Below are 55,977 nucleotides of genomic sequence, written 5' to 3'. Positions count from 1 at the left end.
TTCACTATCGGGTAGATGAGGCCCTGGGTAAGTGCCTTCTGCGGCAGCTTCTTGGCGGCCTGCTTCGACATCATCCCCGCGACCTTGCCCACGGCGGCGTTCGCCGATTGGGTACCGAACATCACCCCGATGAAGAGCGTGAGCACTCCCTTTGTCGCGTCATCGAGGTCATCAGGGTCTTCGGAGAACAGATCGGGCCAGCTGTAGAGGTAGGCGAGCTTCTGCGCGATGCGCAGCATATGGCCGAAGTACTGAGCCACATCGGCCGGCACGGTGGCGGGAAGGAACAGCAGGCCGGGTATCCCGGCAGCCGCCGAAAGGGCACTGGCCTTGGCGGTTTCGTAGTTGATGGAATCGTTGGCCGCTTTGTCCAGGACCTCGAGGGGGATACCCGCCGCTGCAGGGGTCTCTTCTATTGCTTTGCGTATGGCGTCCTCGGAGCAATGGCGAGTCAGCGCCTGCCGGAGGTACGCCTCCCTGTTGATGCGCACGCCCGGAAGCCTTGCCGCGACCGCCAGCACTGTGGAGAAGCGCAGCTCCGGATCTTCCGTCCCTTTACTCATGGCCATGGCAAGAACGTACAGCACCAGCGAGACCGGGATCCCCCTTCCAACCCATTTTCGATATACGGCAGTTGTGCTGACACCGCGATGGGGCCTCTGGTAAGAGGAGGCCGCGGAACGGAACGTCGGTCCGGTGCCTCTCGCACCGTGGCGTGTGCCTGCTGTGTCACGGCCCGCGCCGCGAACTCCGGCTCGCGGAGGGAGCGTAGGGCCGCCCGCGGTGCCCCGGCGTTCGTACGGCACAAGGCTGGCTGCGACGGACAGCACGGCTACCTGGCGGCCCCGCCATCAGGTAGCGGGCCGGCACCGAACAGGCGGAATGTCGGCCGCCTGGCACGCCTGTCGGTGATCCATGGGCGATGTGTCGGTGACCGCTGGGACTGTGGGCCGAGTACCGGCGGAGCAGTCGCCTGCGCCGTCGCCTTCGACAGCAAGGGAGCCCCGTCGCCATGTCGTCCACCTCCTCCGCCCCGCCGTGGGACGTCCGATGTCTGCCCGGTGCTGAAGGCCGCGTGTTCCTGGTCACCGGCGGCAACGCCGGCATCGGGTACTTCGTCGCCGAGCAGTTGTCGGCAACCGGAGCCACCGTCGTACTCGGCAGCCGGAACCCCGCCAAGGCCGAAGTCGCCACGGCCTCGATCCGTGAGCGCGTTGCCGGAGCGCGAGTGCGGGCCGTACGGCTCGACCTCGCCGACCTCTCGTCACTCGAGACCGTGGTGGAGTCACTGGAGGTGGATCGCCTCGACGCGGTGGTCCACAACGCCGGTGTCGCGCTCGACGACCCGCCGCGCAGGGAGACCGGGGACGGTCACGAGCTCATGTTCGGCACGAACCACCTCGGGCACTTCGCCTTGACCCAGTGGCTGATGCCGCTGCTGTCGGCTGCGCCGGCGGCCCGCATCGTGACCATGGGCAGCTTCGCGGCCAAGTCCGAGCGGCTCGACCTGGACGACCTGCAGTCCCGGAAGGACTACCAGCCCAAGCGCACCTACGGACGCTCCAAGTTGGCGCAGATGTCCTTCGGCGTCGAACTCGACCGCCGCCTGCGTGCTGCCGGCAGCACGGTGGCGAGCGTGGTGGTTCATCCCGGCGGCGCGCTGGACTCCCTCACCCCGTCACGGCCACCGGTCCATGTGCGAAACCCCGGCGCACGGCTGAGCTCGGCACCTGCGGCCCTCCTCGTCCAGGGCAAGCACGCCGGCGCATGGCCCGCGGTCCGAGCGGTGCTCGACCCGTCGGTGGGTGGAGGCCAGCTGTGGGGACCACGCGTCTTCGGCCTGCGCGGCAGGCCCCGACGCGAACCGATATGGAGCCACCTCGCCGACACGTCCGCCGCGGCGCGGTTGTGGGACGCGAGCCGTGCCCTGACGGGCGCCGACCCGCGCGCCATCCCCAGGCAGGCCTAGAATCCAGGGCCCGTGCGACAGCGATACTCGGGGCGTTGTCAGCCTCGATCTCCCGCAGAACGCGGGGCACTTCCCAGACCTGGTGGGCGTAGTCGGTCACGGGCTGCACGGCACGCAGGGCCAGGCGTTGTACGCGGTGGATCAGAGTGTGGGATTGCCGCGGTAGCGGCCGCAGGAGGTACAGGGCGCCGGTGACCGGCGCCTGCCCAGGCGGTGCCGTGTACCTCTCGAACCTCCCGTCGGCGCGACGGAGCTCTGGCCGGAATGAGGGCAGCCCCGTTTCAGGCGCTCGGTGCCGGGACCGGTCTGGCCAGTACCTGGTCCATGACCGCGGTGAGGAACCGCGTCGGATCCGTCGCCGACGTCGTCGCGCGCATGGCGACGATCCCGTCCGGACGGACGAGCAGCGCCCCTGCTTCGGAAAGCCACGGGGCCTCGACGCGATGCGCGGGAAGGCCGACGTCCGCCGCGGCGCGGAGCCAGTGGTCGCCGGCGACGCCGACCAGCAGGGTCCACCGGGACGCCACCAGGTCGAGGGTGGAAACCCCGTCGATCCACGCGTGGGGCACCCGTGAACCCGGCGACCCGTCCAGTACCAGGTCCAGGTCCACTGTGGACGGGAGTTCGGGCTGCGGGTCGACAACCGCGGCCGAGTCGTACCTCTGGCCGAGGTGCACGACCGCCGCCGCCCACACTCCCGCCGCCGCCCTGGCGGCGTCGGCCTCGGGTCCGCGTCCCCAGTGCAGCTCCGGGTCGGCGAGCCTGCGCATCGCCTGGTCCAGCGTGGCCGCAGCGACCGGTTCGCGTTCGTGCGCGTAGGTGTCGAGGAGCCCGGTACCGGCTTCGCCGTGGTGGACGGCGGCCAGTTTCCACGCCAGGTTGTGCGCGTCGGCGACCCCGGTGTTGAGTCCGAACGCGCCCAGGGGTGACACGGTGTGTGCGGCGTCGCCCACGAGGAACACGCGGCCGACGGCGAAGCTTTCGGCCGCTGCACTCCGGGGCCGCCACGGGAGCACGCTGCGCACCTCGACGTCGAGGTCGGGATCGCCTACCGCCAGCCGCACGACCGCGGCGCAGCGTTCGTAGGTGAAGTCCTCGGGGCGTTCGCCGGCGTCGACGTCGCAGGGGACGTGGAAGACCCAGTTCGTCTCGCCGTCCACGGTGGCCAGCAGGCCGGGCGCCTCCGGCGTGGTGATCGTGCAGGTGGCGAAGGACATTCCCCGCAGGTGCGGTCGCAGGTCGGCGTGGAACAGGATGTTGATCATCGACTTGCCGAGATCGCCCGGCCCGGAGGTGCCCACGCCCAGCGCGGTCCGCACGGTGCTGTGCGTGCCGTCGGCGGCGACCACCCGCGCACACCGCAGTGAGTAGCGGCCGTCGGGGCCCTCCAGTTCGACGTCGACCCCGGCGGCGTCCTGCGCGATGCCGACCAGGCGGGTCGACCAGCGCAGGTCCGCCCCGCGGCGGGCCAGGTCGGCCGCTACGACGGCGTCGAGCCGGTCCTGGGCGCAGACGCCGCGCAGCCTGAACGGCGTCACGTCCGGTTCGTCGGCGGTCGGGGGCTTCGGCATGGGAACGGTCCGGACGTCACCCGCGCCCATTTCGACGACGGTCCGCGCCACTGCCTTGCCCGCGGCGCCCCGGAGGTCGACCGCGGCGGCGTCGACGGCGGCGTCGAGCCCGAGTTCTCGGAGGACCTCGACGGTGCGGGGTCCGATGCCGGTGGCCCGGGGGTGCACCGACGGCCCGGACCGGCGTTCGACGAGCACCGCGGGGACGCCGTGGTGGGTGAGCAGTGCCGCGGTGAGCAGGCCGACGCTGCCGCCTCCGACCACGAGCACCGGTACCGGGGCCGGGGCCGGGGCCGGGGCCGACTCTTTTGAGTACGTCGTTTCCGTCATGGATACAGCGTAGCCAGAAGGTAGGATGCAGGTCAACGAGGAAAGGAACCGCCCCGATGACCGAACCCACTCCCTCGTCGGTGTGGACCCGGCCGCGCCCCGAGCCGCGTCGACGTGCGCCCGGGGTGGACCAGTTCGTGGCCGCCGCGATGGCTGTCGCGGACGTGGAGGGTTTGGCAGCGGTGTCGATGCGGCGGGTCGCTGGTGATCTCGGTTCGGGGACCGCCTCGCTCTACCGGTACATCACCAACCGCGACGAGCTGGTGGACCTGATGGTCGACGCGGCGCAGGGCGAGGATCCGCCGCCGGAGTCCACCGGGGACTGGCGTGCCGATCTGGGCGCCGTCGCGCACGCGTTGCGCGGCACGCTGCTGCGGCATCCTTGGCTGGCGGGCGAACTGGCGGGGAGGCCCGCGCTCGGCCCCCACTCGTTGCGGCGGACGGAGTGCGCGCTGCGCGCTGCGGTCGCGCTCACGCCCGACATCACCGTGGCCTCCCAGGCGCTCGGCGCCGTGCACGCGTACGTACTGGGTTCGGTCGCCGCCCAGCAAGCCCTTCGACGCGCGGAGCAGCGCACCGGGCTCAGCGAGGAGGAGTGGCAGCGCAGCGTCGGGCCCTACATCCGCGAGGTCCTCGCGGCGGGCGAACACCCGATGCTCGCCCGCCGCGTCCTCGAAGCCGAGGAAACCGACCCGGACATCGATTTCACGTTCGGCCTGGACTGCGTACTCGACGGACTCGCGGCCCGGCTGGGTCGCTGAGCGGATCGGAATGCGGCCGTGATGCCGCCGTCGCCTGCCGGGCCGGAGGCCGGCTCCTGCGAGAGCGTGTCCGCCGGCAGTCGTCGAGACGGGATGGGGCCGACCGGATTCGAACCGGCGTCCTCCCACATGCGGTGGGGGCGCGACGACCACTGCGCTACGAACCCCATCCCGCTCGCGATCTTACAAGTAGCTGTACCCGCTGCTCTGAAGGGAGGCCACGACCAGGCCCTGACCGCCGGGCACCGCCGCCACGTCGTCGCGGAACCGCGGAACCGCGGACCGCCACGAGAGTGCACGTGCGGGCTCTCCGGAAGGGCTTGCCCGGGTCCTGATCGTGGTGTTGGCTGCTGGGGCCGTCCACCGGCACCGACACGGTGTCGGCCGGTGAACTCCCGTTCGCTCAGGCGGCCTTGCGGGGTCCGCCATGCCCTTGAAGCCGAGGCCGCGCATGACCGTTCCGACGTCGCCCTCCCCTGCCGCAAAGGCGCTGGCCACCCGCCACCGCCTGGGCGGACTGGAGCACACCTTCCGTCCCGAGAGCGAGGTCGCGGTCCAGGAGAAGTACCGGATCTGGTTCGTCATCGGCTCCCTGGCCGGCATTGCCGCACTGCTGGGCGGTGGCGTCCTGTTATGGGTGAAAGTGCACTGGGGTGCGGCCATATTCCCGCTGTGGATCGGTGTGGTGGCCGCCGGGCTGGTGAGCCGGAGCCCGCTGTTCCGCAGGGACCTGGCGTCCCGGCGGCTGCACCTGTACGAACACGGGCTGGTCGTGAACACGAGCGGCAGCAAGCTGTTCGCGGCGCGCTGGGAGCGGGTGGTGCTCTACCAGGAGACCGTCCAGGAAGTGATCGACTACAAGGGCACGCAGACGCCCGTCGGACGCTCGCACGCCTCCCGGCTCGTCGCACCGGGCGGTCAGAAGGCACTGATCACGCACGCCTACGCGGGCTCGCACACCTGGGCCCCGCTGATCGCGGAGGCCGTCGCCCGCGCCCAGGTCGAGAAGGTGTGGAAGCTGGTCCGGGAGGGCGGGACGGTCGGCTTCGGCCCGTACAAGCTGTCCGGCAGCGGCATCACGAACGCCTCCGGTGAGGTGCTGGCGTGGCGTGAGGTGAGCGAGGTCGCCGTGCGCGGGGGGATGGTCTGCGTCTGGCGGGCCGGCAGGACGAAGGCCTGGGCGGCGCCCCAGGCCCAGCTGGTGCCGAACCTGCTCGTGTTCCTGACCATCGCGGACAACCTCCGCGGCCAATAGGCGGCTGCCAGAGCCACGCTACCGGCGGCCTGTGCGCCCGCGTGCCTGCGGGCCCGTACGGCCAGGGGGTCAGCCAGGAGGTTTGCGCACGGTAGTGCGGATGATCTTCTCATGGGTAATGTGGATCTTCGGATATCAAGCACTGTCCGCACCATGCCCGCCAGGCGCCGCAACGAGGACGGCGTGCCGCAGACGTGGGCCGGTCCCTCGGCCGTGCGTCGGCTCGCGCCGCCGGGAAGCGGCCGTGGCCGCCACGGAAGGACCGGCTGATCCGCGAGGGTGACGAGCTGACGCCGGACAATCCCTACGACGTGCACACCCTGGGGGGCAGCCACCTGAAGTGGCTGGTCGACCCGGCGCCGGCGGCCCGCGCGCTGGGCGCCCTCGCCACGCTCCCGGCCCCGTCCGGTCAGGCGTGACCGGAACCGGGTGAGGATCTGCCTCCGGGCAGGCCATGGGCGTGCGTGCCCGAAGCAGTGCCGCGGAATCGGATGACCTCGACCCGGCGTTGTCGTATGTATGGGCGATGCATCCCGGTACGGCCATGACGCGTGCGACCCGGCCGCCTGTGCGGCCGTCCGCGCGCGCCTCGCGGCCGACCGCGCCGACACCCTGGCGCGGGCGGCCGCGCTGGGTCGGGACTTCGACGGGATCGTCGCGGCGAACGCCCTGGTCGCGGTCGACGACGAGCACGACCCGGAGGGGGCCAGCACCGCATTCGAGCGGGCTCACGTTGCCGCCCTGATGGCAGGGGCCCGCGAGCACCTGGAAGAACTGGACCGGGCGCTGGAGCGGCTCGAGCGGGACGAGTACGGGCGGTGCGAAGGCTGTGGCGGGATGATTGCGCCCGAGCGCCTGGAGATCCGTCCGGCGGCGACCACCTGTATCCGCTGCGCCCGGTCCGACGCCCCGCACCGGCTGCCGGGCCCCGCCTGACGCCGGCCGGTGTCAGGCGTGACGGCCGCCCCCGTACGAAAACGGCTCCGCCCTCGCGAGGAGGGGGAGCCGTTTTCGTACGGGGCCGGGTGGGTCACTCAGGCATGGCGGTGGTGGCGCCGGTTGCCGGTGACCAGTCGGTAGACGGCGAGGAGGATCACGGAGCCGATGATGGCGGCGATCCAGGTGGACAGATCGAAGAAGCCGTCGATGGAGTCGACGCCGAAGATGACCTTGCCGAGGAAGCCGCCGAGCAGGCCACCTGCGATGCCGATCAGCATCGTGATGATGATGCCGCCCGGGTCCTTGCCCGGCATAAGCGCCTTCGCGATGAAGCCCGCGAGCAGTCCGATCAAGATCCAAGCAATGATGCCCATGCGCTTCTCCTACCTCGATGCACAGAGTCGGTGTTGGTGCTCGTCTGCGCCGTTTCGAGGATTCCAAACGTCCCCCGCGCGTGCAGGGTGAGCCGGTCTCTGCACAGTTCGAGCCGGCGCCACGCCGCGTCGGCCGTGGGGAGCAGGGTGCCGGCTTCCGGGGGGCACCCCGGCCGTCCCGCCCCGTGACGGGTGGGGGACGGCCGGGGTGCTCGGCTCACAGGCCGTTGACGCGGGCGATCCTCTCCACGGCCACCGGTGCGAAGTTGGTCGTGATGGCGCGGCCCGTCCTGCGGCCGAGCCGGGAGTGCTGGAGTCGCACCTGGGCCATCAGGCGGCGACTGCGCAGAGCCATCTCCAGTTCGAACCGGGTACGGGGGTCACGCAGCCCCGGCCCGAAGAGCTTCTCCAGCTGCCGCATGCGGTACCGCACGGTCTGGGGATGCACGCTCAAGGCCTTCGCGGCCTCGGGGGCGCCACCCCCTTCGAGCCAGGCGAGGAGGGTCACCTCCAGCCGCTCGCTCTGGCGCGGGGTCAGGCCGGCCAGGGGCCGCAGCCAGTGGGCGGCCAGCGCATGGGCCAGCGGTTGGTCCTGGAGCAGGAGCAGGGTGGAGAGGTGGTCGTCGACGAAGACGGGCCGGGTCTCCGCACTCGGGCGGGCCGGGGTGAGCGCGAGCAGGCGCAGGGCCCACCGGAGTGAGGACGCGCTCTCCGTGGGGGGAACGGCGTGGCCCACGGCTGCGAGGCGGCCGCGCAGCGGGACTTCCAGCTGGGCGCGGGTGTCAGGATCCGGACTCGGGACCAGGAGGCAGGGCTGGCCCGCGAATACGCCGGCGAGGGAGGTCTCGAGTACGGCCGCCAGCTGCTGCGTCTCGCCGGGGGTGGCCAGTACGACGGCTCGTACGGCCGTGGGCAGCGGCCAGCCGGCGGCTTCGGCCAGCTCGGTGAGGGACCGCTTCGATGCGGCTCTGGCGTCCGTGAGCGCCTTGAACAGATCGTGACGCGCCCGGTCGGCCGGTGCGGCGGACTCGTACCAGTGTGCGGCAGCGCCGCCTGAAGCGCCGTCCGCAGCACTGTCCGTGGCAGTGGCTGTGGCACTGTTCGCGGTGCCGCGGCCGTCGCGTGAGCTCTCCTCCTCCCTGCCGTCATGCCTGTCCTCGCCTGCTCGGACCGGGCGGGGGTGTTCGCTGCTCGGGTTCCGGCCATGGGGTTGCTGGTAGCCGAGTGCGATGCACAGTGCCTTTTCCACCGATTGTTTGAGCGATTCGTCATCGATGGTCTTGTGGTCGTCGGCACGTGCGGTGAGTGCCGGAGTGTCGTGCAGGAGCTCCTTGACTATCTTCTCGGCCAGCACGGGGAGCTCCCTGCGCAGGACGCGTGTCCATTCGCCTCGGGGGCGGGACCAGATGCGGTTCAGGAGTTCGCACATCGTTTTCCTCGTTCATGCGGGGGTGAGGCTTGTCCCTCGGGAAGGCGGGCAGCCGACCGCGGGACATCTCTGTCGTCAATCTCCTTGCCGAACCGGTGGGTTGATGGGACTCGGGGGTGGCGGTCTTCCCTCAGTCGTGCCTCGTTGCTGTCGTCGGGATGCGGGGGTAGGCGGGATGACCTGTCATGAACCCGTCGGAAGGAGATCTTCCGGATTGTTGAATGTGCTGAGACGCGCTGCGGGAAGTTATCGCTTTTCGACAAAACCTGTGGAGATCCTGTGTGCCTCCAGCATGCTGCTCGTCTCGCCCGGCGCCGAGGCCGCCCTGATCAACACCGCCGCTGCGCGCGGGAGTCCTCATCCCCCGCCGCCCGACCTGGGCGTGACCGTGCGCAGGAACCTGCGCCACATCGACGGCCGGGTCCGTACCGATCCGCGCCCGTCCGAGCCGGCGGGGGTGGCCGGGTCGGCCGGATCGGGTGCGTAACCGTTCGCGGCCTGCCGACTCGCCTCCTGCCAGGACATCAGGTCCTCGAGGTCCGGGAAGAAGGCCGCCGCTTCGTCGGGTTCCAGAACCGCTTCGAGTTCGAGGCGGCCCGGCACGCGCGGCAGGAACCGCACGGCCTTGTAGTGGTGGCGCATGACCGGAGGGTCCAGGACGAGGCGGCGTACGCCGTCGCACGCCGGAATACGGTCCGGGGTGGTGGCGCTCCATATCCACTGCCCCGAGGGCTCGGAGAAGTTGAAGCACTCGAGTGTGCCGGGCAACCCGCCCGGGCGGTCCATGTCGATCGGGGCGTCGGTGCTCAGCGCGACGGCCTCCGTGCTCGGGGCGTCTCCGCCCAGGTGCCCGCCACCGATGAGGCGTGCCCCCAGCAGCGTCTGGAGCTGGTAGTTGTCGGCGATCCCACTCATCCGCAGCCGGAACGCCCGCCCGGAGGCGCGGTCCAGGACCAGCAGCGGCTCGTCGTCGAGAAGCAGGAGGGCGCGCTGGGCACACTGCAGGTCCCCGATGTGCGGCTCCAGACGCCGGGTCAACTCCAACAGTGCGGCGCGGTCCGCGATCGAGTCCGGGGCGCCGAGTCCGGCCCGGACCCGGGGGTCTGCGAGGACGGCGACGGCCGCCTGCTCCCAGCGGTGCACGGTGAGCCAGCCGAAGTAGGGGGCGTGCCACACGTCCTCGTAGTCGGAACCGAAGGCCTCCTGTTGCTCGGGGCTCGGCAGGCCCGACGGGTCGGGGGGCTCCTGGTCCTCGCCGTGGTGCCGTTCCCAGAGCTCGGTGAACTCCAACGCCCGTTCCATCGCGGACCGCAGGCCCGACAGGAGGGGGCGGGCGCACACGAGGGCGTCCGCGTTCCACTCCACCAGAGCGCCCACGAACACGGCGTAGACCGCGGCATGCCACTCGGGCATGTCGTCGAGGTGCTGGGCGAGGTGGGGTCCCAACTCGCCTGCATGGTCGGCCAGGATGTGGCGGGGCAGCGAGGTGAGGCTCCCGTAGGCCGCCTCCAGTTGCGAGATGCTCCGCTCGGCGATCGCGGTGTCGAAGGACTGCACGGCCGAGCGGACGGCGTCGTCGGGTCTGTTCACCTGCGTGGTCTAGGCACCGCCCCTCCCTGTGCCTCGATGCGGTCGATACCCCCGAAACGGGCTGGTCCGCGGCTCGAACCACAACTGCGGTGTCGTACACGGCCCTCATGTGGCTGTGAAAGACTCCCTCAAGGTTTCCCCCCGTCCGGTCCGGTACATGATCCCGTGTCACGGGTACACGTAGTGCACGTGGCGCAAGTAGCGCACGTGCAGTGCAGACCTCCGCGCCCCTGCATTCCACACGACAGACATCGAGGAACTCATGAGCACAGACAGCAATGTCACTCGCGTCAAGGACGACTACGCCGAGCAGATCGCCGGTGATCTCGCGGCGAACCAGGCGGCGCAGGAACAGCGGCGAGGAGAACTGCAGCGACTGCAACAAGAGATCGGGGAGCTCGAGGAGAGCGAGAAGGTCCTCCTGCGGATGCAGGACGCACTGGGTGTGGCGGCGGCGCCCACCACCGCTCGCCCGGCCGGGCGGGCTGCGAAGCGGGCCGCAGTGCCTTCGGCACGCCGTGCGGGTGCAAGTGCGGGCGCGGGTAAGAGTGCGGGTGCGAAGAAGGCAACCGTGACCAAGGCCAAGGCCAAGGCCACAGCCAAAACGGCCTCCGGAGCTGCGGACGCGGCCCCGGCCGCGAAGGCGCCCCGTGCCCGCAAAGCCGCGGACAAAGCTGCAGACAAGGCCGTGGACAAGGCCGCGGACAAGGCCTCCGGTGACACCGCCGTGAAGACCGAGGCGGGCAGCCCCTCCTGGCTCGAGCTCGTCACGGCGGTCCTGGCCGGTGGGACGGAGCCGAGGTCGGCCGCCGAGGTGGCCGAGGCCGTCAGCGCCGCCCACCCGGCGCGCACGGTCCAGGCCGGAGTCGTCCGCAACACCCTCGAACAGGGCGTCGCCCGCGGTCTGCTGGAGCGTTCCAAGCAGGGCCGTTCCGTCTACTACAGCCCCGTCGTCGTCCCCACCCCCGCAGAGCCGCAGGCCGCGCTGCCCCAGCAGGCGTAGCCACCCGGCGCCCACCGTCCCGCGGGTCGCACCCGGTAGGCCCTTCACCGGCCGGGTGCGACCCGCGGGACGGGCGGCCGCGGTCCACATCCACAGGTCGTCCTCTAGGGTCCATCCCAGGATGACCGGCGGGGGCGGGTCCGTGCGATGCGGACCGGCCGACGGTCGTGGGTGCAGGGGGGAATAGATGGAGTCTTTGCGGCCGGGTGACCCACTGGAAATCGGCGGGTACCGACTGTTGGCGCGGCTCGGCTCCGGGGGCATGGGCGAGGTGTTCCTGGCCCGGACCGCGTCCGGGCGGGCGCTCGCGCTGAAGACCGTGCACCGCGAGCTGAGCATGGACGCGGACTTCGCCCAGCGCTTCGACCGGGAGATACGCACCAGCGACCGGGTGCGGTGCGCATGGACGGTGTCGGTGGTGGACTTCAGCCCACCGGGTGCGTCCCCGCAGTGGCTGGCGACCGAGTACGTCCCCGCACCGTCGCTCGGGGACTGGGTGCGCGCCCGGGGCCCGCTGGAGGCAGCGGCCGTACGGCGTCTCGGGTGGGAGCTTTCCACCGCGCTGGTGAGCGTGCGGGCGGCCGGAGTCGTCCACCGGGACATCAAGCCGGCGAACGTACTGCTGGGCGCCGAGCGGCCGTTCCTCATCGATTTCGGTATCGCGCGGACGGTCCGCGATCCGCGCCACACGCGCACCGGCACGGTCATCGGCACCCCCGGCTTCCTGGCACCGGAACAGGCCACCGGCACCGTGGCCGGGGCTCCGGCCGACGTGTTCTCCCTGGCCGCGGTACTCGTCTACGCGGCCACCGGCCGCAGCCCCTTCCTGGCGGCCGGCGAGGAACTGGACCTACCGGCCCTGCTCTACCGGATCGTGCACGACGAGCCGCTGCTCGACGGGGTCCCGCAGGCTCTGCTGCCCCTGGTGACGGAATGCCTGGCCAAGGACCCCGAGCAGCGCCCGAGCGCAGCGGAGGTGGCCGCGCGCCTGGAGGGCGGCCAGGAGGAGGGCTGGGAGGCCGTGGTCCCGCGGACGCTGACGGCCGAGGCGGCGCACCGGGAGACCGCACTCGGCCGGCTCCTCACCGCCTCACAGCCACCCGCGCACACGCCCGCCACGCACGAGCCGAGACCCTCGCAGACACCGGTGTCGACACCGACGCCTGCACCGCCCCTGCCCCTGTCCCCACCGCCGCTGTCGACGCCGGGCAGCGGTGCCGCCGATCCCTCCGGGGCCGCGCAGGGGCTCGTACCTCCCCACCCGGCTGACGGGACCACGCCCTCCTCCCCCGCCCCGCGGACCGACGCGAAGGCGTTGCTGCGGTCCCGGGGGGCCGGGGCGGCTGCGGGCGCCGTCGTCGTCGCCGCGGCCGTCGCCCTCGCCGTGGCACTCCACGGGCGCGGCGACGGTGACGGGGCGTCCCCGCGCGGGTCCGCGTCCGGTCCGACCTCACCGTCGCCGACACCGCCGGCGGCGACGGCCGCGGCCGCCTCCGGAGCACTGCCCGCGGCCTGGACCGGTACCTGGGCCGGCACCGGGCCCGGAACGCCCGACGCGGACGGCATCTCCCGTGCGCGGACAGGCACGTTCGCGGTCACGGTCACCCTGAACGGCGGAGCAGTGGGCGAGCTGGTGGGCCGGCAGGTCAGCGATGTCAAAGAGGCCACCACCGGCCGGAACCTGGGCTGTACCGAGGCCCTCCAATTGCGGCAGATCCGTGGGAACAACGCGGTGTTCGAAGCCGTGACCAGTCACCCCACCGACCCTGCGGCCGTCTTCGACTGCCCGCGCGGCAACCTGTACGTACTCACGATGGCGGAGGCGGACCGCCTGACGCTGGAGTCGGAAGGAGCGCAATCGGCGGGGGCGCCGTCGGCACTCACCCGCCGACCCTGACGACGATGCCGGCGATGGATGCGAAGCGTGTGCGACGGGTGTGCGACGGCTGCGAGGAATTCGACGCCCGGGGCTTTGACCTCAAGTGGACTTGATGTTCTAAACCTAGGGGCATGACTACTCCACTGCGTATCGCACTCATCGTCGGCAGCACCCGCGAGGGCCGCTTCGGGCCCACCGTGGCCCGCTGGTTCGAAGCCGTCGCCGGCCGCCGCACCGACATCGAACTGACCGTCGCCGACCTCGCCGATGCCGATCTGCCGGCCCACTGGACGCCCGATCTCTCACCCCGTGGGCGGGCGTTCGTCGAGCGCCTGGCCGGGGCGGACGCCTACGTCGTACTCACTCCCGAGTACAACCACTCCTTCCCGGCCTCCCTCAAGCAGGCCATCGACACCGCCGGACGCGTCTGGCGGCGCAAGCCGGTCGGTTTCGTGTCCTACGGCGGCCTGTCCGGCGGCCTGCGGGCCGTCGAGCAACTGCGCCCGGTCTTCGCCGAGCTCCACGCCACCACGATCCGCGAGACGGTCAGCTTCCACCAGTTCCCCTTCGACGAGGCCGGACAGCCTCGCGACCACGAAGGGGCCGAACAGGCCGCGACCGTGCTCCTCGACGACCTGCTGTGGTGGGGCCGTGCCCTGCGGACCGCGCGCGGCAGCGACGAGGCATGGAGCGAAGCCGCGTAACGACCGCGGGCCAACGCCCGGCCCCGTCCGGCCCGGTCCGGTCCGAGGAGCCGCCCCGTACACCGTCACACGTCCGCACGGTGTACGGGGCTTCTCCCGCTGCCACCGGGCGTGTGCGCCGCCGGCCTCGGCGGCCCCCGAAGCAGCCCCGGTACCGCGACGGGCCCCTCGCACCCCACCACCTGGTCTACCCTCGGGCAAATGATCGAGTACGTGAACCAACTCGGCGCCGACGCCCCCGTGATCGGTCCGGCCCCCACCGGCCCCGACGCCCTCGTGTGGTCCCTGGACACCACCGCCCACATCCTCGGCGGCCACCGCACCCAGGACGCACTCACCGTGCTCGACGCCGGTGAACGCGAGAAGGCCGCGCGCCTGCGCCTGCCCGGGCTTCGCCACCGCTACCTCGCCGCCCACCTCGGGCTGCGCGTCCTCCTCGGCGGCTACCTCGGCCTGTCCCCGCAGGCTGTCCCCCTCACCCGGGAGGACTGCCCCTGCTGCGGTGAACCCCACGGCCGCCCCGCCGTCACCGGCAACCCCCTGCATTTCTCCCTCTCCCACACGGGCGACATCGCCTACATCGCCCTCGCCGCGCTGCCCGTCGGCGTGGACATCGAGAAGACGCCGAGCCCCGAGACCGTCGCCGACGTCCTCCGCTCCCTGCACCCCGACGAAACCGCCGAGCTCGGCGCCCTGACGCCGGCCGAACGCCCCGAGGCCCTCGCCCGCCTCTGGAGCCGCAAGGAAGCCTGCCTCAAGGCGACCGGCACAGGCCTCGCGCTCGGTCTCGTCCACCCGTACGTCGGCACCCGCCCCACTCCCCCGCCCCTCGCCGACTTCACCCTCGTCGACCTGCCCGCGCCCGACGGCCACGCCGCCGCCCTCGCCCTCACCCACCCCGGCAGCACCCCCGGCCACGGCGCCGGCTGACCGGCGCCGGCGGGCCCTGAAGTCCCGGTTCATGACCGGCGGGTTGTGGGGCTACGCCGACACCTCGGGCACGGTGGCCGTCGCCGCCCGCTTCGACAGGGCCCGGCCCTTCAACGCCGCCGGAACGGCGCCCGTCCTGCTCGGTGAGGAGTGGGGGCCGATCGCCGCCTCGACGCCTTCGACGAGAACGGACTGGCCAACGCCGTCGGCGGTGCGGCCGTTGCCCGGCCCGCCGACCCGCCGGTGTGGGGGGGTGCTGCGCGCCGACGGTTCCTTCACGCCCGTCGCGCACCCCGAGCCCCTCACCGGTTCCGAGCGCTGGATCACCGGCTCCGACGGCGGGCACGGCGCCTTCGTACGGGAGCTCCTGGCCCGGCCGCCCCGCGAGTTCTACCCAACGCGCAGCGCGGCGCCCTGCTCGTGATCGTGATCGCGAGCGCGTGGCTGGCGGCGAAGTGGTGCACCGAGTACCCCTGGCTGGAGGACAGCCGCAGGTCTGCTTCACCAAGATCCTCGAAAGGTGCCTGCCGGGCGGGCCCGGGAGCCCCCTCGGGGGCCCTTCCAGGGACCCCTATAGTTAGGGCAGCCTAACCATAGGGCGCTGCGAGTGCTTCCCGCGTTCGCCGGTCCTTGCCGCCCGAGCAGAAACGGAACCCGTATGAGACCCGAGTCCACTGTCCTCGTCTCCCCGCGCGCGGACGTCCTGACCGAGACCGTCGAAGGTTTCGGCACGGTCCGATTCACCCCGGTCGACCCCGCCGCGGACTCCGCGGTGCTGCACTCCTGGGTGGTCGAGGAGCGCGCGCAGTTCTGGGGCATGAACGGCGCCAGCCGGGAACTGGTCCAGGAGATCTACGAGGACGTGGACCGCCGCGACACGCACCACGCGTTCATGGTCCGGCTGGACGACGAGCCGGTGGCGCTCTTCCAGACGTACGAGCCCGCCGAGGACCGGGTCAGCGACTGCTACGCGGTGCGGGAGGGCGACATCGGCGTCCATCTGATGCTGGCCCCGGCGGCCGGCCGGCCCCGGCCCGGATTCAGCAGGACCCTCGTCGGGTCGCTCATCCGGTTCGCCTTCCGCGACCCGGCCGTTCTGCGCGCGGTGGCCGAGCCCGACGCCTCCAACGCCAAGGCGCTCGCCCTGCTGAACCGGCTCGGCTTCGTCCGGCAGGGCGAGATCACCCTGCCGGAGATCGACCTGCCCGAGATCTACCTTCCGGAGAAGCGGGCCGTGCTCGCGTTCCTCGACCGCCCCGCCGTCCTCCCGCCCGCGGTGGCCATCGTTCAGCCCTCCTGAGAGAAGGGGAGGGGAGGGAGGGCGGGGCGCAGCGGGCGGAGCCGGTTGTTTCCGGAACGTGGCAGTCGTGTGGCACGTCCGGCGGTTCGCGGCCGCACCGCCCCGGGGGTGCCTAACATCCCCGGCATGGCTCTGCCGGCCGGCCGTCGCCGGGCCCGGCGGTGTGCCCGCCCCTCCCCCACTGCCAAGGACCAGGTCCGATGAGCATTCCCACCTCTCTCGACGTCAGCCGGGCACGTCCCCGGCTGGCCGAACTGACCGTCGTCGACGTCCGCACCCCGGGCGAGTTCGCGTCCGGCCACCTCCCGCACGCCGTGAACGTTCCCCTCGACCGGCTCTCGCGGAGCCTGGAGGAGCTGCGGCAGGCCTCCGGGGCGAAGCCCCTGCTCATCGTGTGTGCCTCCGGTGCCCGTTCCGAGAACGCGGTGGCGACGCTGGCCTCGCACGGCATTCCCGCGTCGAGCCTGGCGGGTGGCACCACGGCCTGGGCCGCCGGCGGTCACGACCTCCAGTACCCGGGCGGCGACACCCGGGCGCGGGCGGTGTGGGCGATGGAACGACAGGTGCGGCTGACCGCCGGCTCCCTGGTGCTGCTCGGCCTGGCGCTCGGGCTGTTGCTCCACCCGGCGTTCTCGCTGCTGGCCGCGGCGATCGGGGGCGGGCTGGTGTTCTCAGCCCTCACCAACACCTGCGGGATGGCGCTCGTGCTCGGCAGGCTGCCCTTCAACCGGCGCGGGGCGGAGAGTCCTTCCGGAGCGGACAGTCCCTCCGGACTCTGAGCATCCGACAGGTGGGGGAACCGCCCCCGGTCGGCCCGGCCCGACCGGGGGCGTCTCAGCTCGCCTTGGACGCCTGCCCTGCCTGAAGGGTGCGCAGGAGGTCGAAGGCGGGCCGGTCCACCGGGCGCGTGGTGTTGCCGAGGGCGATGACGGCCACGTGCTTCTCCGGGTCGAAGCCCACGAAGGAGGAGAATCCGCCGGTTCCTCCGTTGTGCCAGATCTGGAGGTGTCCGCCCTGCCGTGCGTGGAGGCGGTGCGCCATCCAGCCGAGGTGCACCCGGGCGAAGGGGCTCGTACGGTGCTCGACGCTCCGGCTCAGGCGGATCGCCTCGGCGAGCTCCGCGGGGACGGGAGCGGGGTCGAGCTGGGCCTGTACGAAGGCCACCAGGTCGGTCGCGGTCGACCGTAGGGCGCCCGCTCCGGCCAGGTCGGCGAGGTTCCACGGTGTGGTGGGCCGCCCGCGGCGGTTGTGGCCCTGGGCGGAGCGTTCCGAGCGCGGACCGTCCACGGTCACGACGGTGTCGCTCATGCCCAACGGGGCGCAGATGTCCCGGGTGATGAGGGTCTCGTAGTCCGTGCCGGCGCGGCGGGCGAGGGCCAGTCCGAGGAGTCCGGCTCCGAGGTTGGAGTAGCGGAACCGTTTCCCCGGTGCGGCTCCCAGCCGGGTACGGGCCAGCCCGGACAGCAGGGCGTCGGCCGTGCAGCCGGCGTAGGGATCCGGCGTCGACGGGTGCAGCAGGAACCGGAGCATCATGCCTCGGGGCAGTCGCGACAGGCCGGAGGTGTGGGTGGCCAGGTGCTGCAAGGAGATCTGCCGGCCGTCCCGTGACGGTACGTGCGTCCCGTCGGGCAGCAGATCACCGAGCGGCTCGTCCAGGGCCACCGCGCCGGCGGTTGCCATGCGCGCCAGAGCCAGGGCGGTGAACGTCTTGGTCACGGAGCCGATTTCGAAGAGCGTGTCGGGGCCGGGGGCGGTACGCCCGTGGTCCGCACCGGTACGCCCGTGGTCCGCCCCGGTGCGGCCCGCACCCCGGATCTCGACGACGTCGTGCGCCACCACGGCCACCACCGCGCCGACGCCCTGCTCGGCCAGCCGGTCCGCGGTCTGCTGGGCCAGGATTCCCAGTTCTTGTGCTTGTGCCATGACAGACATCCTGCTGGCGCTCCGCCTCCGGCCTGTGCGCCCTGATGATGATTTCCCGGCTCCGCCCCTGCGACCTGAGCGGTACGGTCAGAGCGTTTCCGGTACGCCGACGCCGGGGCGTGGGGTGTCGAGGATCCGGTCGAGGTGGCCGGGACCGGATGCGGGCACGATGCGGGGCGCGGTGCGGTAGCGCAGGGTCCGGGTCTGCCAGGCGTGGTAGCCGCTCATCCACGCGGTCATGACGCTGACGTAGGTGTTGACGGCGGCTCTCTCACCGTCGGAGAGGTCGAGTCGGGTGCACAGCCCCGGGACCTGCCCTGCGAGCTCCCGGAACCGCCGCACGCGCCGGTCCACTTCGGCGCAGGCGGCGGTGACGGCCTCGTGCCGGCCGAGGGAGCGGGTGTGCTCCAGGACGAGGACGAGGTTGTCCACGTCGCCGCGCGCCTCCTCCTTCTCCAGGGAGTACACGTCGTTGCACATGAACGTGACGTCGATCGCCGTCTGCCGCATGATGCGCAGCTGCGGGGCGTGGAAGGCTGCGGCCGGGACGGTGATGTCCGCGGCGCGCTCGCCGAGGGAGAGGGGCAGGTCGGTGGCGGCGATGCCGCGGCGGACGTGGAGGTAGGTCTCCATGTCGGAGGGGGTGCCTCGCAGGCGGCCCGCCGCCTCGTGGGCGTGGGCGGCGAAGTAGTACTCCCATTCGTGTGCGGTCCGCGCGGTCCAGGCGGGGTGGGCGCCCAGGGTGCTGCGGGCCCGGATGTCAGCGAACGCTCTCGAGCAGGCGTCCGCGCCGGGGCCCGCGGGTGCGCCGTGGGCGATGTCGATCAACTGCTGGCACACGCGGGCGGTCCGGGCCGGGTCCCGGCCGAGGGGGCCGTCGAACTGGTCGTCGAAGACGAAGAAGAACCCCATGGCGTCCGCGCACAGGTCCAACGCGGCGCCCCGGGCGTGGGGGTAGCCCAGGGCGGCCAGCCGCGGCATGTCCCACGAGGTGTACCAGTCCAGTGCCCGGTCGCCCGTGACCAGGCCCGTACGGCGCACCCATGCCAGGTTGCGCCGACGCGCGCCTTCGAGATCGGGATGGGTCACGGAGACGGCGGGGAGGTCGAAGTCGATGTCCTGGGGCATGGTTCTCCGGGTGTCGGGGTGGGTGATCCGGTGGAGTGCGGTGCCGGTCCGTGATCGCCGACCTCGACCACCCTGCCGCCCCCACCCGGCTCCCGACAGGGAGCGCACACATGCACCCGACGCACCTGCGCACACCACGCGTACCACCGGACGCCCGGCACGCGCCGTTGCACCCCCGCCGACCGGAGTCGGCCCGGCCCGACGCGGGTCGGCGGCACCGGACCTCCCCCTGGCACGGTCAGCGCGAGGCGGCGCGGGACTGCGCTTCGGCCTCGGACTTGAGGTCGCGCAGCCACGCCCCCAGGCCGTCGCGCAGGAGCCGGGTCGCGACGGGGACGTTCGCCTCGACCTCGGCGCCGGTGTGGGTCTCCTCGGTCCGCACGAGGACGCCGCCCCTGACCTTGGTGAAGGTCCACACGTGGACGCCGTCGATGCGCAGTCCTTCGCCGATCGCGGGACCGGTCCAGCGGATGCACGCGCCACGCTCGATCTGACCGACCGTCGACGTGATGTCAAGGCTGGTGGCGGGGGTTGAGGGGTTGGGAGGGATCGGCATCGTCCACCGGAACGCCGAGCCCTTGCGGAGGGGGCCGTGGTCGAGCCGCTGCACGGACTCGACGGGGGCCTGCCAGGAAGGCCAGCGCTCCACATCGGTCTGGAGCTTCCAGACCGTGCGCAGCGGGGCGGCGATGAGGGTCTCGGTCCGGTGGCGGACGAGGGCGTTCGGGTCGACGCCCCTGCCGCGACAGGTGAGGGATGCGTCCGGGCGGGAGCCATACGGGGCGGGGAGGTCGGCGGCCCCGGCGGGTGCGACGGCGGCGCACAGAAGGCCGAGTGCGAGCGGGACGGACAACACGGCGGTGCGGGTGCCGGGCATGTGGTCTCCTCTGTCGGTTACGTGAGCGTCACCCGGTTGGGACAGGCTCACGTTCTCGTTAGAAGTTGTAACGCGAGCGCGAGTGAGGCGTCAACAGATTCGTGATAGCCTCTCACCAATTCGTGAGGGTATAGCCGAATGTAGGGCCGTACCGCCCGCGGGGAGGCCTGCGCCGAACCTCAGCGACTCCTCAAGTCCCTTGCTGCGCACGGGACACGGTTGTCACGATGATCCGCATGACGGGATTCCTGGGAATGAACACCAAGCACAACTTCGTCCTGCTTATCCGTGACGCGGACACGATCACGGCAGCCCTGCGCCAGGCGCTGGACGACGCCTCGCCCGAGGAGCGCCCGGGCCTGGAACGGGCCATCGCACTCGCCGAAGCAGCCGCCACGGCCAGCGAGAAGCAGCTGCGCGCCCGCTGGGTCCGCTCCCGGCTGACGGCCGCCGGATTCACGGGGGACATCGGGTCGGTCGCCGCGGTCAAGGCGTTGCGCACGGCGGAGCCGAAGCTGAGCCTGCTGGCCGCGGTGGAACTGCAGAAGGACGCGGTGGCGCATCCCGAGTGACTCCGCCGTTCCGTTGCGCGGACTCAGGTGCGGGCGGGGCGGGGCAGGCCGGACTCCTCCCACGCCGAGAGCCGCGCCCGGGCCAGCTCCAGGTAGCGCGGATCCAGCCCGGGCAGCGCACGCAGCACGGCCACCAGGTCCACCCCCACCTCCACCACCGCTTCCCGCTCAGCCAGCCGCGTCCAGCAGTACACGGCACCGGCCGCCGCAGCCAGCGCCTCCGGGCCGCCCCCGCCCGGCCCGGCCAGACGGACCCGGCACGCCCCCATCCACAACCGCGCCGCCAGTACGAAGTCACCCGCCATCCGCGCCAGATCGGCACGGATCTCCGCCCACTCCATCGCCTGCGCCGACGAGACCCCGTACACCCCTCGTACGTACTCCTCCCACGCCCGCGCCAGCAACGCCGCCTCACCGTGCCGGCCGCTCGACGCCAACGCGTGGATGTACGGCCGCGGATCCCCGTCCGACGCCACGGCGGGATCCCCACCCGGTACTGCCTCCGGAGCCGGGTCGGGGCGGGGGACGGGCCGGGTCGGATGCTCCTGCGGCCCGCCGTCGGCCGGCCGCAGCGACTGCTGTTGCTGGTGCTGTTGCTGGTGCTGTTGCTGGTGGTGGTGGTCGTGCTGTTGTTGCTGTTGCTGCGGTACCGGGCCGGTGCGCATACCCAGTTCGCGGGCGGTCGGCAGGACCAGGGCACCCGGGGGCAACCCCGCGGCCCCCGCCGCGAGCGCATGCAACTGCACGTCCGAGGGCCGCACCGGTGAACGCCTCAACTGGTCGATCCACTGCCGCGTATAGCCGCTCACCGCACCCTCACCACCCGCCGCGAACCCCGGCGGGCACACCACCCCGTACACCTGCGCACCCGGCGAAACCGGCAGACTTCCGGACTCCTGCAGCAACGGCCACGCGTCCCGGTCCGCAGCGAGGTCCAGGAGCACCGTCGTCAGGCCCGCCGGACGCCTCCGCAACTCGCCACCCAGCCACTCCCAGGGCACCGCCGTGTAACGCACCGCCGATGCCGTGGTCCCCGCCAACGCGAAGTACAGACGACGGCCGCGCCGGTCCGCGGTCAGCCGGCCCGACAGGTACACCAGCAGCGGACCCGGAGCAGCCGCCGCCGAACGCAGCCGCGCCAGGACCGTGTTCGGGTCACGCGTCCCGTCCAGGCACACCGTGTCGGTCGGCACCTCACTGCCCAGCAACACCGAGGCCGGCACCATCGCCAACGCCGCCAGATTCGCACTGGGGGCCAGCTGCACCGCCCGACGGCGCACCGCCACGTCCCCCGCTATCAGCAGAACATGCCCCCGCTGCGGCCCCGGCCCATTCAGATCCATGAACAGACCGTATCCACTCCGCACCCCACCCCGAGAATACGGCCTCCCCCGAGCACCCCCCAACCCCACACCGGGGAGGGGACGGAGGGGAATGTGACCATCCCATGATTCACTCGTTGTCCGCATCGTGGGACTACGAAATGGATCCAGGGCCTCCGTGCAGCAAGCCGAGGCTGTCATCGTTGAGCGCTACCCCCAACTCGTGCGTCTGGCCTACCTCTCGCTGCCCACCACCCTCGACCGGCACTCCCGTGTGCTGCGCGCCCATCGGGCGGTCCAGCAGGCGCTGCGCTCCGCCGGCCGCGGCAGCCACGGCGGCGGCAGCACCGGCCCCGGTACGGAGGACCGCCCCGACATCTTGACGGCCGTACGGGCCGAAGTGGTCCGCCGCGTCGCCGGGCCGGGCCGACCGCCCCTGCCGTTGCCGCCGTGGGTGTGGGGGCTGCGGATGTGGCCCGCGGCGGAGGGCCTCGACGAGATCGCCCGTACCCTGGCCCCACTGACCCCGGCGGCCCGGGCCGCCCACGTACTGTGCCGGCTCGACGGGCTGGACGAGCCCGGGGCCGTACGCGTACTGGAGCACGCCGGGATCCGTGATGCGGCGGCCGCCGTCCGTGCGGCCCTCGCCGTCCCGACCGGCCCCGCGGACACCTCGGCGCCCACCGGGGAGGCGGGCCCGTACGCGGCCCTCCCCCACCCCACCGCGCTCGATGCCGCCGCGGTCAACACCCGCCCCTCCGACCTGCTCCGCCGCCGCAACCGGGTGCGCGCCGCCTGGGCGGCAATCGGCGTCCTGGTCCTCGCCGCCGTCCTCGGCCGGGCAGCAGCCGGGGGAGGTCCCGATCCGACCGCCTCCGGCCCCTACGCGGGCTCCCCTGCCGCCCGGACCGCCCTGGACCCCGCCAGGCTGGTCCGTGTCCCCGCCCAGGCCTGGTCCGACACCGGCCGGGTCGACTTCACCGCGTGGCCGGCCCGGGGCTCCCGTACGGGCGACAGCGCCCTCCTCACCCGTGCCCTCGGCACCTGGGCCGCACCGCCCGAGGGCACGGCGGTGACCGTCTCCCCCGCGACCCCGGCCGAACCCCCCGTCCACCCACCGCACCTGCTGTACGCGGGAGATGCCGACGGCCCGGCAGGTGCCCCGGGCGGTGCCTCCGCCGTCGTGCTCCTCGACGGGGACCGCATCGTCCGGTACGTCGAGCGCGACGGCCGCCGCCGCTCCCTCGACATCTCCCGGGTGGACGACGCCGGCGTCACCACCGCCGCGGCGCTCACCCTCGGCCGAACCGGCGACACGGCACGGCAGTTGCTCGCCCCCTGGATCGCGACCGCCGCCGAACGGGACCTGGGCGCTCCCGCCGAGCCCGTCCGCACCCTGCCGATCGACCGCGACGGCACGGTCCTGGCCCGTGTGCCCCGTACGGACGGACCGTGCGGCAGCCGGCCCGTACTGGAGGTCGCCTCATCGGCGCGGATCGTGGAGAAGCACTCCTTCCTCCTGGCCGACCTCGGCGGCCTGCTCCCGGTCCACCTCACGTACACGCCGCTCGCGGAGGGCGCCGCGGCCGTACCGGCGCGGCAGCCCCGGGAGGCCACGGGGCCCGCCGCCCTGGAACGTTGGGCGCAGGAGGCCTGCACGCTGCAGGGGGTGGACGCCCGCGCCGTACGGTCGGTGAACCTGTGGGACTTCGCCGCGGCCGACCTCCCCGAGAACTCCGGACGGGCCGTCTGGTCGTGCAGCCGCGCCACCCACTGGTCGGGACAGGGCGATGTCGAGGTACGCCTGCGCCCGGCCGGCGGGTCCTCGGTGCCGGTGGCCCGGGCCCGCGCCACGGCCGCCTGCGGCCGGTTCGGCCAGCACGTCCTCGCGGGCACGGTGTGGAGCGCACCCTCGGGGCGGCCCTACCTGCTCGCCGCGGGCAGCCGCGAGGTCGCCGAGATCGACGCCACCGGTCCCGTACGCGCCCACGCCTCGGGCCGCTCCCTGACCGCACCGGCACCGGCGCCTGCGCCTGCACCTGCTCCCGCACCGGCCGCCCGGCCCGCGTTGACCGCGCGGCTGCACAGCGGAGCCGTCATCACGGGCCTGGACGGCGACCGCGGAGGGCGGGACTAGGAGCGGCCTACGGCCGTTCGAAGAACTGGAGGACGCCGCCGATCGAGAAGCTGATGGCGCCGGTCAGTGTGCCCCAGTTGGCGATGCCGACATTGACCAGGTCGCCGGTGCCGGGGCGGGTGAAGGCGGCCACGGCCGAGACCATGAAGAGCAGAGAGCCGATCTGGTTCACCGCGACGATCCACCACCCGAGGCTGCGCGAGCGGAAGCAGATCCGGGAGCGATGGCAGATCTCGACGAACGCCAGATGCCCCGAGATCAGGAACAGCACGCACCCGATGACGTCGGGGGTCCAGATCAGCCGGTTGACCTGCTGGACGGTGAGGCCCTGCAGGAAGGAGTCGAACAGGTTGATGCCGAAGACCAGTGTTCCGACGAACAGGACGAACGTGCTCAGCCAGTCCAGCCGCATCGGCTCGTACCCCCACCACCTCCAGTCGGCCGTGCCGAGGAACCGGCCATCGGGAGCGTGGCGGGGCGCGTTCAGCACCTGGAGGAGCGAGGCGTAGCCCCCGGTGTTGAAGAACAGTCCCCCGGCGAAGTACACGCAGGCGCTCTGGAACGGATCACCCGCGCCGAACTGGGCGAGGGCCGCCCCGATCGCGAAGAGCGCCCCGCCGATGACGAACGCGCTCGAGGCGATGGCGTTGAGCCTGCGCAGCCGGTGCAGTGCCTGCGGACCGGCGGGCGAGGGCCGGTCGGCCGTGTCCCCCGGGCCCCGGACCGACAGCGTGCCGCGCCTGCGCGCCAGCCGCGAGTCCCAGACCACCGTCTCCCCTTGGGGGCGCTGCCAGGTGAGCCGGGTGGTGAACGGTCCTGCGCCTTCGACGCGCTGCTCGGGCTGTCCCACGTCCTGAGCCTAGTGTCGGGGGCGGCTCCGGCCGGTGAGCGAAACGTACCTGCCGCAAGGCGATCCGACGCGTGCCGAGCCGAGCCGGTTGCACCCGCTACCTCGTGACGCGGTCCGTCGCGCGGTGCGGCATGTTCCAGCCCTTGGCGAGCTTCGACGGGCGGAGACTGGTTGGTTCCGCCTCCGAAGAACTCACAGAACTTCATGATCAGCGGGTCCCAGCCGACCGGATCCACGTAGTGGGTTCCCGGGATGACCAGTTCCTCGTCCACATGGGCGCGGAGCACCTCGACCTGGAAGGCGGTGGCGTCCGTATCGCCGCCGCCGAAGGGGTGCGCCGAGACGGTCCTGCACTCCAGTTGAACGGGGCATTCCGCGACCCTGGGGGCCCGTACCAGGTCCGATGCCTGCTCGGTCAGCCCTGCGGCCGCGAACTTGTCCGGCTCGTACCGGTAGCCCTGCTTCGTCTTGTAGTCGGGCATGTCCGGCTTCCCGGTGGTGAGCGCGATCCGGTCGACGGCATCGGCCATCGCCGACGAGGGCAGGTTGAGCACGCACTCGCCCTCCCGCAGCAGGTTCGCGGTCGTCCGGGCGTTGTTGCCCAGCCCGAGCATGCAGTACCGGCCGAGCCACCATGCGGAGGACATCGGCGCCAGGTTCGCCGTCCCGTCCTCGTTGCGTGAACTGATCAACACCACCGGAGTTCCGAAGTACAGGACCTTGAGCCCGGGGACCACGTGCATCTGCTGCGCCTTTCGCGGGGTGTCGGTCGGAGCGACCGGCTCGCGATCGGGAGCGCGGGCCGTCACCGACTCTCTCCCGGGCGGGCATGCACTTGCTGGCGGGAATCCGACCTCGCGTTCGGCGGTCGGTCACCGGCCGGAGGGGTCCGGCCGCCGAGCTCAACCGGACGGCGTGGTCGGGGGCCGTACGCCGAACCACTGCTCGGCGCCGTACTCCTCGAACCGCCCCACCTCGGTGAATCCCAGTCTCGCCGCGAGGCGCATCGCGCGGTCGTTGGCGGTCTGGGTACAGAGGACCACCGGCTCGCCGGGAAGCGCGTCGGCGCACCAGTCGAGTGCCGCTGCACACGCCTCGGCGGCGTACCCGCGCCCCCACGCCTCCGGCAGGAACATGTAGCCGAGCTCGACCTCACCGGCGTCGGGACGGACGTGACCCGGTCGCCCCGCGTCGCGCCGATCGAGCGTGATCATGCCGATCATCGCTCCGTCGACATCGATCACGAAGAAGCCGGGGCGCCGCCCCGGCACCTCGGGCACCGCGGCTTCGAGCTCGTCGCGGGGCCGGGGGCCGCCGGTGTAGGTACCCACCTCGGGCGATGCGAACAGCTCGATGACCGCCGCCCGGTCGCGGGCCTCGGACTGACGCAGAACGAGCCGTTCGGTCCGTATGGGGGCGGGTGGCCAGCTCACAGGCCCAAATTCGATCATGGCAGGCAACCTATCGCAGAGCCCGGCCGAGCCGTCCGACGCGAAGCGTCAACCACGCGGCGATGAGACGCACTTCGCGCGCACCAAGGCCTCATCCGGGCCGGCGCGGCCAATCCTGCGGGAGGTTGGGCTGCGCACGTCCGGCAGCCGGACGAGCGTGCGCCGGAACCTCGGTGGTCAGATCGCGGTGGGGATGTAAGGCGCTGCCGCGACCTGGGCCATCGTCCGAAGTCTCGCAAAGTAGGCGGCGCAGTACTCCTCGTTGATCAGCGGCACGATCTTGTCGAGGGCGGCGATGCAGCCCCACAGGTAGGCGATGCCGCTGTCGTCGAGTCCACCTTTCAGCTCCCTCTGTACGAGGCCGGCAACGTCGGCGTCCAGGAGGACCAGGTCCACGCCGTCGAAGTCCACGCCGCGGAAGCCGTCGGGGAACAGGGCGCGCAGGTGGTCCTCCCACAGCCCGGTGAGTCCGACTTCGGTCTGTGCTCCGCCCACGTCGGCGGCTGTCGCCTCTGCCGCAGACGCTGGGCGAAGGAGCAGGGAGACGGCATCGAAGACGGCACGCACCATTGCGAGTGCCCGGAGCGGGCGGAGGGCGGCACTTGACTCGGCGCCCTGCGTGAGCTTTTCGCGCAGCAGTCGGCTGCGGTCGAGTTCGACAGCGAGTCCGGCCGTGATGAGCCCTGCGTCGGTGGCTCGCTCGATGAGGAGGTGGAGCGGTCCGTTCGTGCCCAGTCGCTCGGCGAGGACATGCTCGAGGGCGAACAGGGAGTGCGTGACCGCGACGGTGGCGAACTCGTACCGGTAGTAGGAGTGCCGGATGAGCTCCCGGGACGTTTCCATCGCGCTCATGACGTACATCGACGCGTCGACGGGCAGAACCAGGTCGGCAACCAGGGCGTGCATGTCCACGTAATCGCGAACGAGGTCGCGGGCGCGCACGTCCTGTACCGGCCGGAGGAGCGGGTCCGGCGGCGGTGGCAGGGTGTTCACCAGTGCAGTCTTGTCGCCCGACAGCTGTCGATGCCATCGGTTTACTCGGGGCGGTCGCCAAGCCGTCTGCCCACGTCGCCGCTGGCCCGGGCCGACCTGGAGAGCCCCCCGACCCCGATGCCGTTGTCCAAGCAGCGGCCGTTGCCGCTGGGGTCCGCTCCTGGACGTACCAGGACTGCTCCGATACCGGCCGACCTCGCACCGCTCGTACGACAGCTGTTGATGGGCAGTAGCAACCGGACACATCGGGCGATCGCGGCTGGTATGCGAGCGCGCTGGAAGGTCCGCAACGCTGCATCGGTTGTATGCCTTGCTGTTCTCGTATGCTCTGCCGCTCAAGCCTCCGGAGCGGCCGAGGGACGGGGCTGGATGCTGCCGGTGAGCTCCTGGTGCGCGTCCATGACGTCACACACGTACAGCGTGGTGACCTCGTCCTGCGACGGAACTCCTGAGATGCCGTGCCTGTCGAAGACGCGCAGGTCCCGCGCCGCAGCGGTCTTCCGGGCGAGTTCGCGCGCGAAGCGGCCGTTGCCGAGCCGGTCGATGGCGCCCTCGGCGACGACGAGATCGCAGGACATGCGCAACGCGACGGCCGCCTCCTCGGTGAGCGAGTCCCCCTGGGCTGCCAGGAACGACTCCGCGATCAGCACCAGTTCGTCAACCGTGTAGGAGGGGAAGTCCACCCGGGTGCTGAAGCGGGAGGCCAGACCCGGGTTGGTGGACAGGAGCTCGGCGATCTCGTCCGGATACCCGGCCAGAACCACGACCAGGCGGTGCCTGTCGTCCTCGGCGCGTTTCAGCAGTACCTGCAGCGCCTCCTTCCCGAAGGCGTCACCACCTGAATAGCCGGTGTTGGACAGCGCGTACGCCTCGTCGATGAAGAGGACGCCGTCCAGCGCCCGGTCGATGGCCTCGGACGTCTTGATCGCCGTCTCTCCGAGGTGCCCTCCCACGAGGTCGACGCGCTGAGCCTCGACAACATGGCCCCGCTCGAGCAGGCCGAGCCCGGCAAACACCTTGCCGACGACGCGGGCGACCGTGGTCTTGCCCGTGCCGGGCGGCCCGGCGAACACCAAATGCTGAGGTGCCGGCGCTGCGGCAAGGCCCTGGCTCCTGCGCACCGCCGCCATCCTCAGCTGTGCCGACAGGCTCCGCACCTGGCGCTTCACCGGAGCCAGACCGACCATCGCATCCAGTTCGGCCATCGCCTCGTCCAGCAACACCGAGCGCTCCTCGTCGCTCAAGGTGCCTCCGGAGGGGCCCTCGTGCTGTTCCCGCGGCGCAGCGGAGGCCGCCTGGGCGGGCACGCGTGCAGCGGGCGGGGGCGTCACCTTCGCGCGCTGGGCCACATCGGCCAGATTCGGGCTGTACCGGAACGCCCTCTGGAACTGCTGCAGCGCCTCCTCGGCCCGGCCGAGTTGCTCGTATGCGCCGCCGCGCAGATAGGCGACCTCCCCGAGAAAGCCGGCGTTGTCGCCGAGCGCCAGCGGGAGCGGGTTCAGCACATTGAGCGCCTCGTGGGAGACGCCCTGAGCGATGAGGCCGGCCGCGACACAGAGCTGCGACTCGTCCCGGAGCAAGGAGTCCCGGATCCCCTCGGCAAACGTCAGCAGGAGTGGCCAGTCCTTCTTCAGGACGGCGTACCGCGCGCAGACGAACCGGGTCTCGTCGCAGTCGAGCACGGCGTGGGAGAGCATGTCCCACGCCTGGTCGAGCAGCCCGTCGTCCAGGAGTTTCGCCGCCCGCGCGAGCCACAGGTCGCGGGGCGTCTCCAGGCGAAAGGTGACGTAGGTCCCGATCTGGAACCGGGAGGACAACGGGGTCTGGAGCATCGTGCGCATTTCCCCGAAGGACTGGGCCTGAGCGTGCATGGCCTCGACCGCCTGGCCCTGGAGCTGTCCGGCGGCGTGAAGCCCCAACCAGGCATCGGCGGCGTGCGGATTGTGCTCAACGGCAGCGCGGAAGGAATCTGCCGCAGCGCCCCGGTTGCCCAGCCTCAGCTGCGCGACCCCCTGAAGCCATGCCTGCTCGCACTTCTTGATCGAACTCCGTGATACGGACGGCCCCTGCACCAAGCTCTCCCCTGCTGTCGTCCGGTGACCTGCTCCAGGCGCACGGAACGTGCGGCTGGTCCTGTCATCAAGTGATACCTGAGAGCTGCCGTTCAATGGCGGGAGCTCTCCCCTCGGTCAGCCCCAGGGGTCGGGGTCGATGAGTCCCGGTGCGGCTTCGTTCAGCAGCTGGTCGAGGGTGCGGGCGAGGCCCTGTTCGTCGTCCACGTGGGCGATCCACCGGACGCGGTCGAGGTCACGGGCCAGGTCGGGGGCGGAGACCAGAGCATCGAGCACCGTGCGCAGCTCGTCCGGAACCGGGTCGTCCACGAGGCAGAGCCAGCCGAGCGCGGCAGCCACCCGGACGTCCGCGGGCTGCGCCGGGTCGGGCCACAGGGAGCGCAACCGGGCAGCGGCGCCGGGGACGGGGTTCTCACGGGCAAGTTCGGCGAAGGCCAGGACGAGGCTCGCGCGGCCCCCGGGAGTCTCCTCGACCGCGAGGCGGGCGCGGAGGGCGTCCGCGATGCGGTCGGCTTCGCCGGTGGCCGTGGCGAGGGCGTAGCAGGCGGCGGTGCGGACCTCGGGGTCCGGGTCGTGGAGGAGGGGAAGGAGCAGGTCGGCGTCGGCGGTGAGGGCGTTGCGTGCCGCCTCGACGGACCAGTTCATCGCGTAGCCGGAGCAGTCGCAGAGCCGGTCCTGCGCGGCCACTTGGAGGAAGGTGGCGCGGGTGCCGTACCCCCAGTGCGCGCGGCGGGCGGCAGCGGTGGCCAGGCCGAGCGTTTGCGCACGGTGGTGCGCCGTCGGGTCTGCGGCGACGCGCAGGAGGAACGGCACGGCCAGGGGGGCCGCGGAGCCGACGGTGCCCTGGTGGACCAGGCTGCTCCGCAGCCGGCCCAGGGCGTGGTCCGCCGCCTCGGCGTCCGAGCGCAGCCGGGCCAGCAGCCCGGGTACGTCGTCGGCCGAGCCGTAGGCGTGCCCGAAGCGGCTCCACGGCACCTCGTCGAGACGGAACTCGTCCTTGACGTGCTGCGGCATGGCCGCGATCACCATGCGCACGTCGAGTGGAGTGCCTTCGTACGACTCGATCCCGTTCCTGCGCACCTGCTCGTGATCAAACACCAGCTCCTCGGCCGCCGTCACACGTCTCCCCATCCGCTCTTCTCCCCTGTTCGAAGATCGAGTATCCGGCACCGGGCCCGGTGGGCGGACCAGGCATTCGGGTCGCCACGGCATGGTGCCTGGCCGACGGAGCGGTGCGCCGGGATGCTGGTGGCCGAACGAGGCAGGAGAAACCGTGGACGAACCCGGCTTCCAGGGTGCCCGGAGTTCGGCTTCCACCGGTGCGAGCCGTGGTGTTGCCGGCGAGCCCGGGGTCATCGGCATCGCGCTCGGGGCGGTACTGACCGCCGTCCTCGCACAGGGTTCGTGGCAGTGGTTCGCCACGTACATCGGGGTGACGCTCCTTACCGTGCTCCTCACCCTCTACCGGCTTCCGCGGTGGACGCCCGCGCCCGGTCTCCGCTCTGCGTAGGTGGGGAACCTGGCGGCGTACTCCCTGGTCGTCGGCCTGTGCGTGGCGATCACCCTGGCACCCGTGTTCCAGCGCTGGGCGTGGCTGTTCCCGATGCCGGGCACGCGGGCCAGGTGTCCTGCCCTGGGCAGGTACGAGAGCATCCGGACCGAGGCGGCGCTGGCGGACCTGGCCGGTCGCGACGGTGCCGCCCTGGCGCTCACTCAGGAGGCCCAGAGCCATACGGCCGTTGCCGACCGCTTGTCCGCCACGACGACGCTGTGGTTGCCGGTGTACGCGGCCGGGGCGGCCCTGCTGGTGGGGCTGGGCGCCTACTGCGTGGATCGGGTACGGGCGACGAGGAGCGGGGAAGGCGGCGCCCGCACCGGCCCCGGCCCTGGCCGGCCGTAGGCCTGCTTCCGGCAGCGCTCCGTCGGCGTTCAGGAGGTGACGTCGTCGGTGCCGGTGTGGTCGAGGACGGCGGCGACGATCGTCGGCCAGTCGGCCCGGTCGATGCCGTGACCCGCGTCCGCCAGAGCCAACAGCCGTGCAGCGACGATCTGTTGTGCGAGTACCTCGCCGTGGCGGAGCGGGAACATCGGGTCGGCCGTCCCGTGGATCACCAGGGTGGGTACCGCGATCGAGGACAGGGATGCGCGTGGGGGCTCGCCGTCCGGAAGGCAGTCGTGGTTGCGTGCCGCGCCGAAGTCGTCCGCGCGCTCGACGTCGCGGCGGACCAGGCCGCGGGCGGCGGTCTCGTCGAACGGGCGCCGGCCGCCCGCGAGGACGCGCGCGTAGGCGACCTGATGGTCGATCACCGAGTCGGCGTCCGACCAGTCCACCTGCGCGGTCGTGACGAACCGCATGAACTCCTCGGTCGGCGGGGGCAGGTCGCGGTCCCCGTCGCCGGGCACGGCGCAGGACGTGCTGATCAGCACGAGCGTGAGGACGCGGCGTGCGTGGTCCAGGGCGAGCAACTGCGCGAGCGCCCCGCCGGCGGAGACGCCCACGACGTGCGCGGCCGCGATCCCCCGGGCGTCGAGCACCCGCACGGCATCGGCGACGAGGTCCGCGCCGGTGTATCCGGGACGGCCCGGCTCGTAGGTGACCGATCTCCCGGTGTCGCGGTGGTCGTAGCGGATCACGAAGCGGCCGCCCTCGGCGAGCATCCGGCAGAAGCCCTCCTCCCACCAGAGCATCGAGGCGCCCGTCCCCATGATGAGCAGTACGGGCGGATCCGACGGGTCGCCGAAGGACTCGGTGCACAGTCTGATGCCTTCCGCCTCGATGATGCGCTCGGCCATCGTCGTCGCCTCTCCTCTGCTCGCCTCTTCTGTCCCATGGTGCCCGGGTGTGCGGGAATCGGTCGCGCGCAAGGCCCGGCCGGGGAATCGTGGTTCGGTGGCGGCCCCGGCCGTGCAGCCGACGACGACGATCGGAGACGCAACGCATGACCTCGTTCGAACCGGTGGCCCACGGCGGTCCCCGGCACACCGTGCCCGTCGACGTCCATCTCGTCCTGCGCCGCGACGGCGGATCCGGCCCCGAGGTGTTGCTGTCGCGCCGGGCCGGCCCCGTGTACGCCGCCGGGATGTGGCACCTGCCCTCCGGGCATCTGGAACCGGGCGAGGACATGGTCGAGGGGGTGATCCGGGAGGCCCGTGAGGAGACCGGTGTCGTCATCGCGGCCGAGGACGTGGCCGCGGCGGTCACGGTCCACCATCGGCCTCCCCGGGGCGCCGGTTCGCGGATCGGCGTCCTCTTCGAGGTGCGGCGGTGGTCGGGAGCGCCCCGGGTGATGGAGCCGGACCGGTGCGACGGGATGGGCTGGTACCCGTTGGACGGTCTGCCGGATCCGATGGTGGCGTACTGCCGGGCCGGACTGGACGCCTACCGCGCCGGCCTGCCCGCCGCCGTGCACTTCCAGCGGCCCGGCGACCCCGTCGCGTACGCCGCGGACGCGGTGGACCGCACCCGTCTCGTGCCGGGGCCGCCCACCGGCGGGGTGGAGCTGCCGCGCCGGCTGAGGGAGTTCGCCGAGCACGCCGTCGGCCGGATCGCGGAGGCCGCCGACACCTCCTGGGCGCGCACCGGCAGCCGGGTGTGGCGCCTCACCGGCTCCGGCGGCGGCATCTGGTACCTCAAGCAGCACCGCGGCCCGGCCTTCCACGACCGGGAGGTGGCCGCGTACCGCGCGTGGGTCCCCGTGCTCGGGCGCGGGGCTCCCCGGCTCGTCGCGGCCGACCCGGCGGTGCGGGCCGTCGTCGTCACCGCGCTGGCCGGCCGGTCACCGCGCGGGATGCTCCTCGACGCCGCGGCCGAGGTCCACCTCCACCGGGAGCTGGGCCGCCTGGCTCGCGCGCTGCACCGCTCGGCCCCCGAGCGGCCGGCCGGACCTGCCACCGCCGCGGCCACGGTGAAGCGCCACCTGGAGGAGGCCCGGCCCCACCTGGCGGCCGGGGACGAGGAGCTGGTCCTCGGCCTGGTCCCTATCTACGAGGACCTCCCGCGGCCCGTGCTGGTGCCCACGCACGGGGACCTCCAGTACCGCAACGTGCTCCTGGCCGACGACGGCGAAGTGACGCTGTTCGACTTCGAGCGGTCGGAGTACGCCACCGCGACCCGCGACATGGTGCGCCTGAGCGATACGTGGACCGGGCGGGCCGATCTGCGCACCGCCTTCCTCGACGGGTACGGCAGGGCGCTGACGCCCGCCGAGGAACTCGCGCAGGACTGCGAAGCCGCTTTCGACGCGGTCTCCGGGATCGCGTACGGCGCCCGCCACCAGGACCCGGAGGTCACGGAACGCGGCCACCGCACCCTGTCGCGACTGCACGCGTCCCACCGCGCGCGTAGCCGATAGCCCGCAGGCCGCAGGCCGCAGGCCGCAACCCGTCAGAGGGTTTCGCTGAGGGAGTCCGCCAGTCGGCGCCGGGCCGCGCGTGCCGCCGGGAGTGCCGCCGCGGCCACCGCGCCCAGCACCGACCCGACGATCACGGTCAACAGCACGGGCAGGGAAGGCAGTTGGGCGATTCCGGCGCCGATACCGCTCGACGCGCCCTGGGTGTCGACCAGCCACCTGCCGGACAGCAGCCCCAGGGCCGTACCGGCGACGGCGGAAGCCAGGGCGGTCAGTCCGGCGGCCGTCACGATCATCGAGCCGATCTGCCGGGGCGTCAGCCCGATCGCCTTCAGTGCGAGCAGGTCACGGCCCCGGTCGCGGACACCGGTGCTGATCAGGGTGAGCAGTTCGATCAGGCCGATCAGGGCCAGCACCGCGATCAGGGCGGCGATCACTGCGCGCGCCGGTTCCAGCCGGTCGACCGGGTTCGGTGTCTCCCGGACCTCCAGCGTTCCCCCCGCCGTCCCGGCGAGCGCGGCGCCGACGGCCCGGGGGTCGGCGCCCGCGCGCAGCACCAGGGCGTGGAAGTCGGGCCGCAGCTCCGGATCGCGCTCGCGCAGTGCGTCGAGGGTCGTGGTGATCACCCGGCCCCCGGACTCGGGTTCGATGGTGCGGCCGACGACGTGCAGGATCTGCGGCCGTCCCTCGACGGTCATCCGGACCCACGCGCCGACCCGCACCCCGAGGAGGTCGAGCAGTCCCTGCCCCGCCACCGCCTCGTCCGGACCGCTGACGGCGCGTCCTTCCACCACCTTGGAGGGGTAGGGGTCCCGGGCGGTACCCAGCCCCCGGAGGGTGATCGTTCCGGTCTGCCCCGGCACGAGCGCCGCCATCTCGGCGCCCGGGTGGACGGCTTCGACGTCCGGTACGGCAGCGAGGGTCCGCTCCAGTTCCGCTTCGGCGGACGCGGCCGGCTGGGCGGCCCGTACGGTCAGTGCCGCGGGCAGTCCCACCTGTGCGGGGCGGCTGCGGAACTGGTCCAGCGTCGACCAGGCGACGAGCGCGACGGTGATCAGGAGCAGTGGCAGGGCGAGCCGGGCCACGGGGACGAGGGTGCGGCCGCGCCGCGGGAAGGCCGCGCGCCATCCCAGGACCAGGGCGGGGGGCACGCGTACGCCGAGGGCGCGCCTGCCGAGCGCGGTCATCGGGGCGGCGGAGGGCAGTGCGGCCCGGGCCACGGGCACGGGCGGGACCCGTCCGGCCCGCCAGGCCGAGAGTCCGGTTGCGGCCGCGATCAGCAGCACGGCTCCGCAGGGGACGCCGATCATGAGCGCGGTGTGGCCGGGCAGGTCCTGCCAGACCGCGGCCGCCTCGCCGATCCTGCCGGGTATCCGGGCGCCCAGCAGGGCGATCGCCGCGGTGCCGAGGGCCACGCCGAGGAGTGCGAAGGCCAGGTGCTGGACGAGGAAGCCGCGGGTCACCTGGCCGGGGGTGAATCCGATGGCCTTGAGGACGGCGATGTCCCTGAGCTGGCCGCGGACCCGGGCGCCGATGGCTCCGGCGGCGGCGAGCGCGGCCGCGAGCAGCGCGCCGAGCCCGAAGACGGCGAACATCTGCCCGAGCAGTCGGTCGTCGCCGCCCGCCTCGGCGCGTGCCTGCTGCCAGTTGGTGACCTGGGCGACCCGGTCGGCGCCGAGGACGGTCACGGCGCGCTGGACGATGAAATCGGTGTCGTCCGGGTCGGCCAGGCGCAGGCCCACGCTCTGCCCGGTCTCTGTGGGGGCGATCTCACCGAGGGTGCCGGACAGTACCCAGCCGATGCCGGGGCCGCCGCCCGGGTGGTAGCGGGGCTCGGCCACCTCGGCGATCCCGCTCACCCGCAGTGCGTGCGGGGCGCCGTCGGGGCCGGTGACCCGGATCGTGTCGCCCGGTTCCGCCCAGAGCGCCCGCGCGACCGAAGCCTCCAGTACGACGGCACCGGTGCCGGTGCCGGCACGCGCCCCGGCGTCCGTGCCGGCGCCCGTACCGCTACCGCTACCGCTACCGCTGCCGGACTCGTCCGGCCCGGTGAGCCAGCTGCCGGCGGTGACGAGCGGCCGCCCGGTCTCCGGGGGCGCCGCCCCGGCGGCGCGGAGCGTCACCCCGACCCGGGCGCCGCGCGACTCGACCGTCGTCGCCGCTGTGCGGTAGGGCCCGGAGAGGGCGGCGACCCCCTCCACGCGGGACAGGGCCGCCATGTCCGCCCCGGCGCGGGTGTGCAGCCAGATGTGGGCGCCGTGGGACTGGTTGAAGACGCGCTGCCAGGGGTTCGCGGCGTAGCTGAACAGTGCGCCGGCGAGCAGTAGCGAGGCGATGATCCCGGCGCTGGCCAGGACGACGAAGAGGGCTTCGCCGCGGTGCGCGCGGAAGTCGGCGTGTGCCCAGCGCAGGGTGGCCCGCACGGTCACCGCTTCGGTTCCGGTTCCGGGTCCAGGTCCAGCACGCCCGAGACACCCCGGGCGGGCGGGCGGTGGCCGCCGCCGAGGTGCGCGTCGTCGGCTATCCGTCCGTCGAAGAAGCTGATGACGCGGTCGGCGGCGCTGGCCATCCGGGCGTCATGGGTGACCATCATGATCGTCTGGCCGCGCTGGTGGAAGCGGGAGAGCAGCCGCAGCACCTCGCGGGTGCCCTTGCTGTCGAGGCTGCCGGCCGGTTCGTCCGCGAGCAGGAGTGCGGGGTGGTTGACCAGGGCGCGGGCGAGCGCGACGCGCTGCTGTTCGCCGCCGGACAGTTCGCCGGGCATGGACCGTTCGCGGCCTTCGAGGCCGAGGTCGGCGAGCAGTTCGGCGCGGGATGCGCGGGCGGCCTTCGGGGAGGCTCCGGCGAGCAGGGCGGGCAGTTCGACGTTGTCGGCGACGGTGAGGTTGGAGACCAGGTTGAAGAACTGGAAGACGACGCCGATGCTGCGGCGCCTGAGGACCGCCCAGCGGGCCTCGCGGTATTCGTCGACGCGTTCGCCGCCGAGCCACAGCTTGCCGCTGTCGGGACGTTGGAGGCCGCCTATCAGGTGCAGCAGCGTGGACTTGCCGGCTCCGGAGGGTCCGGTGACCGCGACGAACTCGCCCGGCCGGACGGACAGGTCCACTGCGCGTACGGCGTGCACCGGTACGCCTTCGCCGTGGTGCGTCTTGGTCAGGCCCTCGGCCCGCACTATGGGCTCGCCGGGAGCGGCGGTGGTGGCGTCGTCGCTCATTCCAGCTCCTCCTGGCAGCGTTCCAGCCAGTCGAGGTCGGCCTGCAGGTGCAGCATGGCGCCCTCGATCAGCAGTTGGGAGATCTTGTTGTCGCGGTCCTCCGCCGCGGCCAGCTTGGACAGGTCCCGCATGGTGTTGAGGTACTGCCGCCGCTGTTTGTTGATCAGTGCGACCGGATCGGCCAGACCCGACTGCGGTGCGAGGGCGAGCTTCATGAAGAACTCGTCCCGTACCCGGGGTTCCTCGGCGGTTTCCTCGAACCAGGCCTGCACGGCTTCGCGCCCGGCGTCCGTCAGGCGGTACGTGCGCTTGTTGGGCCGTCCCGACTGCTCGACGTCCTCGCCCTCGATCAGGCCGCTCTTCTCCAGCCGGCCGAGGGTGACGTAGATCTGGCCGACGTTCGGCTGAGGGTACGCGGCGCCCAGGAGCTTCTCAAGGTCCTGCTTCAGCTCGTAACCGTGCGCAGGGCTACGGGTGAGGAGCGCAAGGAGCGCCAGCCGCACTCGCTCCCCCTCCTTCCCGCTCCGTAGTCAACGGTTCACTCGGCGGCGGGCCGAGTTGCGCCGCCGTCCGTCTCGTCTGCCTGGGCGTCTAGTATCGCCCATGCCTAACGGGTATATATAGGCCACGATGGTCGGCGGCGCAGCCGGATCGTGCACTGGGAGGAATCTATGCGGTGGATGCGTGCCGCGGGTAGAGCTCTCCTGGTCGGGGCGGTCGTACTGGCGGGTTACACCGGTTTCGGCGTCCGGGCCGACGCGGGGGCGGCCTCCGGGGCGTCTTCCGGGGACCGCGGGCCGCTCACGCTCGTGACGGCGGGCGATCTGACGGACTACCTCCCGCCGCTCCTCGAGGACTGGAACGACGCCCATCCCGACGAGCGGGTCACGCTCGTCGAGCTGCCCGACTCGGCGGACGAGACCCGGGCCCAGATGATCAGCGAACTGCGATCGGGCCGCGACCGGTTCGACGTGCTGAACATCGACGTGGCCTGGACGTCCGAGTTCGCCGCGGCCGGGTGGATCTCCCCCCTCCCGCGCGAGCGCTTCCCGCTGGACGCCTTCCTGCGCCCGGTCGTCGACACCGCGACCTTCGACGGGCGGCTGTACGCGGTCCCGTACGTCACCAACGCGGGCCTGTTGTACTACCGCAAGGACATCCTGGACCGGGCGGGCGAGGAGCCGCCGCGCACCTGGGCCGATCTGGTCCGCCAGGTGCGCACGATCGCCCCGCAGTACGGACTCGACGGCTATGCCGGCCAGTTCCTGCCGTACGAGGGCCTCACCGTGAACGTCACGGAGGCCGTGCACTCGGCGGGCGGGTCGATCCTGCGCGACGACGGGGCCCGCGTGAGCGTGGACTCCGACGCGGCGCGCGCCGGGCTGCGGTTCCTCGCGGACGGTGTGCGGGACGGCTGGATCTCCCGCGACGCGCTCGGCTACAAGGAGGAGGAGTCGCGGCAGGCCTTCCAGGACGGCCGGCTGCTCTTCCTGCGGAACTGGCCCTACGTGTACGCGGACGCGGGCGCGGAGGGGTCGAAGATCGCGGGCCGGTTCGGTGCCGTGCCGCTGCCCGGAGCGGACGGGCCCGGCACCAGTGTGCTGGGCGGCTCCAACCTCGCGGTGAGCAGCCGTGCGCGGCATCCGGCGTCGGCGGCCGACCTGATCTCGTACCTCACCAGTGAGCGGGTCCAGCGGCAGGTGCTCACGCGGGGTTCGCTGCCGCCGGTGCGCGCCGCACTGTACGAGGACCCCGAGCTGGTCCGGGCGCATCCGTACCTGCCCACGCTCCGCCAGAGCCTGCTGTCGGCGGTGCCGCGCCCCAAGAGTCCGCGCTACGACCAGGTGAGCCTCGCCGTGCAGGCCGTGGCGCAGGACGTGATGGCGCTGCGCCAGACGCCCGAGGAGGCGACGGCGCGGCTCGCGCGCGAACTCGGGGCCATTTCCCGCAAGGGCTGAGCCCACTCCGCGGTCCCCTTTCTGTGTCACCCCAAGGGTCTCTACTTACATGTTAAGTAGAGACCCTTCTTCATGCATGCGGGCCTTTAGGTACAAACCACCCCAGCTTTTCGCTGTTTCTGGACACATCGTTGACACCTTCCAGTCGCTGCTACTTAACATGCATGCATAACAGCGCACCGATCCGGAGCGCTCTCGCATTCAGCAGACAGGTCGACGCGAGATGCTCAGCACCCTTCCGGCCGACACCGGCCGCCCCTCCCGCACCGCCACCGCGACCGCCCCCTGGTGGCGTGACGCGGTGATCTACCAGGTCTACGTCCGCAGCTTCCTCGACAGCACCGGGGACGGCATCGGCGACCTGGCCGGCGTCCGGGCCGGGCTCCCGTACCTGCGCAAGCTCGGTGTCGACGGGATCTGGCTCAGCCCCTTCTACCCCTCGCCGCAGCACGACCACGGCTACGACGTGGCCGACTACTGCGGGGTCGACCCCGTCTACGGCGACCTCGCCGAATTCGACCGGCTGGTGGCCGACGCCCGCCGACTCGGGCTCAAGCTGCTGCTCGACATCGTCCCCAACCACTGCTCCAGCGAGCACCCGTGGTTCCGGGACGCGCTCGCCGCGGAGCCCGGAAGCCCGGCGCGCTCCCGATTCCACTTCGCGCCCGGCCGCGGCGCGGACGGGGCGGAGCCCCCCAACAACTGGCGCGCCATGTTCGGCGGTCCCGCCTGGAGCCGGGTCATCGAGCCCGACGGCACCCCCGGGGAGTGGTACCTGCACCTCTTCACGCCGGAGCAGCCCGACCTGAACTGGCGCGACCCCGCCGTCGGTGACGACTTCGAGCAGGTGCTGCGCTTCTGGCTGGACCGCGGGGTCGACGGCTTCCGCATCGACGTCGCCGCCGGACTGTTCAAGCACCCCGCACTGCCCGACTCCGACGACCCCGGAGCCGACGAGCGGGCCCGCGACGCCGTCAACCAGCTCGCCTGGAACCAGCCCGAGGTCCACGACGTGTGGCGGCGCTGGCGCGCGGTCTGCGAGGAGTACACCGCCCTGGACGGCCACGAGCGGCTGCTGGTCGGCGAGGTGTCCGTACCCACCGCACGCGAGCACGCCGCATACGTCCGCCCCGACGAACTGCACCAGGCCTTCTTCTTCGACCTGCTCAGCGCGCCCTGGGACGCCGACGCCTTCCGCGCGACGATCACCGAGGCGATACGCGACATCGCCGGCACCGGCTCCACGGTCACCTGGGTCCTCAACAACCACGACCAGATCCGCACGGTGACCCGCTACGCGGGCGAGCCCGGAGTGGAGGGCAGCGGACTGGGCGCCGCCCGCGCCCGCGCCGCGGCCCTCCTGATGCTCGCGCTGCCCGGCGCCGCCTACGTCTACCAGGGCGAGGAACTGGGCCTGCCCGAGGTCCTCGACCTGCCCGACGAGGTACTCACCGACCCGATCTTCCTGCGCACGGGCAGCCGCAAGCACGTCCGGGACGGCTGCCGCGTGCCGCTCCCCTGGTCCGGGCACGCCTCACCGTTCGGATTCACCCGGGACGCGGGCGGCGCCAAGCCGTGGCTGCCGCAGCCCGAGTGGTTCGCCGAGCACGCCACCGACCGCGCCCTGGCCGACACCCGCTCCTTCTGGCACCTCTACCGCGACGGCCTCCAGCTGCGGCGCACCCTGCCTCAACTCGGCGACGGCGCACTGCGCTGGCTGGACGCGCCGCCGCAGGTCCTGGCGATCGTCCGCGGCGACGGCCTGGTCTGCGCGGTCAACTTCGGCGCGGAGCCGGTACCCGCCCCGGTCCCCGGAACCCCGCTGCTGGCCAGCGGCCCGTGCCCCGACGGCGTGCTCCCCGCGGCGACCGCCGCCTGGTGGACCGCCGAGTGCCCGGCCCCCTGACCCCGCCCTCCCGCTCCCCTTCTCCCCGCTCCCTCCCTCCCTCTCCCCGCGCGCACCCCCTCGACGTAAGGACCTCTCATGCGACGACCCAGCACGACCACCCGGCGGACCGCGGCCACCGCATCGGCGGCCCTCGCCCTCGCCCTCGGTGCCACGGCCTGCGGCGGCTCCCCCACCGGACCCGCGAGCGGCGGCGAACTGAGCGGTCAGACCGTGACCGTGGCAGGCGTCTGGACCGGCAGTGAGCAGAAGAACTTCAAGAAGGTGCTGGACGCCTTCACCGAGAAGACCGGCGCCAAGACCGTCTTCGTGCCCTCCGGCGACAACGTCTCCACCTTCGTCGGAAGCAAGATCGAAGGCGGCAACGCGCCGGACGTGGTGATGGTGCCGCAGGTCGGCGTGCTCCAGCAGTTCGTCAAGGAGGGCTGGCTGCTCCCGCTGTCCGAGCAGACCACGCAGAGCGCCGGGTCCACCCTCGCCCCGGTGTGGCGCAATTACGGCACCGTCGACGGCGCGTACTACGGCCTCTACTTCAAGGCCGCCCACAAGTCGACCGTCTGGTACGCCCCCGAGGCCTTCACCCAGGCCGGGGTCAACGAGCCCAAGAGCTACGCCGACATGCTGAAGGCCGGCCGCACCCTCGCCGACTCCGGCCGCCCCGCCTTCGCGATAGCCGGTGAGGACGGCTGGACCCTCACCGACTGGTTCGAGAACATCTACCTCTCCCAGGCCGGGCCGGAGAAGTACGACCAGCTCGCCCAGCACCGGATCAAGTGGACCGACGAGAGCGTCGTCAGGGCGCTGACCACCCTCGGCGAACTGTACAAGGACAAGCAGCTCGTCGCCGGCGGCGCCCAGAGCGCTCTCGGGACCGACTTCCCCACGTCGGTCGCGCAGGTCTTCGGCCCCGAGCCCAAGGCGGGCATGGTCTACGAGGGCGACTTCGTCGGCGGCGTCGCCAAGGACCAGTTCGGCAGGAAGCTCGGGACGGACGCCAAGTTCTTCCCGTTCCCCGCGGTCGACGGGGGCAAGGCGCCGGTCGTCAGCGGCGGGGATGCGGCCGTCGTCCTCAAGGACGGGAAGAACAGCAAGGCCGGCATGAAGCTGGTCGAGTTCCTGTCCGGCTCCGAGGCCGCCGAGGTCTGGGCGCGCGCGGGCGGCTTCCTCTCCCCGAACAAGGAAGTCGGCATGGCCTCGTACGGCGACGAGATCACCCGCGGCACAGCCGACTCGCTCATCGCGGCGGGCGACTCCATCCGCTTCGACATGTCGGACCAGGCCCCCGCCGCGTTCGGCGGGACCAAGGGCGCCGGCGAGTGGAAGCTCCTCCAGGACTTCCTGCGCGACCCGTCGGACCCGCAGGGCACGGCCGCGAAGCTCGAGGCGGAGGCCGCCAAGGCCTACGGGAACTGAGGCGGTCCCGATGGCTGACACCATGACCGCCCCCGACCTCGCCCGCGCGGGCACCGCCCGGGCACCGGTCGACGGGCGGCGCCTGGCCCGGCGCAGGAAACGCCGCCTCGCGGTGGTCTTCGTCCTCCCGGCCCTGCTGCTGCTCGGCGCGCTGGTCGTCTACCCGGTCCTCTTCTCCTTCGGGCGCAGCCTCTTCGACGCCGACGGCGACCGCTTCGTAGGAGCCGGGAACTACGTCGCGATCGTGCAGGACCCGGCCACCTTGAAGGCGATCCGCAACAGCGCCATCTGGGTCGTGGTGGCGCCGACCCTGCTGACCGGGCTCGGGCTGATGCTCGCCGTACTCACCGAGAAGGTGCGCTGGGCGACCGCGTTCAAGCTGGTGCTCTTCCTTCCGATGGCCGTGTCGTTCCTCGCCGCGGGCATCATCTTCCGGCTCGCCTACGAACAGGACCCGGACCGGGGCGTGCTGAACGCCGCCGTCGTCGGCGTCCACGACGGCTTCTCGGACACTGCCGCCTATCCGACGGCCCGGGCCCGGGAGAACCAGGGGCTGACGGGCGGGGCGGGCGGCCCGTACAGCACCGCGGGGACCCTGCGCCCCGGCCGCTCGGTCGATCTCGGCCTCATCGGGGTGGCGCCCGACGCGATGCCCGCCGGAGCGAAGTCCGCGGCCGCCGCGGCGCCCGCCGCGGACGGGATCGGGGGCGTCGTCTACCTCGACTTCGCCCCCGGCGGCGCCGGTCTCCCGGGCCGCATCGATCCCGGCGAGAAAGGACTGCCCGGCATGACCGTCGAGGCCGTACGGGACGGCCGGGTCGCCGCCACGGCCGTCTCGGCCGACGACGGGTCCTTCCGCCTCACCGGGCTGGCCGACGGCGAGTACACCGTCAGGCTGCCCGCGGCCAACTTCGCGGCCCCGTACCAGGGGGTGAACTGGCTCGGTCCGGCGCTGGTCACACCGGCCATCATCGGCGCCTACCTATGGGTGTGGACCGGCTTCGCGATGGTCCTGATCGGCGCCGGCCTCTCGGCCATTCCCCGGGACGCGCTGGAGGCCGCGCGCATGGACGGGGCCTCCGAGAGCCAGATCTTCCGCAAGATCACCGTGCCCCTGCTCGCGCCGGTGCTCACGGTCGTCTTCGTGACCCTGGTGATCAACGTGATGAAGGTCTTCGACCTCGTCTACATCATCGCGCCGGGACCCGTCCAGGAGGAGGCGAACGTGCTGGCCACCCGTATGTGGCTGGTGTCCTTCGGCGGCGGCAACGACCAGGGCCTCGGGAGCGCGCTCAGCGTGGTGCTCCTCCTGCTGGTCGTCCCGGCGATGGTCTTCAACATCCGGCGCTTCCGAAGGAGTGGAGCATGAGCGTCACCGGCACCGCAGGGCGCGGGCTCCGGCGGGGGCCCGGTCACGGCAACGGGCGCCGGCTGTCGCGCCTGCTGAGCAACTCCCTGGTCCAGGTCGCACTGATCCTGGTCGCCCTCGTATGGATCACCCCGCTGGCGGGCCTGCTCCTGTCCTCCCTGCGCTCCGAGGGGGACAACGCCTCCGACGGCTGGTGGACCGCCCTCACCGACCCGTCGCAGCTGTCCCTGGACAACTACGGCGCTCTGCTGGAGGACTCCGGCATCGCGGCGGCCTTCGGGAACACGGTCCTGATCTCCGTGCCCACCACCGCCCTGGTGGTCGCCATCGCGGCACTGGCCGGATACGCCTTCGCGTGGCTGGAGTTCCCCGGCCGCGACGCCGTCTTCCTGGTGGTCGTCGGACTGCTCGTCGTGCCCGTGCAGATCGGGCTCCTGCCCGTGGCCAAACTCTTCGGCGCGGTCGGGCTGTTCGGCACGGTGGCCGGCGTCGTCCTCTTCCATGTCGCCTACGGACTGCCCTTCGCCATCTTCCTGCTGCGCAACTACTTCGCGGAGATACCGCGCGAAATGCTGGAGGCCGCCCGGATGGACGGCGGCAGCGAGTGGCGGATCTTCACCCGGCTGGTGCTGCCGCTCGGCCGGCCGGCCATCGCGAGCCTGGCCATCTTCCAGTTCCTCTGGGTGTGGAACGACATGCTCGTGGCGCTGCTCTTCGCGGACAGCGGGTCCCAGCCGCTCACCGTCGCACTGCAGTCCCAGATGCGGCAGTTCGGCAGCAACATCGGCGTCCTCGCGCCGGGGGCGTTCCTGTCCCTGGTGGTCCCGCTGATCGTGTTCTTCGCCTTCCAGCGGCACTTCGTCCAGGGGGTGATGGCGGGCTCGGTGAAATAGCCGCGCTCTCGTGGCACGGCGGGGCGCGGGTCCTGCCGGCCGGTCGTACGACCGGGCGGCAGGGCCCGCGTCGAGCGCGATCAGCCCGAACGGCGCTGCCATTCCTCGGCGAGCAGCCGGTAGGAGCGGACCCGGTCGGCGTGGCCGTGCGTGATGGTCGTGATCAGCAACTCGTCTGCGCCCGTGGCCTCTTGGAGCCGGTCGAGGTGGTCGGCGACCGTGCGTGCGGAGCCGACGAACTGGGTTTCCACCCGGTCGGCGACCAGTTCCCGGTCGGCGTCGGTCCAGGGCAGGGCGCGTGCCTCGGCGGGGGTCGGGAAGGGGATGGCGCCTTCGGCGGTGCGGATGCTGCGTACCCAGGGTGCGTACCCGGCGGCCAGTTCGCGGGCGGTCGCGTCGTCCTCGGCGACGACGACGTCGGCGGACACCGTCAGATACGGGCGGTCCAGTTCGGCGGACGGTTTGAAGGCGGCCCGGTAGCCCTCGGCCGCCTCCAGTACCGAGGCGGGACTGACGTGGTAGTTGGCGGCGAACCGGAGCCCGTTGCGGCCCGCGGTCTCCGCGCTGACCCCTCCGCTGCTGCCCAGGATCCACACCTGTACGTCGGCCCCCTCGCCGGGGACGGCGTGCGCCTCGACGCCATCCGGTGAGCGGTACTCGCCCCGCAGCAGCGCGAGTACGTCGTCGACCTGCTCGGCGTAGTCCTGGGGGCGGGCACCGGGCAGGTTCAGCAGGTGCTGCTGGAGGGCGACCCGAGGGTGGCCCAGCAGGTGGGCGAAGGAGAAGGGTTTCGGGATCCGCAGCCCGTTCGGGGTGTGTCCCTCGAACGGTGCTTCCTGTGCGCTCCGCTGCGGTGGGCGGCCGGCCGAGCGGCCCAGGCCCAGGTCGAGGCGGCCGGGGTGGAGCGCGTCGATCAGGCCGAACTCCTCGACCGTGGACAGGGCAGTGCGGTGCCCGAGCTGGACTGCACCGGAGCCGATCCGGATGGTCGAGGTCGCCGAGGCCGTCAGGGCGAGCACTACGGCCGGGGAGGTTCCGGCGACCCCCGGGTTCAGGTGGTGCTCGGCGAACCAGTAGCGGGCGTAGCCGAACGCCTCGGTCTGCCGGGCGAGGTCGATGCTGTGGTGCAGGGCCTCGGCGGCGGTCGAACCGGACGGGACCGGGACGAGGTCGAGGACCCCGAGGGGGATGCCGGACATGGCCGGACTCCTTACAGGTCGGGGAAGGAGGGGTCGGGGATCTCCCGGCGCAGCACCGGGGCGATCTGCGACTGGAAGAGTTCGAGCGAGGCGCGGTGCTCCGCCGGGGTGAGCCCGCCCGGCTCCGCCTGGAGGTGCAAGGCCGTGTGGCCGAAGGCCTCGTGGTAACGGTGGACCTTCTCGATCACCTGCTGGGGGCTGCCGACCAGGGCCGAGCTCCGCTCGACGAAGTCCTCCAGCGTCGAAAAGACGGGATCCACGCCCTGCTGCTTGTGGGCGGCGAGGTACCGGGCGAAGGCGGGCCGGTACGCCGCCACCGCCTGTTGCGAGGTGGCGGCCGCGTGATAGCCGGCCGTGCCCGCGCCGACGACGGCGTGCGCCGGATCGTGCCCGTAGTGCTCCCAGCGCTCCCGGTAGTGGCGGACCAGTTCGGCGTACGGGCCGATCGGATGGGTGACGTTGGCCGAGAAGAGCGGGTCTCCGTAGCGGGCGGCGAGCTCGACGGACTCCTTGCTGGTGGCGCTGCCGTGCCAGACCCGCAGGGCCGGCTGGAATGGCCTGGGCAGCACCTCGGCGCCGGCCAGCGGCGGGCGGAAGCGCGGCTCGGCGCTCACCTTGTCCTCGCGCCAGATGCGCCGGAACAGCTCGTAGCCCTCGGCGTTGCGCTCCCACTGGTCCTCGGGGGTCACGTGGAACAGCTCGCGCTGGGCGGTGCCGTTGCCCTTGCCGATCATCAGCTCCAGGCGGCCGCCGGAGAGGTGGTCGAGGGTCGCGTAGTCCTCGTACGCCCGCACCGGGTCCAGCAGGCTCAGGGTGGTCACGGCGGTGAACAGCCTGATCCGGCGGGTCAGCGCGGCGATGTGGCTGAGCACCACGGGCGGCGACGACGACAGGAAGGGCCGCTCGTGGCGTTCGCCGACCCCGAAGCCGTCGAAGCCGAGCTCCTCCGCGAGCAGCGCGGCGGCGACCACCTCGCGGAACCGCTCGTGCGTGGGTGTGGGGGCGCCCGTCACCGGGTCCGCGGAGTCCGTGATCAGGGTGATGGCCAGGAACTTCATGAGGCCACGGTCTGCCTGCCGGATGCCGGCCGCGGCACGTCGAGACCGAGGTGGTCGCGGAGGGTGGTGCCGGCGTATTCGGTGCGGAAGACGCCGCGTTCCTGGAGGAGCGGGACGACGGTGTCGGCGAAGTCGTCCAGGCCGCCGGGGGTGATGTGGGGGACGAGGATGAAGCCGTCGGCCGCGTCCGCCTGTACGAGGGTGTCGATCTGCTCGGCGACGGTGGCGGCGGAGCCGACGAAGGTCTGGTCGGCGGTGGTGGAGATGACGAGCTCGCGGATGGAGAGGTTCTTGGCCTCGGCCAGCCGGCGCCACTGCCGGGCGGTCTCCAGGGGGTCGCGGAACTGGCGGACGCTGGCCCTGCCGAGGGCGACGGTGTTCTCCCCGACCTCGGGGTCGATGTCGGGCAGTGGGCCGTCCGGGTCGTAGGCGGACAGGTCGCGGTTCCAGACGTGTTCCAGGAACTTGATGGCGGTCTGCCCGCTGACCTGGCGGCGGCGTACTTCGTGGGCGATCTCGTGGGCCTCGGCGTCGGTGTCGCCGAGGACGAAGGTGGCCGCGGGCAGGATCTTCAACTCGTCGTGCGTGCGCCCGTACTTGGCGAGCCGGCCCTTGACGTCGGCGTAGAACGCGCGCCCGGCTTCGAGGGTTCCGTCGCGGCCGAAGATCGCGTCGGCGGAGGAAGCGGCGAACTCGCGGCCCTCGTCGGAGTCGCCCGCCTGGAAGATCACCGGCCGGCCCTGGGGGCTGCGCGGCACGTTGAACCGTCCCTCGATGTCGAAGTGCTGCCCCCGGTGGGCGAAGGCACCGGCCCGCGCGTCCCGCAGGAAGACGCCCGCACCGGGGTCGGCGGCGATCTCGGTGCCGTTCCAGGAGTCGAAGAGTCCGTTCGCGGTTTCCAGGAACTCCTTCGCGCGGGAGTACCGCTCCTCGCGCGGCAGGAACCCGCCGCGCCGGAAGTTCTCGCCGGTGAACGCGTCCCAGGAGGTCACCACGTTCCAGGCGGCCCGGCCCTCGGAGAGGTGGTCGAGGGTGGCGAACTGGCGGGCCACCTCGTAGGGCTCGTTGAAGGTGGAGTTGATGGTCCCGGTCAGCCCGAGGCGCTCGGTGACGGCGGCCAGGGCGGCGAGCACGGTGAAGGTGTCGGGGCGGCCGACCACGTCCAGGTCGTAGATCTGGCCGCCCTGTTCACGCAGCCGCAGCCCCTCGGCGAGGAAGAGGAAGTCGAACCGGGCACGTTCTGCGGTCCGGGCGAAGTGCACGAACGAATCGAAGTCGATGTGGCTGCCGGCCGCCGGGTCGCTCCACACGGTGGTGTTGTTGACGCCCGGGAAGTGGGCCGCGAGATGGATCTGCTTGAGCGGCTTGCTCGTCATGACGGGTCCTTACGGGTCCGGGATCAGGCGGCGGGGTGGGCGGCGTAGCGGTTGGCCGGGCGGTCCAGCCCGAGCAGGCCGCGCAGGGTGTCCGCCTCGTACGCCCGGCGGAACACCCCGCGCCGCTGGAGCTCGGGCACCAGATCCCGGGTGATCGCGGGCAGATCGTGGCCGATCACGCCCGGCCGCAGCACGAAGCCCGACAGACCCGCCTCGCGCCGCTCCAGGAGCAGGTCCGCCAGCTCGCCGGGGCTGCCGGTGAAGACCGCGCCCCCGCCTCCGTACGGGAGTCCCGCGAGCGCGTCCAGGCGCTCCAGCCGGGCGGCGGCCGCCGGGGCATCGGCGTCCAGGAACACCGTGAGGTCCCCGAAGAGGTGCAGCGGCTGCGCCGCGAGCCCGGTCGCCTCCCGGGCCCGCCGGATCGCCGCGACCGCGGCGCGCGTACCGTCCCCGTCGTGCGCGGGGACGTACCCGACGTCGGTGGAGCGGGCGACGAGGGCGTAGGAGGCCTCGCCGTCACCGGACGCGCCGACCACGGGCTGGCCCTGCGGCGGGCGCGGGGTGATCGACGGCCCGCGGACGCTGAAGTGGCGCCCCTCGAAGTCGATGTAGTGCAGCTTGTCGCGGTCGACGAACCGTCCGGTGGCCACGTCCCGGATCTCCGCGTCGTCCTCCCAGCTGTCCCACAACCGCCGGATCACCTCGACGTGGTCGGCGGCCTCGGCGTGGAGCTCTGCCTCCTCCAGCGGGCCGGTGCGCCGTCCGAAGTGCCGTGCCTCGTCGGGGAGTCCGGACACCTGGATCCACAGGCCGGCGCGGCCGCGGCTCACGTGGTCCAGGGTGGCGATCGCCTTGGAGATGTGGAAGGGCTCGGTGTGGGTGGCCGTCACGGCCGGGACCAGTCCGATGTGCCGGGTCAGCGGTGCGACACGGGCGGCGACGAGTACCGCGTCCAGTCGCCCCCGGACCCGGTCCGTGCGTCCGTCGGGCCCGTCCGGCCCTTCCGGCCCGTCCGCCGGGGACGACTGGAGGGTGAGGGAGTCCTCGAAGGAGACGAAGTCGAGCAGCCCCGTCTCGGCCTCGGCGGCGAGGCCTGCCCAGTAGCGGGCCGTGAAGAGCTCGCCGGGCCGGGCACCCGGCTCGCGCCAGGCGGCCGGGTGCCGGCCCGCCCCGTCGAGCGCGACGCCGAGGTGCAGCGGCGCGGAGGATGCCGATGTGAATGCGGAGGCGGATGCGGATGTCGATGCGGGCGGGAATGAGGACACGTCGAATTACGCCTTCCTGATCGGCCGGGCGAAAAGGAGGCCGATACGCGTCGCCGAAATACGAGGGGCGTAGGAGAGGGCGGGGAAGAGGCCCCTCACCACTTTCTTTTCGAGACGCTACGCCCGATAGCGGTGCCATACAATGACCTGAATATTAAGAGAAGTTGGCAGCGGTGTTGCCGGGCGCGCGGACCGCCATGAAGGACGGGCGGCGGCGCAGGGTGAAGCCGATCGACTCGTACAGTCGGATCGCCGTCGTGTTGCTCGCGGCGGTGTGGAGGAACGGGGCGTCGCCGCGCTCGCGGATGCCCGCGGCGACGGCGCGGACCAGCCGCGTCGCCAGCCCCCTCCCCTGATGGTCGGGATGCGTGCACACCGCGCTGATCTCGGTCCAGCCCGGCGGCCGCAGCCGCTCTCCGGCCATGGCGATCAGCCGGCCCCGGTGCCGGACGCCGAGGTACGTACCCAGCTCGACGGTGCGGGGCAGGAACGGACCGGGCTTCGTGAGCTCGATCAGTTCGAGGATGTCGGGTACGTCGCGGGGGCCGAGCCGGATCGCCTCGGGGGCGGGTTCGGCGCGCAGCGAGGTGCCGACCAGCTGGACGCCGGGGACCGAGCCGACGGTCTCCCAGCCGTCGGGCGGAGTCAGTACGCCGGCGAGCGCGGCGATCCGGCCGTCGCCGACCAGCCTGCGCAGGTCGGCCCACGCCTGCGGGTCCGCCGGGTCCGCGAGGGCGGCGAACGGCGAGACGTCCGACGGATAGCGGGCGGCGCGGCAGGAGGAGAGGTCCGCCCCGGGCCGGAGCGCCCGCTCGGCGAAGGCGGCGTGCGCGCCGGACAACGAGGCCCAGGCGGGGTTGTCGAGGACGTGCGGGGACACCGCGGTGCCCGGGCTCGTACGCGTACCGGTGCTGGTGCTCGTACGCGTGCCGGTGCCGGTGCCGGTGTTCGTGCTCATGGGGTGGGCTCCGTCCGTGGCGCGGCCCGGGGGCCGGGGATTCAGGAGTTGGTCACCGGCAGGCCCGGCGGGTTGACCTCCGAGCTGGTGACGGCCTCGTTGGACAGGTTCCAGGCGGCGAGCAGCTGCCCGTACTGGCCGTTCTTGATCAGGTGGTTGATCGCCCCTGCCACCGGCTCGGCGAGCCCGCTGCCCTTCTTGGCGGTCGCCGCGATCAGGCCCTGGAGGGACTCACCGGCACCGGAGAACGAGCCCGCGTTGCGGGTGGGTGAACTGCCGCTCGCCGTCTGGGTGATGTGGTAGGCGATGGCCGGGTTCGGGCCGAAGCTGACGTCGATCTTCTTGCCGCTCAGGGCCAGATAGGTGCTGTTGGCGTCGGGGAAGTACTTGACGGTGATGTCCTTGCCCTCGGCCTGGAGCTTCTTCTGCCACTCCAGCAGGATCTTCTCCTGGTTCGTGCCCGAGCCGACGGCGACCGTCCTCCCCGCGAGATTGCGGTAGTCGCCGCCGAAGTTCCAGGGGTTGTCCTTCAGCGTCTCGAAGGCCAGGTTGTCCTGCCGGTAGGAGGCGAAGTCGTACTTCTTCTTCCGCTCCTCCGTGACCGTGACGTTCGTGAAGGCCACGTCCACCTTGCCGCTGTCGATGCCGACGAAGAGGTTCTCCCAGGTGGAGTTCTTCACCACCGGCTTGAGCCCGAGCGTGGCGGCCACCAGGCGGCCGAGGTCCGGTTCCGCACCGGTCAGGGTCTTCTGGTCGGTGCCGACGTACGCCAGCGGCGGGAAGCCGGCGGGCAGCGCGCCGACCCCGACGACGAGTTCGCCGCGCTCGCGGACCTCGGCGGGCAGCTGGGCGCGCAGGGACTCGACCACCGGGACGGACAGCTCGGCCTGCTGGGCAGCGCCGTTGGACACCGCGCCGACGGTGACCTGGCCGGAGCCCGGTCCGGTGGCCTCGGCCTCGCCCCCGCAGGCGGTGAGGCCGGAGGCGAGCGCCGCGGTCGCGGTGGCGGCGCCGAGGCCGCGGACGAGTCTGGTGCGCAGGGAGCGTCGGCGTCGCATGGTGTTCCTTTTCGGTTCGCAGGGGGCTGGGGTGCGGGTAGGGCGGGTGGGTCGGGTGGAATGCGTGGGACGGAGTGGGACGGAGTGGGGTGCCGCGGAGTCAGAGCACCTTGCTCAGGAACTCCCGCGTACGGGGATGGGTGGGCCGGTCCAGTACCAGTTCGGGCGGGCCCTGTTCGACGATGCGGCCGCCGTCGAGGAAGACGACCTCGTCGGCGACCTCGCGGGCGAAGCCGACCTCGTGCGTGACGATGACCAGCGTGGTTCCGCCGGTGGCCAGGTCCTTGATCACGGACAGCACCTCGCCGACGAGTTCGGGGTCGAGCGCGGAGGTGGGTTCGTCGAAGAGGATGACGCCGGGCCGCAGGGCGAGGGCGCGGGCGATGGCCACCCGCTGCTGCTGGCCGCCGGACAGCTGCCTGGGATAGGCGCCGGTCCGGTCGCCGAGGCCGACGCGCTCCAGGAGTTCGCGTGCCAGGGCGCGCGCCTGGGCCCGCGGCAGCCTGCCGGTGGCCACCGGGGCCGCCGCGACGTTGTCGAGGACGGTCAGGTGCGGGAAGAGGTTGAAGTTCTGGAAGACGAAGCCGATCCGCCCCCGCTGGGCGAGGATCGCCCGCTCGCTCAGCTCCTTCAGCCGTCCGCCGTGCCGGGTGACGCCGATCAGCTCGCCGCCCACGCTGACGTATCCGGCGTCGGGCTTCTCCAGGTGGTTGACGACCCGCAGCAGGGTGGACTTGCCGGAGCCGGAGGGGCCGAGGACCGCGGTGACCGTGCCGGGGCGCAGCGTCAGGCTCACCCCGTCCAGTACCTGCTGCCGGCCGTACCACTTGTGTACGTCGTGGACCTCGATCGCGGCGGCCCGCAGGGCGGTGGTCATCGCGCCGTCTCCTTCCGGAAGCGGTCCCGCAGATCGCGCAGGCCCGTCCGGGCCCGCTGCACGGGGGTGGGCGGGATCGTGCGCAGCGCGCCGCGCGCGTAGTGGCGCTCGACGTAGAACTGGATGACCGACAGGACGCTGGTGAGGACCACGTACCAGAAGGTGGCCACCAGCAGCAGCGGCACGATGTCGCCGGAGTAGGTGCTGCCGAGACTCTGCACGGTGCCGAACAGGTCGAGCAGCGATACGTAGAAGACCAGCGAGGTGGCTTTCACCAGCCCGACCAGCTGGTTGACGTAGGCGGGGACGATGGAGCGCAGCGCCTGGGGGAAGACGATCCGGGCGAACTGGTACCGCTTGGGCAGTCCCAGCGCGGCCGCCGCCTCGTGCTGGCCCTGGTCGACGGAGAGCAGCCCGGCCCGTACCACCTCGGCCGCGTACGCCGCCTCGGCCAGGCTCAGTCCGACGACCGCCACGACGATGTCGGTGGCCAACCGCGACTCGTCAAAGGTGAAGAAGGCGGGCCCGAAGGGCACTCCGATGCTCAGGGTGGGGTAGAGCGCGCTCAGGTTGTAGAGGAAGAGCAGCACCACGATCAGCGGTACGGAGCGCAGCAGCCAGACGTACGTCCAGCTCACCGACCGCAGGACCGGGTTCGCGGAGAGCCGGCCGAGGGCGAGCAGGATGCCGCCGGCGAGGCCCAGGACCGCGCTGTACGCGGCCACTTGGAGGGTAATGAGCAGGCCCTCCAGGATGACCGGTCGGGCGAACCAGTACGCGAAGCGGTCCCACTGGTAGAAGGGGTTGGTCAGCAGGCCGTGGGCGGCCTGGGAGAGCAGGACCAGCACGACGAGGGTGGCGATCCATCGCCCGGGCCGGCGGAGCGGGAGGACCGGTTCGGCCGGCGCGGGCGGTCTCGGGGGCGCGGTGAGAACAAGTGATTCGGTCAAGGACACTCCAGCAGCATTCGACAAATCCGAGAATCGAAAAGCAGCCGTCATGCCGGGCAGAAGAGGCCGCCGTTGTTTATCTGCGGCGTAAGCTAGGCAGCCCGCAGAAGGGCTGTCAACGGCCCCGATATCGAAGTACGGAGAAGCGTGCGGCATTTTCATCTGCCGTACACACAACGCCTTCCCGCGAAATGAAACGGGCTTCTGTTCACACGTGGTGGCCGGGAACGTACTTGTAACCGACGCTGCGTACGGTGGAGATGCGGCCGCGGTGGCCGGGGCCGAGCTTGCGGCGCAGCCGGGCCACGTGGACATCGACCGTGCGGCCGTCGCCGATGTTCCCGTACCCCCAGATGGCGGAGATGAGGGAATCACGCGTGTGGACCGTGCCCGGATGGGACACCAGGTGGGCCAGGAGTTCGAACTCCAGGTAGGTGAGCTCCAGTTCGCGCCCGTCGACCTCGACGAGCCGACGCGCGCGGTCGACCCGGATGACGTCGTCGAGCGGGGCGGGGTCGGGGTGCGGCGCCGGTTCCGGGTCAGGGGCCGGAAGGGCCGGAAGGGTCCGGAGCCCGAGGGAACGGTTCTCCGGGCGTATGCCGTGCGCTTCCATCAGCGCAACGGGGTCGACGTCCGCCGCCAGGTACACGAGGTAGCCGACGCGGCCACCATGGGTCGCGAGGGCGCCGGGCGGGCGGTCGCCGACCAGCTGGAGGCGCGGGGCCGGCGGACGGTGGACGGCGGGTGCGGGAACGGCAGTGGTCACGATGAGCCCCTTCGGCTGCGCGGATCGAGGTACGGACACCGGGTGTTCGAGCACGACAGGGCAGGGGATCCCCGTGACGGAGTCGACCGCGCGGGTCGGCGCGGCGCACGCCCGGCGGACCGTACGGCCCGAAGGGCCGGGGTCACGGGAGGCGCGGCGCACGGAAGGCGCGGCGCACGGAGGGGAACGGCAGCCGGATCACCGGCGCACGTCGAGGAAACGCCCTGTCGCAGAAGCCCTTAAACGGGTCGGCAGACGGCGCTGGCGACGCGACGGAAGTCAACGTGCCTGCGGCGTACGAGCAACGGCTGCGACGGGGACATGGCCACATCGTGAAGTGCGCGGCGGGCGCGCGTCAATACTTCCCTACTGATTCCATAGGAAATATCCAGCCGAAGCGCCCTGACCTGCGCTGTCTCTCATGTCAAGATCGAACTGTCCATCATTCGGTCACGGTCTTGCCGGGAGGGTCGCTTGGGGCGAGTATCCCTATCAATCCGATGGGAAAGGTGGGGAATCGTGGGCCGCCGCGGCGGAACGGACGGATGCGCCTCCCACCCCCTCCAGAAACCGGCCGAAGCCGCCCGACAACGTTCCGGAGTAGCCGACATGACCACCGCCATCCCCCATGGCACCGCTGTCCGCCCAGCCCCCGCACCGTACAGCGGCACCGGGTCCTGCCGGTGACACCCATGCGGACGACATCCAGCCCCTCCGACCTCCGATCCGCCGACGAGCGGCGCCGCGCGCTCCTGCGTACCGCCCGGGACGTGGCGGACGACCTCGCGGCGGACGTCATCGTCCGCGACCAGGCGGGCAGGCCGCCGCTCGACGAGGCGGCCCGGCTGCGCGAGGCCGGCCTGCCGGCGGCCCTCACCCCGCCCGGGCCCGGCCGCGGGGTGGACTGGCGTACCGGATGCGCCGTCATCCGCGAGGTCTCCGCGGCCGACAGCTCGGTCGGTGACGTCCTCGCCCGCCACTACGTACACGCCTGGAGCGGACGCTTCTACGCGAGTCACGAGCACGCGAGCACCCTCGAGGAGGAGTCGGTGCGCGAAGGGTGGCTGTGGACCGGGGCCGTCCGCACCCCCGCCCCCCACGGGGGCATCGAGGAACGGGACCTCGCGCTGAGGCCGCGCCCCACCGGCTATCTGCTGAACGGGCGCCGGTCCGTGGACACGGCGGTGGCCGCGGCCGACCAGATCGTGGTGGACGCCGTCTGCGCCGCGACCGGTGACGTCCTGGTCGTACGGATCCCGCCCGGTACGCAGGGCGTGAGCGTCGAACCGTCGCAGGATCGCCTCGGGCAGCGCGTCGCCGGCGCGGGCGAGGTCGTCCTGGACAGGGTCGGCATCACCGCGGGGCAGGTACTGGGCCGCCGCCCGCACGACGAGGAGTCGACGGCGCCGTTCACCGCGCTCGCCGAGCCGGCGCTGCGGCTCGCCCTGTGCCACGTCGGCCTCGGCATCGCCGAGGGCGCCCTCACCGAAGCCCGCGATCTCAGCAGGGGCGGCCGCGCCCACCGGCTGCCCGGTGAGGACCCGGACCTCTTCCTGACCTACGGGGAACTCGCCTCCGCCGCCCAGACGGCCACCGCCGTGGTCGACCGGGCGACGGAGGTCATGGCACAGGCCCTCGCCACGGGTGCGCAGCTCGATGCCGAGGTACCGGCGGGCGTCGCCGCCCTGGTCGCCACGGCCGAGACCGTGATGTCGAGGGCAGCCCTGCACATCACCGCCCGGGTGCTGGAGCTCGCCGACGCGCCCGGCCTGGACCGGTTCTGGCGCAACGCCCGGGTCCTGACGGCCCACCGCCCGGTCGCACACCGCCTGCGCTCCATCGGCGAGCACTACCTCAACGGCTCCCACCACCCGGTGGCAGCGGCCTTCCACTGACCCGCGGGGCCTCGGCCGACACCGGCCCGGTCCATGCCCGATAATGGCCCTATGCGGATCTCAGCCAGGGCGGACTATGCGGTACGGGCCGCGCTGCAGCTCGCCGCGTCACAG

At 72.2% G+C, this 55,977-nt stretch carries 51 protein-coding genes, 1 tRNA gene and 2 pseudogenes (2 of these 54 only partly in view); 24 read left to right on the top strand and 30 right to left on the bottom strand.

Annotated features, from left to right (window positions below; all coding sequences use genetic code 11):
- On the bottom strand, positions 1-569 hold the 5' portion of the coding sequence (locus tag B6R96_RS35855; RefSeq protein ID WP_081525430.1) for a hypothetical protein. 244 nt of this gene lie to the left of the window's left edge; the window shows 569 of its 813 coding nt (coding positions 1-569); the start codon lies at positions 567-569; its stop codon lies beyond the left edge, outside the window.
- Positions 570-1,012: 443 nt separating this feature from the next.
- Between B6R96_RS35855 and B6R96_RS35850 the strand changes: the two genes are divergently transcribed.
- Positions 1,013-1,969: an SDR family NAD(P)-dependent oxidoreductase gene (locus B6R96_RS35850; RefSeq protein WP_081524886.1), complete on the top strand. Its 957-nt coding sequence runs from the start codon at positions 1,013-1,015 to the stop codon at positions 1,967-1,969.
- 281 nt (positions 1,970-2,250) lie between these two features.
- Here B6R96_RS35850 and B6R96_RS35845 read toward each other — a convergent pair whose 3' ends face one another.
- On the bottom strand, positions 2,251-3,870 hold the full coding sequence (locus B6R96_RS35845; RefSeq protein ID WP_081524885.1) for an FAD-dependent monooxygenase: 1,620 nt from the start codon (positions 3,868-3,870) through the stop codon (positions 2,251-2,253).
- A gap of 56 nt (positions 3,871-3,926) precedes the next feature.
- Between B6R96_RS35845 and B6R96_RS35840 the strand changes: the two genes are divergently transcribed.
- On the top strand, positions 3,927-4,631 hold the full coding sequence (locus tag B6R96_RS35840) for a TetR/AcrR family transcriptional regulator C-terminal domain-containing protein (RefSeq protein WP_203351701.1): 705 nt from the start codon (positions 3,927-3,929) through the stop codon (positions 4,629-4,631).
- A 94-nt stretch (positions 4,632-4,725) separates the two neighbouring features.
- Here B6R96_RS35840 and B6R96_RS35835 read toward each other — a convergent pair.
- Positions 4,726-4,798: transfer RNA gene (locus B6R96_RS35835), tRNA-Arg, on the bottom strand.
- Between the two features lie 284 nt (positions 4,799-5,082).
- Between B6R96_RS35835 and B6R96_RS35830 the strand changes: the two genes are divergently transcribed.
- The 3 genes and pseudogenes from B6R96_RS35830 to B6R96_RS35820 all read left to right on the top strand — a co-directional run bounded on the left by B6R96_RS35830 (position 5,083) and on the right by B6R96_RS35820 (position 6,822).
- Positions 5,083-5,886, top strand: coding sequence for a DUF6585 family protein (locus tag B6R96_RS35830; protein WP_053704752.1), 804 nt, complete (start codon positions 5,083-5,085; stop codon positions 5,884-5,886).
- 191 nt (positions 5,887-6,077) lie between these two features.
- A pseudogene (locus B6R96_RS35825) lies at positions 6,078-6,305 on the top strand (alpha/beta hydrolase); the annotation flags it as partial.
- Between the two features lie 100 nt (positions 6,306-6,405).
- The gene (locus B6R96_RS35820) at positions 6,406-6,822 is read left to right on the top strand and encodes a TraR/DksA family transcriptional regulator (RefSeq protein ID WP_081524884.1); all 417 of its coding nucleotides are present in this window, start codon (positions 6,406-6,408) and stop codon (positions 6,820-6,822) included.
- Between the two features lie 98 nt (positions 6,823-6,920).
- On the opposite strand, the gene B6R96_RS35815 is transcribed toward B6R96_RS35820, so the two are convergent.
- The 3 genes from B6R96_RS35815 to B6R96_RS35805 all read right to left on the bottom strand — a co-directional run bounded on the left by B6R96_RS35815 (position 6,921) and on the right by B6R96_RS35805 (position 10,218).
- Positions 6,921-7,199 (bottom strand): GlsB/YeaQ/YmgE family stress response membrane protein, encoded by a 279-nt coding sequence (locus B6R96_RS35815; protein WP_081524883.1) that lies wholly within the window; start codon positions 7,197-7,199, stop codon positions 6,921-6,923.
- Between the two features lie 217 nt (positions 7,200-7,416).
- Positions 7,417-8,628, bottom strand: coding sequence for a PucR family transcriptional regulator (locus B6R96_RS35810; protein WP_081524882.1), 1,212 nt, complete (start codon positions 8,626-8,628; stop codon positions 7,417-7,419).
- A gap of 357 nt (positions 8,629-8,985) precedes the next feature.
- A complete protein-coding gene (locus tag B6R96_RS35805; RefSeq protein ID WP_081524881.1) occupies positions 8,986-10,218 on the bottom strand; it encodes a hypothetical protein in 1,233 nt (410 codons plus the stop codon).
- 262 nt (positions 10,219-10,480) lie between these two features.
- On the opposite strand from B6R96_RS35805, the gene B6R96_RS35800 reads away from it, so the two are divergent.
- The 7 genes from B6R96_RS35800 to B6R96_RS35770 all read left to right on the top strand — a co-directional run bounded on the left by B6R96_RS35800 (position 10,481) and on the right by B6R96_RS35770 (position 16,813).
- Positions 10,481-11,221, top strand: a complete 741-nt coding sequence (locus B6R96_RS35800; protein WP_081524880.1) for a hypothetical protein — start codon at positions 10,481-10,483, stop codon at positions 11,219-11,221.
- Positions 11,222-11,408: 187 nt separating this feature from the next.
- Positions 11,409-13,118, top strand: coding sequence for a serine/threonine-protein kinase (locus tag B6R96_RS35795; protein ID WP_081524879.1), 1,710 nt, complete (start codon positions 11,409-11,411; stop codon positions 13,116-13,118).
- 113 nt (positions 13,119-13,231) lie between these two features.
- On the top strand, positions 13,232-13,804 hold the full coding sequence (locus B6R96_RS35790) for an NADPH-dependent FMN reductase (protein WP_030389536.1): 573 nt from the start codon (positions 13,232-13,234) through the stop codon (positions 13,802-13,804).
- Between the two features lie 201 nt (positions 13,805-14,005).
- Positions 14,006-14,734 (top strand): 4'-phosphopantetheinyl transferase family protein, encoded by a 729-nt coding sequence (locus B6R96_RS35785; protein ID WP_081524878.1) that lies wholly within the window; start codon positions 14,006-14,008, stop codon positions 14,732-14,734.
- A 31-nt stretch (positions 14,735-14,765) separates the two neighbouring features.
- Complete coding sequence (locus B6R96_RS35780) at positions 14,766-15,158, top strand: WG repeat-containing protein (protein ID WP_081524877.1); 393 nt, start codon at positions 14,766-14,768, stop codon at positions 15,156-15,158.
- A 234-nt stretch (positions 15,159-15,392) separates the two neighbouring features.
- A complete protein-coding gene (locus B6R96_RS35775) occupies positions 15,393-16,034 on the top strand; it encodes a GNAT family N-acetyltransferase (RefSeq protein WP_081524876.1) in 642 nt (213 codons plus the stop codon).
- Positions 16,035-16,234: 200 nt separating this feature from the next.
- Positions 16,235-16,813 (top strand): rhodanese-like domain-containing protein, encoded by a 579-nt coding sequence (locus B6R96_RS35770; protein ID WP_081524875.1) that lies wholly within the window; start codon positions 16,235-16,237, stop codon positions 16,811-16,813.
- Positions 16,814-16,868: 55 nt separating this feature from the next.
- Here the strand turns inward: B6R96_RS35770 and B6R96_RS35765 are convergent, their stop codons facing one another.
- The 3 genes from B6R96_RS35765 to B6R96_RS35755 all read right to left on the bottom strand — a co-directional run bounded on the left by B6R96_RS35765 (position 16,869) and on the right by B6R96_RS35755 (position 19,962).
- Entirely contained in the window at positions 16,869-17,957 is a 1,089-nt protein-coding gene (locus B6R96_RS35765) for a serine hydrolase domain-containing protein (protein ID WP_159396438.1), read from the bottom strand.
- 87 nt (positions 17,958-18,044) lie between these two features.
- Positions 18,045-19,085 carry a terpene synthase family protein gene (locus tag B6R96_RS35760; protein WP_081524873.1) on the bottom strand — a complete coding sequence of 347 codons (1,041 nt, stop codon included), beginning with the start codon at positions 19,083-19,085 and terminating at the stop codon, positions 18,045-18,047.
- A gap of 238 nt (positions 19,086-19,323) precedes the next feature.
- Entirely contained in the window at positions 19,324-19,962 is a 639-nt protein-coding gene (locus B6R96_RS35755; RefSeq protein ID WP_081524872.1) for an SRPBCC family protein, read from the bottom strand.
- A 236-nt stretch (positions 19,963-20,198) separates the two neighbouring features.
- On the opposite strand from B6R96_RS35755, the gene B6R96_RS35750 reads away from it, so the two are divergent.
- A complete protein-coding gene (locus B6R96_RS35750) occupies positions 20,199-20,534 on the top strand; it encodes a hypothetical protein (protein ID WP_081525428.1) in 336 nt (111 codons plus the stop codon).
- A 23-nt stretch (positions 20,535-20,557) separates the two neighbouring features.
- Here the strand turns inward: B6R96_RS35750 and B6R96_RS35745 are convergent, their stop codons facing one another.
- Entirely contained in the window at positions 20,558-21,877 is a 1,320-nt protein-coding gene (locus B6R96_RS35745; protein ID WP_081524871.1) for a hypothetical protein, read from the bottom strand.
- Positions 21,878-22,079: 202 nt separating this feature from the next.
- On the opposite strand from B6R96_RS35745, the gene B6R96_RS35740 reads away from it, so the two are divergent.
- Positions 22,080-23,993 (top strand): hypothetical protein, encoded by a 1,914-nt coding sequence (locus tag B6R96_RS35740; protein WP_159396437.1) that lies wholly within the window; start codon positions 22,080-22,082, stop codon positions 23,991-23,993.
- Between the two features lie 7 nt (positions 23,994-24,000).
- On the opposite strand, the gene B6R96_RS35735 is transcribed toward B6R96_RS35740, so the two are convergent.
- The 6 genes and pseudogenes from B6R96_RS35735 to B6R96_RS37070 form a co-directional block, all read right to left on the bottom strand.
- Entirely contained in the window at positions 24,001-24,843 is an 843-nt protein-coding gene (locus B6R96_RS35735) for a hypothetical protein (RefSeq protein WP_030389525.1), read from the bottom strand.
- Between the two features lie 317 nt (positions 24,844-25,160).
- Positions 25,161-25,586: pseudogene (locus B6R96_RS35730) on the bottom strand (flavin reductase family protein); the annotation flags it as partial.
- Between the two features lie 159 nt (positions 25,587-25,745).
- Positions 25,746-26,294 (bottom strand): GNAT family N-acetyltransferase, encoded by a 549-nt coding sequence (locus B6R96_RS35725; RefSeq protein ID WP_081524869.1) that lies wholly within the window; start codon positions 26,292-26,294, stop codon positions 25,746-25,748.
- A 177-nt stretch (positions 26,295-26,471) separates the two neighbouring features.
- On the bottom strand, positions 26,472-27,287 hold the full coding sequence (locus B6R96_RS35720; protein ID WP_237291623.1) for a hypothetical protein: 816 nt from the start codon (positions 27,285-27,287) through the stop codon (positions 26,472-26,474).
- Between the two features lie 335 nt (positions 27,288-27,622).
- Complete coding sequence (locus tag B6R96_RS35715) at positions 27,623-29,359, bottom strand: AAA family ATPase (protein WP_237291622.1); 1,737 nt, start codon at positions 29,357-29,359, stop codon at positions 27,623-27,625.
- A gap of 117 nt (positions 29,360-29,476) precedes the next feature.
- A complete protein-coding gene (locus B6R96_RS37070; RefSeq protein ID WP_107475649.1) occupies positions 29,477-30,490 on the bottom strand; it encodes a hypothetical protein in 1,014 nt (337 codons plus the stop codon).
- 142 nt (positions 30,491-30,632) lie between these two features.
- On the opposite strand from B6R96_RS37070, the gene B6R96_RS38385 reads away from it, so the two are divergent.
- Both B6R96_RS38385 and B6R96_RS35705 read left to right on the top strand, forming a co-directional pair.
- Entirely contained in the window at positions 30,633-30,869 is a 237-nt protein-coding gene (locus B6R96_RS38385; protein ID WP_237291621.1) for a hypothetical protein, read from the top strand.
- The gene (locus tag B6R96_RS35705) at positions 30,870-31,259 is read left to right on the top strand and encodes a hypothetical protein (protein WP_237291620.1); all 390 of its coding nucleotides are present in this window, start codon (positions 30,870-30,872) and stop codon (positions 31,257-31,259) included.
- Between the two features lie 29 nt (positions 31,260-31,288).
- On the opposite strand, the gene B6R96_RS35700 is transcribed toward B6R96_RS35705, so the two are convergent.
- Complete coding sequence (locus B6R96_RS35700; protein ID WP_081524868.1) at positions 31,289-32,152, bottom strand: alpha/beta fold hydrolase; 864 nt, start codon at positions 32,150-32,152, stop codon at positions 31,289-31,291.
- 146 nt (positions 32,153-32,298) lie between these two features.
- Between B6R96_RS35700 and B6R96_RS35695 the strand changes: the two genes are divergently transcribed.
- The gene (locus tag B6R96_RS35695; RefSeq protein WP_081524867.1) at positions 32,299-33,711 is read left to right on the top strand and encodes an NUDIX domain-containing protein; all 1,413 of its coding nucleotides are present in this window, start codon (positions 32,299-32,301) and stop codon (positions 33,709-33,711) included.
- A 32-nt stretch (positions 33,712-33,743) separates the two neighbouring features.
- Here B6R96_RS35695 and B6R96_RS35690 read toward each other — a convergent pair whose 3' ends face one another.
- The 3 genes from B6R96_RS35690 to B6R96_RS35680 are packed head-to-tail and all read right to left on the bottom strand — an operon-like array spanning position 33,744 to position 37,425.
- Positions 33,744-36,131, bottom strand: coding sequence for an ABC transporter permease (locus B6R96_RS35690; RefSeq protein ID WP_081525425.1), 2,388 nt, complete (start codon positions 36,129-36,131; stop codon positions 33,744-33,746).
- Between the two features lie 2 nt (positions 36,132-36,133).
- On the bottom strand, positions 36,134-36,922 hold the full coding sequence (locus B6R96_RS35685) for an ABC transporter ATP-binding protein (RefSeq protein ID WP_081524866.1): 789 nt from the start codon (positions 36,920-36,922) through the stop codon (positions 36,134-36,136).
- Positions 36,919-37,425 (bottom strand): PadR family transcriptional regulator, encoded by a 507-nt coding sequence (locus B6R96_RS35680; RefSeq protein ID WP_030389516.1) that lies wholly within the window; start codon positions 37,423-37,425, stop codon positions 36,919-36,921. The genes B6R96_RS35685 and B6R96_RS35680 overlap by 4 nt, the downstream gene beginning before the upstream one ends.
- Positions 37,426-37,593: 168 nt before the next feature.
- Here B6R96_RS35680 and B6R96_RS35675 point away from each other — a divergent pair, with 168 nt between their 5' ends.
- The 5 genes from B6R96_RS35675 (at position 37,594) to B6R96_RS35655 (ending at position 44,461) form a co-directional block, all read left to right on the top strand.
- Positions 37,594-38,880 (top strand): ABC transporter substrate-binding protein, encoded by a 1,287-nt coding sequence (locus B6R96_RS35675; RefSeq protein ID WP_081524865.1) that lies wholly within the window; start codon positions 37,594-37,596, stop codon positions 38,878-38,880.
- Positions 38,881-39,103: 223 nt separating this feature from the next.
- Positions 39,104-40,786 carry a glycoside hydrolase family 13 protein gene (locus B6R96_RS35670; RefSeq protein ID WP_081524864.1) on the top strand — a complete coding sequence of 561 codons (1,683 nt, stop codon included), beginning with the start codon at positions 39,104-39,106 and terminating at the stop codon, positions 40,784-40,786.
- A 78-nt stretch (positions 40,787-40,864) separates the two neighbouring features.
- Positions 40,865-42,199, top strand: a complete 1,335-nt coding sequence (locus B6R96_RS35665; protein WP_081524863.1) for an ABC transporter substrate-binding protein — start codon at positions 40,865-40,867, stop codon at positions 42,197-42,199.
- Positions 42,200-42,221: 22 nt separating this feature from the next.
- Positions 42,222-43,568, top strand: a complete 1,347-nt coding sequence (locus tag B6R96_RS35660; protein WP_081525424.1) for an ABC transporter permease — start codon at positions 42,222-42,224, stop codon at positions 43,566-43,568.
- Positions 43,565-44,461: a carbohydrate ABC transporter permease gene (locus B6R96_RS35655; RefSeq protein ID WP_078972313.1), complete on the top strand. Its 897-nt coding sequence runs from the start codon at positions 43,565-43,567 to the stop codon at positions 44,459-44,461. Before B6R96_RS35660 ends, B6R96_RS35655 begins: the two co-directional genes overlap by 4 nt.
- An 80-nt stretch (positions 44,462-44,541) precedes the next feature.
- On the opposite strand, the gene B6R96_RS35650 is transcribed toward B6R96_RS35655, so the two are convergent.
- The 10 genes from B6R96_RS35650 to B6R96_RS39065 form a co-directional block, all read right to left on the bottom strand.
- Positions 44,542-45,660, bottom strand: a complete 1,119-nt coding sequence (locus B6R96_RS35650) for an LLM class flavin-dependent oxidoreductase (protein ID WP_081524862.1) — start codon at positions 45,658-45,660, stop codon at positions 44,542-44,544.
- A gap of 11 nt (positions 45,661-45,671) precedes the next feature.
- Positions 45,672-46,718: an LLM class flavin-dependent oxidoreductase gene (locus tag B6R96_RS35645; protein ID WP_081524861.1), complete on the bottom strand. Its 1,047-nt coding sequence runs from the start codon at positions 46,716-46,718 to the stop codon at positions 45,672-45,674.
- Positions 46,715-48,094 (bottom strand): NtaA/DmoA family FMN-dependent monooxygenase, encoded by a 1,380-nt coding sequence (locus tag B6R96_RS35640; RefSeq protein ID WP_081524860.1) that lies wholly within the window; start codon positions 48,092-48,094, stop codon positions 46,715-46,717. Before B6R96_RS35640 ends, B6R96_RS35645 begins: the two co-directional genes overlap by 4 nt.
- Before the next feature lie 23 nt (positions 48,095-48,117).
- Positions 48,118-49,359, bottom strand: a complete 1,242-nt coding sequence (locus tag B6R96_RS35635) for an LLM class flavin-dependent oxidoreductase (protein WP_081524859.1) — start codon at positions 49,357-49,359, stop codon at positions 48,118-48,120.
- A 154-nt stretch (positions 49,360-49,513) separates the two neighbouring features.
- On the bottom strand, positions 49,514-50,317 hold the full coding sequence (locus B6R96_RS35630; protein ID WP_081524858.1) for a GNAT family N-acetyltransferase: 804 nt from the start codon (positions 50,315-50,317) through the stop codon (positions 49,514-49,516).
- A 41-nt stretch (positions 50,318-50,358) separates the two neighbouring features.
- Entirely contained in the window at positions 50,359-51,375 is a 1,017-nt protein-coding gene (locus tag B6R96_RS35625) for an ABC transporter substrate-binding protein (RefSeq protein ID WP_081524857.1), read from the bottom strand.
- Positions 51,376-51,475: 100 nt separating this feature from the next.
- Positions 51,476-52,252 (bottom strand): amino acid ABC transporter ATP-binding protein, encoded by a 777-nt coding sequence (locus B6R96_RS35620; protein WP_081524856.1) that lies wholly within the window; start codon positions 52,250-52,252, stop codon positions 51,476-51,478.
- A complete protein-coding gene (locus B6R96_RS35615) occupies positions 52,249-53,253 on the bottom strand; it encodes an amino acid ABC transporter permease (RefSeq protein WP_081524855.1) in 1,005 nt (334 codons plus the stop codon). Before B6R96_RS35615 ends, B6R96_RS35620 begins: the two co-directional genes overlap by 4 nt.
- Before the next feature lie 157 nt (positions 53,254-53,410).
- Entirely contained in the window at positions 53,411-53,968 is a 558-nt protein-coding gene (locus B6R96_RS35610) for a winged helix-turn-helix domain-containing protein (RefSeq protein ID WP_237291619.1), read from the bottom strand.
- 239 nt (positions 53,969-54,207) lie between these two features.
- Positions 54,208-54,291 (bottom strand): putative leader peptide, encoded by an 84-nt coding sequence (locus B6R96_RS39065; protein ID WP_351157052.1) that lies wholly within the window; start codon positions 54,289-54,291, stop codon positions 54,208-54,210.
- A gap of 369 nt (positions 54,292-54,660) precedes the next feature.
- Here B6R96_RS39065 and B6R96_RS35605 point away from each other — a divergent pair, with 369 nt between their 5' ends.
- Together B6R96_RS35605 and B6R96_RS35600 are read left to right on the top strand one after the other, a co-directional pair.
- Positions 54,661-55,863, top strand: a complete 1,203-nt coding sequence (locus tag B6R96_RS35605) for a hypothetical protein (protein ID WP_081524854.1) — start codon at positions 54,661-54,663, stop codon at positions 55,861-55,863.
- A gap of 51 nt (positions 55,864-55,914) precedes the next feature.
- Positions 55,915-55,977, top strand: the start of a protein-coding gene (locus B6R96_RS35600) for an RrF2 family transcriptional regulator (protein ID WP_030390951.1). It continues 396 nt past the right edge of the window; only the first 63 of its 459 coding nucleotides appear in the window; its start codon is at positions 55,915-55,917; the stop codon falls past the right edge of the window.

It is taken from the genome of Streptomyces sp. Sge12, assembly GCF_002080455.1.
Taxonomy (GTDB): domain Bacteria; phylum Actinomycetota; class Actinomycetes; order Streptomycetales; family Streptomycetaceae; genus Streptomyces.
The sequence above is the reverse complement of the archived record's forward strand: the minus strand, read 5'-3'. Positions and strand labels throughout refer to the sequence as shown.

Bases quoted from the DNA above. Each gene is read 5' to 3' on its own strand.
- B6R96_RS35830 (WP_053704752.1), top strand. From the start codon at position 5,083: ATGACCGTTCCGACGTCGCCCTCCCCTGCCGCAAAGGCGCTGGCCACC.
- B6R96_RS35760 (WP_081524873.1), bottom strand. From the start codon at position 19,085: ATGCCCCAGGACATCGACTTCGACCTCCCCGCCGTCTCCGTGACCCAT.
- B6R96_RS35775 (WP_081524876.1), top strand. From the start codon at position 15,393: ATGAGACCCGAGTCCACTGTCCTCGTCTCCCCGCGCGCGGACGTCCTG.
- B6R96_RS35790 (WP_030389536.1), top strand. From the start codon at position 13,232: ATGACTACTCCACTGCGTATCGCACTCATCGTCGGCAGCACCCGCGAG.
- B6R96_RS35640 (WP_081524860.1), bottom strand. From the start codon at position 48,094: ATGACGAGCAAGCCGCTCAAGCAGATCCATCTCGCGGCCCACTTCCCG.
- B6R96_RS35625 (WP_081524857.1), bottom strand. From the start codon at position 51,375: ATGCGACGCCGACGCTCCCTGCGCACCAGACTCGTCCGCGGCCTCGGC.
- B6R96_RS35820 (WP_081524884.1), top strand. From the start codon at position 6,406: ATGGGCGATGCATCCCGGTACGGCCATGACGCGTGCGACCCGGCCGCC.
- B6R96_RS35700 (WP_081524868.1), bottom strand. From the start codon at position 32,152: ATGGCCGAGCGCATCATCGAGGCGGAAGGCATCAGACTGTGCACCGAG.
- B6R96_RS35655 (WP_078972313.1), top strand. From the start codon at position 43,565: ATGAGCGTCACCGGCACCGCAGGGCGCGGGCTCCGGCGGGGGCCCGGT.
- B6R96_RS35645 (WP_081524861.1), bottom strand. From the start codon at position 46,718: ATGAAGTTCCTGGCCATCACCCTGATCACGGACTCCGCGGACCCGGTG.
- B6R96_RS35810 (WP_081524882.1), bottom strand. From the start codon at position 8,628: ATGTGCGAACTCCTGAACCGCATCTGGTCCCGCCCCCGAGGCGAATGG.
- B6R96_RS35670 (WP_081524864.1), top strand. From the start codon at position 39,104: ATGCTCAGCACCCTTCCGGCCGACACCGGCCGCCCCTCCCGCACCGCC.
- B6R96_RS35850 (WP_081524886.1), top strand. From the start codon at position 1,013: ATGTCGTCCACCTCCTCCGCCCCGCCGTGGGACGTCCGATGTCTGCCC.
- B6R96_RS39065 (WP_351157052.1), bottom strand. From the start codon at position 54,291: ATGTCCCCGTCGCAGCCGTTGCTCGTACGCCGCAGGCACGTTGACTTC.
- B6R96_RS35750 (WP_081525428.1), top strand. From the start codon at position 20,199: ATGACGGGATTCCTGGGAATGAACACCAAGCACAACTTCGTCCTGCTT.
- B6R96_RS35630 (WP_081524858.1), bottom strand. From the start codon at position 50,317: ATGAGCACGAACACCGGCACCGGCACCGGCACGCGTACGAGCACCAGC.
- B6R96_RS35685 (WP_081524866.1), bottom strand. From the start codon at position 36,922: ATGAGCGACGACGCCACCACCGCCGCTCCCGGCGAGCCCATAGTGCGG.
- B6R96_RS37070 (WP_107475649.1), bottom strand. From the start codon at position 30,490: ATGGGGAGACGTGTGACGGCGGCCGAGGAGCTGGTGTTTGATCACGAG.
- B6R96_RS35770 (WP_081524875.1), top strand. From the start codon at position 16,235: ATGAGCATTCCCACCTCTCTCGACGTCAGCCGGGCACGTCCCCGGCTG.
- B6R96_RS35840 (WP_203351701.1), top strand. From the start codon at position 3,927: ATGACCGAACCCACTCCCTCGTCGGTGTGGACCCGGCCGCGCCCCGAG.
- B6R96_RS35660 (WP_081525424.1), top strand. From the start codon at position 42,222: ATGACCGCCCCCGACCTCGCCCGCGCGGGCACCGCCCGGGCACCGGTC.
- B6R96_RS35725 (WP_081524869.1), bottom strand. From the start codon at position 26,294: ATGATCGAATTTGGGCCTGTGAGCTGGCCACCCGCCCCCATACGGACC.
- B6R96_RS35620 (WP_081524856.1), bottom strand. From the start codon at position 52,252: ATGACCACCGCCCTGCGGGCCGCCGCGATCGAGGTCCACGACGTACAC.
- B6R96_RS35800 (WP_081524880.1), top strand. From the start codon at position 10,481: ATGAGCACAGACAGCAATGTCACTCGCGTCAAGGACGACTACGCCGAG.
- B6R96_RS35755 (WP_081524872.1), bottom strand. From the start codon at position 19,962: ATGCCCGGCACCCGCACCGCCGTGTTGTCCGTCCCGCTCGCACTCGGC.
- B6R96_RS35785 (WP_081524878.1), top strand. From the start codon at position 14,006: ATGATCGAGTACGTGAACCAACTCGGCGCCGACGCCCCCGTGATCGGT.
- B6R96_RS35745 (WP_081524871.1), bottom strand. From the start codon at position 21,877: ATGGATCTGAATGGGCCGGGGCCGCAGCGGGGGCATGTTCTGCTGATA.
- B6R96_RS35615 (WP_081524855.1), bottom strand. From the start codon at position 53,253: ATGACGGCTGCTTTTCGATTCTCGGATTTGTCGAATGCTGCTGGAGTG.
- B6R96_RS35780 (WP_081524877.1), top strand. From the start codon at position 14,766: ATGACCGGCGGGTTGTGGGGCTACGCCGACACCTCGGGCACGGTGGCC.
- B6R96_RS35765 (WP_159396438.1), bottom strand. From the start codon at position 17,957: ATGGCACAAGCACAAGAACTGGGAATCCTGGCCCAGCAGACCGCGGAC.
- B6R96_RS35695 (WP_081524867.1), top strand. From the start codon at position 32,299: ATGACCTCGTTCGAACCGGTGGCCCACGGCGGTCCCCGGCACACCGTG.
- B6R96_RS35665 (WP_081524863.1), top strand. From the start codon at position 40,865: ATGCGACGACCCAGCACGACCACCCGGCGGACCGCGGCCACCGCATCG.
- B6R96_RS35675 (WP_081524865.1), top strand. From the start codon at position 37,594: ATGCGGTGGATGCGTGCCGCGGGTAGAGCTCTCCTGGTCGGGGCGGTC.
- B6R96_RS35650 (WP_081524862.1), bottom strand. From the start codon at position 45,660: ATGTCCGGCATCCCCCTCGGGGTCCTCGACCTCGTCCCGGTCCCGTCC.
- B6R96_RS35795 (WP_081524879.1), top strand. From the start codon at position 11,409: ATGGAGTCTTTGCGGCCGGGTGACCCACTGGAAATCGGCGGGTACCGA.
- B6R96_RS35605 (WP_081524854.1), top strand. From the start codon at position 54,661: ATGCGGACGACATCCAGCCCCTCCGACCTCCGATCCGCCGACGAGCGG.
- B6R96_RS35845 (WP_081524885.1), bottom strand. From the start codon at position 3,870: ATGACGGAAACGACGTACTCAAAAGAGTCGGCCCCGGCCCCGGCCCCG.
- B6R96_RS35815 (WP_081524883.1), bottom strand. From the start codon at position 7,199: ATGGGCATCATTGCTTGGATCTTGATCGGACTGCTCGCGGGCTTCATC.